We start from the raw sequence: 54023 nt of genomic DNA, 5'->3' as shown, positions 1-54023 counted from the left end.
TCCCTCGACGGGTCGGGGTTCCCTCGATGGCGGGACGCGTCAGCGCGTGTCAGCGCGCGTCGCGGCGGCGGCGCGTCACTCCGAGCGCGAGCGCTCCACCGGCGAGCAGGGCGAGGGCCGCCGCGGCGGTCCAGCCCGTCTCGACGCCGGTGCTCGCGAGTCCCGAGCCGGTCCGCGGAGGAACGGCGCCGGCCGGAGCGGGAGCCGGCGTGCGGGTCGGCTCGGCCGAGGGCTGAGCAGTCGGCTGAGCGGTCGGCTGAGCGGTGGGCTCAGCAGTGGGCTCAGCAGTGGGTGCGACCGTGGGCGCCACAGTGGGCTGCGCAGTCGGCGCCACCGTCGGCCCAGCAGTCGGCGCCACCGTCGGCGCAGGAGTCGGCACCGTCCCCGCCCCGAACAGGGACTCCGCGGAGCCGAGCGAGGCGAGCACCGTCTCGCCGTTCGCGTCGTCCACGCCGTCGTTGTCGGTCACCGCGAACACCTCGCCGGAGCCGGTGATCCCGAGGCCCTCGAGCTTCTCCTGGGTCCAGCCGTTCCCGGCCTGCAGTGCGGGCAGCACGTCGACCGCGAGGGTCTTCTCGAGCATCGGCAGCGTCTCGCCGACCGCCGCGCCGGCGCCCGTCGGCAGCGGCACCGTGTACACGGCCTTCAGCGCGGCGTCCGGCCCGTTGAGCTTGTCGCGCTCGATCACCGCGAGCGTGCCCGCGGGGGTCAGCGTGATCTCCGAGAGCCCGTTCCAGTCGCCGTCCGCACCGGACACGGCCTCCAGCGGGTAGCCGAAGAAGCTCCAGGTCCCGGCGGCGACGTCGTAGCGCCCGATCCGGACCACGCCCTCGGCGTCGATCGAGGCCTCGCGCTGCAGCGCCGTCCAGACGATCTCGCCGTCGGCGCCGTCCTCGACGGCCACTCCCTCGAAGCCCTGCTTGCCCAGTGCGGAGGCGAGCTCCGCGGGGAGGACGATCCGCTCGGTCACCGCGGCGTCCGCGTCGAGTCGCAGGAGCGCGTTGCCGTCGCCGGTCGCGCCCTCCGTCACGGCCCAGAAGCCCCCGTCGGCGCGCGCGGCGATCCCCTCCAGGTCCAGAGCGGCGGGCTCGCCGCCCTCGGTCACCGTGAGCGTCGTGTCGAGCAGCGCCGGCGAGACGGAGGTGTCGATGGAGTGGAGAGTGCTCGGCGCGTACGCGCTGTCGCTCACCGCGTACAGGCGCTCGGAGTCGGCCGGGTCGGTCGAGAGGCCCGAGAGCGCACCCCAGGGCAGCGGCGATCCGTCGACGTCGGCCGACAGCACGGTCGGGAACGCGGGGGTGGAGGCGCCGAGCGCGTAGAGCTGCACGCTCGCGCGGACGGCGGCCTCGGCGTCGTCGGTCTCGCTCGAGACGACCAGCAGATCGCGCTCGGGCAGGGCGAGCAGCCCCTCCGGGCCGGGAGTCGACGGCAGCGCCTGCACGAAGCGCGGGGCGGTCGGATCCGAGACGTCGTAGACGGCCACGAAGTTCGCCCGCTCGGCCCCGACGAACACGTAGGGCACGCCGTCGAAGGTCGCCGAGAGCAGACCCTCGGGCTCGGAGCCCTTGGCGTCGGAGCGCTTGTCCGGGTAGAGCCCGAGGCGCACCGCGAGGTGGTCGAAGGAGTTGCCGGCGTCCCACTGCACGGCCCCGGTCGCGGCGTCGAGGATCGACCAGCCGCGCGTGCCGCCCTTCCAGTCGCCCTCGTTCGCGATCGCGACGTGGTCGTCGCCGACCCAGCCGATCGCGTCGGGCTCGCGCGGGACGTCGGTGATCGAGCCGGTCAGCGAGATCGAGTCGTCGTCGAGCGTGTCGATGCCGCTGACGGAGGCGGTGCCCGCGGTGTAGGAGGCGGTGACGGAGCGCGTGGCCAGGTCGACGATCGCGACGGCGTTGTTCTCCTGCAGCGTCACGGCGACCGCGGTGTCGGCCGGGTCGATCGAGACGTACTCGGGCTCGGGGTCGGACGGGGTGTCGAGGCCGGCGAGACCGGTCAGGTCGACGTGCTCCGGCACCCAGGCCGAGGGGTCGCCCGCGAGGTCCATCACCACGAGCTCCCCGGCGGGCGCCTGCGGGAGGTCGCCCTCCTCGCCGCCCTCGGGGGCGAGGTCCTCGTCGCGCTGGTTCTCGATCGCGATCACCGCGGTCGAGCCGTCGGTGGTGACGTCGATGGAGTCGGGCTGGCCGCCGAGCTCGATGCTCGCGACGGGCGCGAGGTCGTCGGCGTGCAGGACGCTGACGTGGCCGGAGGGGTTCGCGAAGTCGCCGTCGCTCGTGTCCACCACCGCGAGCACGTACTCGCCGGTCGCGTAGACCGAGGTCGGCTCGCCGCCTACGCCGACGCCGCCGAGCGGCTCCGGGGAGTCGGGGTCCGAGATGTCGAGGACGTTGATGCGCTGCCCGGCGGAGTCCGTCGAGTAGACCAGGCGACCGTCGGGCGACGCGCTCGAGATCTCGGCGACCGCGGCATCGACGGCAGGGTCGGCCGCGTTCAGGTAGGCCGGCACCGTGGCGATGCGGGTGAAGAAGGAGTCGCCCGCGGCGGAGGCGGGCAGGGCCGCGGCTCCGACGGTGCAGCCGGCGAGGGTCACGGTGAGGGCGAGGGCGGCGGTACGGGTGCGGGTGCGGGTACGGCGAGAGGACACGGGTCTCCTGAGCGGCTTCGAAGGAACCCGCTCACGCTGGCCGCCTCCGGTGAACGCTCCGCCGACCGCAGGTGTCCGCCCGGCGAACGCGCGGTGGCGGAGCCGCGACGCCGCCGGGCGGCGTCGTCAGCGCGCGAGGCCCGCCGCGGCCGAGCCCCAGGAGGCGAGGGCCGCGCGGACGCGCTCGTCGCGAGCGAGCGTCAGCGCCTCCGCGTACCCCTCCTCCAGCACCTCCTCGAGCCGCACCCGTGAGCCCGTCTCGGAGGAGCGGACCGCCGCCTCCACCATCGCGAGGCTCCGCACGTTCGAGTGCACCTCGCCCGAGGGCACCGCCCCCGAGCCCAGCACCCGCACGAACTCCGCGAGCGAGCCCGCGATCTCCTCGGGCACCGGCTGGAGCGTGGCGGTCCGCACCGCCTCCGACTCGCGCGACTGCCACTCCGGGGCGCCGTCGCCGTCCCAGTGCGCGGTGCCGCCGGCTCCGTTCACGCGCCAGTCGCCGTTCCACGAGGTCTCGAGGCCGTCGGCGCACCAGCTGCCGGTGTAGCTGAAGCGCACTCCGCCGGCGAACTCGAACACGGCGCTCGCCGCTGCTCCGTCGGCGTACCAGCTCCAGCCCGGGTTGTACTCCTCGCAGTAGACCGCGACCGGGTCGCTGTCGAGCAGGTACCGCGCCGCGTCGAAGGCGTGGATCGCCATGTCGACCAGGAGCACGTGGTCCATCTCGTCGCGGAAGCCGCCGAAGCGGGGCGCCTTCGCGAAGTGCACGGAGGCGGTGCCCAGCTGCCCGAGTCCCGCGATCTGCTCGCGGAAGGCGGTGATCGCCGCGTAGTAGCGGCGCGACTGGCTGGTCATCAGGAGTCGGCCGGAGGCCTCGGCCGTCGCCGCGAGCACCAGCGCCTCGGCGATGGTCGGCGCGATCGGCTTCTCCGAGAGCACGGGCAGCCCGGCGAACAGCGCCTCCGAGCTGACGGGCAGGTGGGCCCGCGGCACGGTCACGTTGACCACGGCGTCGGCGCCGGAGCGCGCGGCGACCTCGGCGACGGAGGTGCCGACCGCGACCGGGCCGACCCCCTCCTCCTCCGCCGCCGCCGTGGCGAGGTCGACGTCGAGGTCGACCAGGCCGACGAGCTCGGCGTCCGGGGAGTCGCGGATGGTGCGGATCCAGGCGCGACCCATCGCGCCGGCGCCGACCTGGACGAGGCGGACCGTCATCGGACGAGCGCTCCCTCGTAGTCCTGGCCGTTGTGGAAGTCCTCGGTCTCGTAGCGCTGCAGCACCGGGAGGCGGCGCTCGGGGCGCGAGGAGCGCACCCACTCGACGCCGTTCGCGATCACGCGGCGCACCTCGGCCTGGTGGTAGACGGGATAGTCCTGGTCGCCGGGGGAGAAGAAGAAGATGCGCCCGTGGCCGCGCTTCCAGGTCATGCCGGAGCGGAAGACCTCACCGCCTGTGAAGGTCGAGAGGAACACGAGCTCGTCGGGCGCCGGCACGTCGAAGAACTCGCCGTACATCTCCTGCTGGGGGATCACGAAGGGGTGCGGGATCCCCTGGGCGATGGGGTGCGTGGGGTCGATGGTCCAGACCAGCTCGCGGTCCTCCTCCGAGCGCCAGCGCAGCGTGCAGGTGGTGCCCATGAGCTTGCCGAAGATCTTCGACCAGTGGCCGGAGTGCAGGACGACGAGGCCCATGCCCGAGAGGACGTGGCGCTGGACGCGCTCGACGATCTCGTCGGAGACGTCGCCGTGGGCCATGTGGCCCCACCAGACCAGCACGTCGGTGGCGTCGAGGACGTCCTCGGTGAGGCCGTGCTCGGGCTCGTCGAGCGTGGTGGTGGAGACGGTGGCGCGCTCGCCGAGGTTCTCGCGGATGCCGTCGGCGATCGTGCTGTGCATGCCGTCGGGGTAGATCGCGCGGACCTTCTCCTCGATCTGCTCATGGCGGTTCTCGCCCCAGACGAGGACGCGGACGGGGGAGGAGGGTGTGGTCACGGTGTTCCTTCTTCGACGGTGGAGACGGTGCGGCAGTGGGGCGGCCCGACACGGGGTTAACCGCTTTACCGGCCGCGTCTCCTAGGATGCGGGAGACGTCCGCCCCGCGTCAACCACGGCCGGGCGGCGCGAGCGGAGGAGGCGCGGTGGCCACGATGAGGGACGTCGCGCGCCTCGCGGGGGTCTCGATCGCGACCGTGTCGTTCGTGGTCAACGACACCAAGCCCGTCTCGCCCGAGACCCGCGAGCGGGTGCGGGCGGCGATGCGCGAGCTCGGCTTCCGGCCGCACGCCCTGGCCCGCGCCCTCGCGCGGCGCCGCTCCGGGATCGTCGCGGTCGTCTATCCGCTCGTGTCGAGCCGGCCGCTCAACACCGCCACCTCGTTCCTGCTCGGAGCGGCCGAGGCCGCGGCGGAGCAGGACCACTCGATCGTCCTCTGGCCGACGGTCGGCGGCTCCGACCGCCTCGCCGACCTGCGCGCCGACGGCCTGATCGACGGCGTCGTGCTGATGCAGGTCACCAGCGAGGACGAGCGCGTGCCGATTCTGCGCGACTCCGGCACCCCCTTCGCCCTGATCGGCCGCACCCGCGACCCGTCGGCCCTCGACTGGGTCGACATCGACTTCGAGGGGATGGTCGAGGAGGCGCTCGGCCGGCTCGCCGGTCTCGGGCACGCCCGGGTGGCGCTCGTGCTCGGCCCGGACCGCGACGCCGCGGCCGACTTCGGCCCCTACGCCCGCACGCAGGAGGCGTTCGCGCTCGCCTGCGCCGCCCGCGGCGTCGAGGGCGTGCTGCTGCGCTGCGAGGAGTCGCCCGCCGGCGGCCGCGCGCTCGCCCGCTCGTTCGACCCCGGCTCCGCGACCGCCGCGGTGATCGTCAACGGAGGCGCCGCCGTCGGGTTCGCGCACGAGGTGCGACACCGCGGCCTGCGGGTGCCCGAGGACGTCTCGATCGTGCTGCTCGCCTCCGACCCCGACGTCGCCGACCTGGCCGACCCCGCGCTCGACCTGCTCGTCGCGCCCGGCCGCGAGCTCGGCCGCCGCGGAGTGGAGGCGCTGCTCGCCCGCCTCGCCGACCCCGCCGCGCCGCTCCTCCAGGAGCGCATCGGCGGCCCGTGGCGCCCCGGCGGCTCGGTCGCCCCTCCGCGCTGACGGCCGACGCCGGGAGACGCACCGGCAGCGGGCGCTACGGCACGATCGAGTCGATGTAGCCGCCGTCGACGCGCACGGCGGCGCCCGTGGTGGCCGAGGCGAGCGGGGAGGCGAGGTACGCCACCATGTGGGCGATCTCCTCCGGCTCGATGAGGCGCTTCAGCAGCGACTGCGGCCGGTGCAGGCGCATGAACTCGCGCTGCGCCTCCTCCCACGGCAGCTCGCGGTCGACCAGCTCGTAGACGAAGTCCTCGACGCCGCCCGTGTGGGTCGGCCCGGCGAGCACGCTGTTCACCGTCACCCCGGTGCCGGCGGCCGCCTTGGCGAAGCCGCGCGAGACGCCCAGCAGCGCCGTCTTCGACACTCCGTAGTGGATCATCTCGGCGGGCGTGACGACGGCGGAGTCGCTGCCGATGTAGAGGACGCGGCCCCACGCGCGCTCCATCATCCCGGGGAGGTAGGCGCGGGTGAGGCGCACGCCGGTGAGCACGTTGACCTCGAAGTAGCGGCGCCACTCGTCGTCGTCGATGGAGAGCGCATCGGCGGACCCGAAGATCCCGAGGTTGTTGACGAGCACGTCCACCTCGGCGGCCGCGCGCAGGAGGGAGGCCGTGCCCTTCTCCGTCGACACGTCGGCCGCGACTCCGCGCACCCGCGCCTCCGGCACCGCCGCGCTGACGGCCTCGATCGCCCGGCGGATCGACCGCTCGGAGCGGGCGTTCACGATCACCTCGGCGCCCGCCTCCGCGAGCGTCGTCGCGATGGCCAGCCCGATGCCCTGCCCCGACCCCGTGACGAGGGCCGTGCGCCCGGTGAGATCCAACCCGATCATGCTGCTCCGCTCCGCGCCGCCGCCCGCCGGCCGCGCTCGGGGTCGAGCATGCCACCGAGCCCTGACATCCGGCCCACTCCCGGCTGAGGACGCCCGCGGGACGCCGCGGCGTCGCTCGGAACGGCGGAGACCGTTGCCAACCGGACACTCGTGCGTTACGGTCTAACCAATCGGCAATACGTATTACCCATGGGTAACGGGCCGATGATCCAGACTGTCGACGAGGACGAGGCGGACGCGTGACCCCGATGCAAGCAGATGTCGCCGTGATCGGCGGCGGTCTCGGAGGAGTGGCAGCGGCGATCGCCCTCGCTCGCAACGGCCTCTCGGTCGTCCTGACCGAGCAGTACCCGTGGCTGGGCGGCCAGCTCACCTCGCAGGGCGTCCCGCCGGACGAGCACACCTGGGTCGAGCAGTTCGGAGTCACCGCCGACTACCGGCGCCTCCGCGACGGCATCCGCGGCTACTACCGCCGCAACTACCCCCTCACCGCCGAGGCGATGCGCGACGAGCGCCTGAATCCCGGCCGTGGACTCGTGAGCCGGCTCTGCGCCGAGCCCCGCGTCGCCGTCGCCGTGCTCGACGAGATGCTCGCCCCCTATCGCTCGAGCGGAGCGATCCGCGTCGTCACCGGCGTCGTCCCCTTCGCCGTCGACGGCGGCCCGGGCAGGATCGAGCGCGTCCTGCTGCGCGACGCGGTCTCGGGCGAGGAGCTCGCCGTCTCCGGGCGGTACGTGGTCGACGCGACCGAGACGGGGGAGCTGCTCCCGCTCGCGGAGGTCGACTACGTCACGGGCTCCGAGTCGCGCGACGAGCACGGCGAGCCCAGCGCTCCCGCCGTCGCCGACCCGATGAACGTGCAGGCCGTCACCTGGTGCTTCGGCTTCGACAGCGCGGACGGCGACCACACCGTCGAGCGCCCGGCCGACTACGACTACTGGCACGAGTACGAGGTGCCCTTCTGGGGCGGGAAGCTGCTGTCCTTCACCGCGCCCAACCCGAGGACGCTGCGCCCCGAGACCCGCACGATGCACGTGAACGCCGTGGGCGACACCCGCACCGCGGACCAGCGCGCGCAGGGCGGGGACACCGACCTCTGGATGTTCCGCCGCATCCTCGCGACCGAGACCCTCCGGCCGGGCGCGCTCGACAGCGACATCGTGCTCGCGAACTGGCCGATGCTCGACTACCTCGACAGCTCGATCCTCGACGTGCCGGAGCCGGAGAAGCACCTCGCCGGCGCCCGCGCGCTCTCGCTGTCGTACTTCTACTGGCTCCAGACCGAGGCGCCCCGTCCCGACGGCGGCCGCGGCTGGCCCGGTCTCCGGCTCCGCGGCGACGTGATGGGCACCGCCGACGGCCTCGCGCAGGCCCCCTACATCCGCGAGTCCCGCCGGATCCGCGCGCTCACCACGGTGCGCGAGCAGGACGTCTCCGTCGCCGCCCGCGGGACGGGGAGCCCCGCGCGCTTCGACGACTCCGTGGGCGTGGGAATGTACCGGATCGACCTGCACCCGACCACCGGGGGCGACAACTACCTCGACGTGGAGTGCTCGCCGTTCGAGATCCCGCTCGGCGCCCTCGTCCCGCGCACCCCGACGAACCTGCTGCCCGGGGGCAAGAACATCGGGACGACGCACATCACCAACGGCGCGTACCGCCTCCACCCCGTGGAGTGGAACATCGGCGAGGCCGTCGGCGAGCTGGCGGCCCTCGCCCTCGCCGAGGACCTGTCGCCCCACGAGATCGCCGCCGACCCCGCCCTCGTCGCCCGCCTGCAGGCGAGGCTCGAGTCGCGCGGCGTAGAGACCCACTGGCCCGACGTCGTCGGGTACTGACCGGGAACACCGAGAAGACCATTGGAGAAAGAGAGACGATGAGACCAGCGAAGAAGCTGATGGCCTCGCTCGCCGCAGTCGGAGTGATCGCCGCCCTCTCGGGCTGCGGCGCCGCCGGCGGCGGGGACGACTCAGCACCCGTCGCTCTGAGGATGTCCGTCTGGACCTCCGACGAGAAGCAGCTCGCCCTGTTCGACTCGATGGCCGACGAGTACATCGCCGACCACCCCGAGATCGAGTCCGTGACCTTCGAGTCCCTCCCGTTCGCGGACTACAACTCGACCCTGACCACGCAGGCCGCGGGCGGCAACGCCCCCGACCTCGCCTGGGTGGGCGACATCGCGAAGGACCTGATCGACGCCGGAGCGCTCGCTCCGCTGACCGAGACCTTCGAGGGGACCGAGGGCTACGAGTACGACGACATCCTGCCCAGCGTGGCGCAGTCGTTCAGCCAGGACGGCGAGCTCTACGCGTACCCGTTCTCGAACTCGCCGTTCGCGCTGTACGTGAACCAGGACCTCATCGCGCAGGCCGGGCAGACCGTCGACCCCGCGACCCTCAGCTGGGAGGACGTCGACCGCATCGGCGCGGCCGTCAACGAGTCGACCGGCAAGGCCGGCTACATCATCCGCGACTTCGACTTCTCGGGCTGGCTGAGCCTCGCGAACCTCTGGGCGGGCTGGGGAGCCCAGCCGTGGAGCGACGACGGGACCCAGTGCACGATGGACTCGCCCGAGATGGTGGAGGCGTTCCAGTTCTTCCACGACTCGGTCTACGTCAGCGGCGCGACCCCCGGGCCCGGCGTGACGGCGGACTTCTTCGCCGGCGACGCCGCGTTCACGACCGCGCAGGTCTCGCGCGCGAGCCTGCTCGACGGCTCGTTCCCGTTCGAGATCTACCCGCTGCCCGTCGGCCCCGCCGGCGAGTACGGCAACATCGGCCAGGCAGGCATGGCCGCGCTCGCGGGCGGCGACCACGTGGAGGAGGCGACCGGCTTCCTCTCGTTCATGACCAATCCGGAGAACTCCGCCAAGCTCGCGCAGTTCTTCCCGCCGCCCCGCGAATCGCTGCTGTCCGGCGAGGAGCTGGCCAAGGTCAACACGAAGCTCAGCGCCGAGCAGCTCGACCGCGTCGTGGTCGACGAGCTGGCCGACGTGTCCGCCACCCCTCCGGTGACGAGCCCCGCCGAGATCACCTCGGTCGGCAAGACGGCGCTGGACCGCATGTGGTCGGCCGACGCCGATGTCGCCGAGGTGCTCGGAGGCGTCTGCGACGCCATCGCGCCCGTCCTCCAGGGGAAGTGATCCCGTGACCGCGACCTCGACGGACAGCCGCCGATCCGCTCCCACCGGCGCCTACTGGAACCTCCGGCGCCGCGACGCGCTCGCCGGCTGGCTCTTCATCGCGCCCCAGCTGCTCGGTGTGATCGTGTTCGTGCTGCTGCCCGTCGGGCTCGCGGTCTGGTTCAGCCTCAACGAGTGGAACGTCTTCACCGGCTCCATGACCTTCGTGGGCGGCGAGAACTACGAGCGGGCGATCAACGACCCGAGCATCGGCGCGGTCCTCGGCACGACCGCGGTCTTCTCCGGGGGAGTGGTGATCCTGAACCTCGCCCTCGGGCTGGGCCTGGCCGTGCTGCTCAACCGGAGGATCCCGGGCGGCGCCCTGTTCCGCACGCTCTTCTTCTCGCCCGTCGTCATCTCGGTGGTCGCCTGGACCCTCGTCTGGGGCTTCCTCCTCCAGGACAACGGCGCGATCAACGGCCTGCTCTCGCTGGTCGGCCTCGACGGGCCGAACTGGCTCCAGGAGGGGCCCACCGCGATGGCGAGCGTCATCGTCACGCAGGTCATCCGCAGCGTCGGCGTCAACATGGTGCTCTTCCTCGCCGCGCTGCAGGGAGTGCCGGGCGACCTCTACGAGGCGGCCCGCCTCGACGGCGCGAGCCCCCGCGCGATCTTCTTCCGGATCACGCTCCCGCTCATCTCGCCCACGCTGCTCCTCACCGCCATCCTCACGATCGTCGGCTCGCTGCAGGCGTTCGCGCAGGTCGCCGTCCTGACCGAGGGCGGGCCCGAGCTGTCGACGACAGTGCTCGTCTACTACGTGTTCCAACAGGCCTTCGAGTTCAGCGACATCGGCTACGGCGCGACGCTCTCGCTGATGCTGCTCCTCTTCGTCCTGATCCTCACGGTCGTGCAGTGGCAGCTGCGCAAGAAATGGGTCTTCTATGAGAACTGACGCCGTCGTCGAGCAGGGGACCCCGCTCACGCCACGCCTCGAAGCCGTCCCGGAGCCGCCCGTCAAGCGCCGCCGCGGCCGCAGCCCGCTCATGACCGCCCTGCTCGTCGTGACCCTGATCCTGCTCGTGCTGCCGTTCGCGGTGCCGACGTTCTGGATGATCGCCTCGTCGTTCAAGCCGGTGAACGAGATCTTCTCCAACCCGCCGACCCTGCTGCCGGACTCGCCGAGCCTGGCGGGCTACGCCGAGGCGTTCAGGTTCCAGCCGTTCGCGCTCCAGTACTGGAACAGCCTCTACATCGCGGTCACGGTCACCGTGGTGACGCTGCTGGTGTCGAGCCTGGCCGGCTACGCCTTCGCGCGGATCCCGTTCCCGGGACGCAATGCGGTGTTCCTCGTCGTCCTCACCGGCCTGCTGGTGCCGACGGAGGTGACGATCATCCCGCTGTTCCAGATCTTCCGGCAGCTCGGCTTCATCGACACCCACGTGCCGCTGCTGCTGGTGCCGATGGTCGGAGCGCCGGCGGTGCTGGGCACGTTCATCATGCGGCAGTACTTCATCGCGATGCCCGGCGAGCTGGAGGAGGCCGCGCGCCTGGACGGCCTCGGCCGCTTCGGGATCTGGCGGCGCATCTTCCTGCCGCTGTCCAAGCCCGCGCTGTCGGCCGTCGCCATCCTGACCTTCCTCGGGTCCTGGAACATGTACCTCGAGCCGACGGTCTACCTGACCTCGCCCGAGCTCTTCACCCTGCCCCAGGCGCTCACCCGCTTCACCGACGCCTACGGCGGGGAGATGTGGGACGTCCAGCTCGCCGCGGCGACGATGACGGTCGTGCCCGTGCTGGCCGTGTTCCTCCTCGCTCAGCGGCAGTTCGTGGAAGGGCTCGCGCACTCCGGTCTGAAAGGCTGACCCGGTGTTCACGGATCGCCCCCTCGCCGCTCTCCGCGAGTTCCAGGCGGAGGTCGCGGAGCCCGAGGACTTCGACGCCTTCTGGCGGGGCACCCTCGCGCTCGGGCGGGAGGGCGGAAGCGCCGTCAGCGCCGCTCCGGTGGACGCGGGCCTCCCGCTGGTCCGCGTCCGGGACGTGCGGTTCCCCGGCTTCGCGGGCGAGCCGATCGCCGCCTGGCTCGTGACCCCCGCGGTCGACCCGGGCGCTCCGCTCCCCGTGGTGATCGAGTATCCCGGCTACGGGAGTGGACGGGGCCGGCCGATCGAGCACCTCTGGGTCGCCGCCGCCGGGTTCGCGCACCTGGTCGTCGACGCGCGCGGCCAGGGAGCCGGCCGCCTCGCCCGCTCCGGAGCCACTCCCGACCCCCACGGCAGCGGACCCGCCTACCCCGGGGTCACCACCCGCGGCATCGAGTCGCCCGAGACGTACTACTACCGGCGCCTGATCGCGGACGCGGCGCTCGCCGTCGACGCCGTGGAGGCGCTCCCCGGGCTGGACCCGGATCGCGTGGCGGTCTTCGGCGGCAGCCAGGGCGGAGCGCTCGCGACCGCGGCGGCGGCGCTGCGACCCCGGGTCCGCGCGGCGATCGCCCTGGTGCCGTTCCTCTCCGACGTCCTGCGTGCCACGACCATCACGAACGAGGCGCCGTACGTGGAGATCGCGCGTTATCTGGCGACCCGCCCCGAGGACCTCGCCGCCGTCGAGCGGACCCTCTCCTACGTCGACGGCGTCCACTTCTCGCAGCGGCTGCGCTGCCGGGTGCACCGCTCGGTCGGCCTGATGGACCCGATCTGCCCGCCCTCGACGGTCTTCGCCGCCCACAACGTCTCGGGCGGCGAGACGTCGATCGACGTCTGGCCGTACAGCGGTCACGAGGGCGGCGGGACCGGCGACCGGGAGCGGGCACTGGAGGTGCTGCGCGAGGCACTGGGGTGACCGGTCGGGCGTGACCCCGCGTCTCAGGGCGCCGGCGCCTCCTCCATCCCCAGCCGCATCGCCAGCTCCATCGCGCGCAGGCGGGCCGGCGAGACGTCGTAGGGCAGGCTCCGGATGATCTCGCCGGCGCTCCTGGCGCGCGAGCCCTGCGCGGGATCGGGGGCCGGCGCGGGGTCCTCGGGCGGGTGCGCCTCGTCCCACGCGTCGAAGACCGCCTCGTCCTCCTCGAGCTGACCGGACTCCTCGACGACGCGCATCAGCCGGGTCTCGAAGGCGTGCCGCTCCCGCGCCACCAGCTCCACGCGGGGGTCGTCCACGGCGACCGTGTCGTCGAGTGCCTCCTCGGCGGCGTCGACGCGGTCGGCCTCCGCCCGCAGCGCCGGATCGGCGGCCAGGACGACGAAGCGGCCGGCCTGGGAGACGGCGCCCAGCGGGCCGAACATCCGCTCGGTGACCAGCAGGGTGTCGAGGTCGGCCTGGCGGAGCGAGCCCTCGGGCGCGCCCTCGAGGCGGCGCGAGACGATGTCGTCGAGCAGCCCCAGCCGGCCGCCGAGGGTCAGCATGCGCCGCACTGAGGCCCGCTTCCGCTGCAGATCCTCCTCCTGCGCGGCGAGCGCGTCGTCCAGCCGCGCGAGGACACCCGCGACCTCGTCCTCGCGGTCGGCGCTGCTCTCGGCGCCGGCCGGGGCTGCGACGGCGAAGGCGTCCCGGATGTCCTCGAGTGCGACCCCGGCGTCGGCCAGGCGGCGGATCCAGAGCAGCCGGATGATGTCGTCGTAGCCGTACCGTCGACGGCCGTCGCCGCCCCGCTCGCGCTCGGGGAGCAGGCCGAGCCGGTGGTAGTGGCGGATCGCCCGCGGAGTGACGGCGGCGAACGCGGCCGCGTCGCCGATCTGCACCTGGCGGGGCGGGGCGGGGAACGGCTGCATGAGGGACCTCTCCGATCGGGACGGTGTGCATCGAGCAGACCACATGACGCAGGGGCAGGAGCAAGCCGCCCGGCCTGCTCCCGCCCCTGCGTCTCCCGCGCTCAGCGCGCCAGGCGCACCGTCGCGATCTCGAACGGGCGCAGCTCGAGCCGCACGCCGGCCGACTCCGCCTCGACGGAGCTCTCGATGCGGACCTGCTCGGTCGGGCGCTCCATCAGGTCGGTGCGGGTGACCGCCCGGACGGCGAAGGCGGCGCGGAGAGTCGCCGTGGCGCGGCGGCCGAGCGACTCGTAGAGCCGCACGATCACATCACCGCTCCCGTCGTCCGCCGCCTTCACGGCCTCGACGATCACCGAGGGGTCGTCGATCGACACCAGGGGAGCGACGGGCGAGGCGCCGGTGAGCCTGCGGACCGGGGTGTTCAGCGCGTATCCGGCCTCGACGGCGTCGGGCAGCTCTGCGCCGACCACGAGCGAGACGGCGAGGCGGTGGCGGCCCTGGTCGGCGTCCGGGTCGGGGAACAGCGGCGCGCGCAGGAGCGAGAGCCGGACCGTGGTCGTCGGGGTGCCGGCCGCGGCGCGGTCGCGGGTGATGTCGTGCCCGTAGGTGGAGTCGTTGACGACCGCGACGCCGAAGCCCGGCTCGCCGACGTGCACCCAGCGGTGCGCGACGGTCTCGAAGCGGGCGGCGTCCCACGTCGTGTTCACGTGGGTCGGGCGGTGCACGTGGCCGAACTGGATCTCGGACGTCGCCCGATCCGAGAGCAGGTCGAGCGGGAAGGCGAGCTTGAGCAGCTTCCGGCGCTCGTGCCAGTCGATGTCGAGGTCGAGGTCGACGGCGGCCCGGCCGATCTGCAGCGAGACCGTCTGCACGACCGTGGAGCCGCCGAACGAGCGGGTGATCACGACCGCCGGGACCTCGCGGCCGAGCGGGTCGGCCACGGTGTCGGCGCGGACCGAGTCGACGCCGACGAGGTCCTCCACCGTGCGGCGGTAGTTGTCGTCGAGGTCCCAGGCGTCCCACTTGTTCGGGGTGTCGCGGTGGAGCTGGAGGAGCCCCGCGGCGGCGCCGGCGGGCACGACCTCCCGGCCGCTCGCCAGGTCCACGACCGACTCGAGGAGCCCGGAGGCGCCGATCCGCACGCGGACGAGCCCGTTGTCGAGGACGTGGGCGTCGCCGTCGGAGCGGAGCGTCGGAGCCGAGTGCTCCTCGGCCGGGTCGGCCGCGGCCGCACCGAGCGCGGGCGCGCCCCCGACGGCGAAGGGGGAGGAGTTCACCAGCAGCTCCGCGGAGCCCTCGCCGGCGACAGCCCGGACGGCCTCGGCGATCATCTCCTCGATCCGCTGCGCGATGCGGGCGTAGTTCTCCTCCGCCTCGCGGTGCACCCAGGCGATGGAGGTGCCGGGCAGGATGTCGTGGAACTGCTGCAGGAGGACCGTCCGCCACATCTCGCGCAACTCGTCGGCCGGGTACGGCACACCGGCGCGGACGAGGGCCGTGGTCGCCCACAGCTCGATCTCGCGGAGCAGGTGCTCGCTGCGCCGGTTGCCCTGCTTGGTGCGCGCCTGCGACGTGTAGGTGCCGCGGTGGAACTCGAGGTAGAGCTCGCCCGACCAGGTGGGCGCGTCCGGGTACTCGGCCTGCGCCTCCTCGAAGAAGCGGCGGGGCGTGGAGAGCTCGACGGTCGGCGAGCCCTCGAGGCTGCGCGTGCGGCGGGCGGCCGCGATCATCTCGCGGTTGGGGCCTCCTCCGCCGTCGCCGTAGCCGAAGGGCACGAGCGACATGGTGCCGCTGCCCTTCTCGGCGTACTGGCGCTCGGCGCGGGCGAGGTCCTCGCCGGAGAGGTCGGAGTTGTAGAGGTCGACGGGCGGGAAGTGCGTGAACACGCGGGTGCCGTCGATGCCCTCCCACCAGAAGGTGTGGTGGGGCATCGTGTTGGTCTCGTTCCAGGAGATCTTCTGCGTGAGGAACCAGCGCCCGCCCGCCCCGGCGATGATCTGCGGCAGCGCGGCGGAGTAGCCGAAGGAGTCCGGGAGCCAGACCTCCTCCGTGTCGATCCCGAACTCGTCGAGGAAGAAGCGCTTGCCCTCGAGCAGCTGGCGCACGAGCGCCTCGCCGCCGGGCATGTTCGTGTCCGACTCGACCCACATCCCGCCGACCGGTACGAAGCGGCCCGCGAGCACGTGGCCGCGGACGCGCTCGAACAGCTCCGGGTGGTCGCGCTTCAGCCACGCGTACTGCTGCGCGGAGGAGGCGGCGAAGACGAAGCCCTCCTCGCGCTCGATCAGGTCGCAGACGTTCGAGAACGTGCGGGCCACCTTGCGGGCGGTCTCACGGGCGGGCCAGAGCCAGGCGGAGTCGATGTGGGCGTGGCCGACGGCGTGCAGGTGGTGCGCGCTGGCCGAGGCGGGGCGCTCGAGGACCGTCCGCAGCGCCTCCCGGCCGGCGGCGGCGGTGCCGGAGACGTCGTCCGGATCGAGGACGTCGACGGCGCGGTCGAGGGCGCGCACGATCTCGGCGCGGCGCTGGGAGGACTCGGACAGCTGCCCGATCAGCCCGACGAGCACGGCCATGTCCTGCTCCAGCTCCCAGACCTCCCGGTCGAGCAGACCGAGCTCGAGGCGGCGGAGGCGGTAGAGCGGGTCGGACGGCAGGGCGCCGTCGGCGGGGCGGCCGCCGAGCGCCGTGGGGGTGAAGGACCAGTCTCCGGTGATGTTCGGGTTGGCGGCGGCCTCGATGTAGAGCTCGACCGTGCGGTCGCCCGCCTCGCGGCCGGGCAGCCGGTCGAGCGGGACCGACTGGTTGAACGGCTCGACCGCCTTCACGACCGTGCCGGTCGCGGTGAAGACGAGCCCCTCCGCCTCGAAGCCGGACTGGGCACCGGTGTAGCCGAGGTCGACGACGAGCTCGGGCTCGCAGCCCTCGACGCCGACCCACGAGGCGGGGATCTCGCCGCGCACGTGGAACCAGACGGTGCCCCACGGGGCGCCCCACGGCTCCCCGATGCGGGCGGGCGCGTAGGACGCGCCCCGCGCCTGGTCGAAGGGGACCGGCTCGCCCGGAGCGGTCCACGACTCGATCCCGAGCGGCTCGACCGCCCGGTGGACCGCCGGCCGGAGGCTCTCGGCGCGGAAGCGGGCGATGCGGGCTTCGATGCGGGTGCTGTCGTCATGCATGCGTTCTGGTGCTCGTTCCGTGTGCGGTGGGGGGAGGCGGCGGCGCGGAGGGCGCCGCCGCCTCGGGGTCAGGAGGCGATGACGACGCGGTGCCCGTCGGGGAAGACGGCCACCTTCCGCCAGGTGTCGCCGGAGCGCTCCCAGCCCTCGTTGACCTGTCCGGCCGGAGGGGTCGGGATGGTCTCGGGGGCGCGGGCGACCGTGGTGTAGCCGGCCGCGCGCTCCACCCGGCCGCGGCCGAGCTCGAACGAGGTCAGGCGCCCGTCGTCGACGATCAGCGAGCCCTCGTCCACTCCCGCGGCGCCGCGCTCGATGAACGGGTTCACGAGGCGCGTCTGCGAGGAGTCGCTGCCCAGCACGATGGCCTTCTGCTGCGGGAAGCGGCCGAGGCTGAGCCCGTAGAAGCCGCCGAGGACGGTGAGATTGCGCACCTCGAAGTCCGCTCCGCCGTTCGTCAGGCCGACGCCGAGGCAGTTCGCGCCCGAGGTCGGGAAGAAGTTCGGGTTCACGATCATGTGGCTCGTGCCCGCCTCGATCAGCACCTCCCAGCCGTCGCGGGAGCCCTCCGAGCGGAAGTTGATCAGGGTCAGGCCGGAGTTGACCGAGCGCCGGTTCTCGTTGCGGATCGACCGGAGGCCGACCGTGCCGCCGATGGCCTGGCAGTCGAGCAGCGTCATGTTCGTCGGCGCGAGGAGGAAGCCGCCGAGGCCGGGGCTGATCGCCTCGACGTTGGTCATCGAGCCGCCGATGGAGGCCTTGCCCGAGTCCTCCACGCCCCAGCGCGCGGGGGCGACGATCTTGATCTTGTTCCAGGAGTTGGCGTAGGAGTACTCGTCGTCGACGCCCGAGACGAAGGTGGCGCGCTCGCGGAAGACGCCCGACTTGCCGGTCTTCTGGATCCACAGGTTGCGGAACTCGCAGTTGACCAGCGAGCGCAGCGACATGCCGTGGCCGCCGGAGGGCGTGCCCGTCATCTCGAAGTCGGCGAGGACGACGCCGGTGGCCTTGTTGTTGTTGGCGGGACCGGCCGCGTCGCCGGTCTGGCCGGAGACGGTGAAGATGTCGCGGGTCGAGCCCTCGATCTGGACGATCCTCGTCTGGCGCATGCCGGCACCGACGATCTTCGGCCCGGCGTAGCCGTAGGGCGGCCCGTTCTCGGGCTGCACCGGGTAGCCGCGGTAGTCGACCGCGAGGCCGGTCACCCGGATCTCGCCGGCGGGCAGCGACACCTCGCCGCCCGGAGCGGTCATGGCCTTGTCGATGGCCGACTGCACAGCACGGGTGTTGTCGGCGCCGGCGCGGTCGTCCCAGCGGAACTCCTTGTCGAGCGGCGAGATCGGCCCCTCGGTGACGCTCAGGCGCTTCTTCTGCCCGGGGGCGTCGGCCGGAGGAGCTGCGGCGGCCGGAGTGGCGGCGCCGACGGCCCCTGCCGCGCCGGCGAGGGCGGCGGCGCCCCCGGCGAGGAAGAGGCGGCGGGAGTTGTCGGGCCTGCGCGGCTGATCGTGCTCGGGCTGGTGACCGGGCTTGTGCTGCCGATCGGGCCTCGGGGAGGCCGTGGTCTGGTTGTCTGGGTCTGCGGGATTCATCATCGTCGACGTTCCGCCCTCTCTCGCCCCGGATGGGCGTACGGCGATCCTTCGTCATCGGTAGCCTGAGGTCAAGACGTAATACCTATTACCAGGATGAAGCGGGGGTGTCCGGGTGCCGCGGATCACGCAGAAGGACATCGCGCGTCTCGCGGGAGTCAGCCAGACGACGGTGTCGTTCGTGCTCAACGACAAGGGCGAGCAGCTCGCCCGGGTCCCGGAGGCGACGCGGGCGCGGATCCTCAAGGCGATCCAGGAGACGGGGTACGTCGCCGACCCCATCGCGCGCCGCCTCAAGCAGGTCGGCACCGGCATGATCGGCGTCTACACCTACGAGAGCCTGTTCCCGCTCGACCGCGAGGACTTCTTCCACCCGTTCCTCGCCGGCATCGAGGAGGAGGCGCAGAACCGCGACATCGACCTCCTCCTGCTGACCAGCGGCCGCGTCGGCGGCCGCCGCGGCGGCCTCAGCGGCGGCACCACCCGGCTGCGCCTGGCCGACTCCTGCATCCTCCTCGGGCAGCACATGCCCCGCGAGGAGCTCGAGTTCCTCAACGCCAGCGGCTTCTCCTTCGTCAGCATCGGCCGCCGCGACGACGCCGGCGGACCCGTGCCCTACGTGGCCGCCGACTACGCGTCGATCGTCCGCGAGCTGATCTCCTGCGCGCGCGCCCTCGGCCACACCCGCTTCGCCTACGCCGGTCACGGCGAGGGCGTCGAGTCGTACACCGACCGCATGGCCGGCGCGCGGGCCGAGCTCGGCGACGGCTTCCTCCACCTCGTCCCGGGGCCGGAGGCGTCGCCGCGGGAGTGGATCCGCCGGATCGCCGCCGAGGGCGTCACGGTCGTGCTCGCCGAGCAGGAGGAGCAGTTCGTCCTCCTGCAGGCGGCCGCCGAGGCCGAGGGGGTGGCGGTGCCGGTCGACCTGTCGCTGGTGTCGCTCTCGGGATCGGCCGACCGCACCGGCTGGCAGGCCGGCTTCGAGCTGCCCCGGCGCGACATGGGGCGCCGCGCGGTGCAGATCCTCATCGAGGGCGACCCCGCGCGGCGGGAGCAGCAGCTCCTCCGCTGCACGCTCGTCGACGGCGCCTCCCTGGCCGCGGCGCCGGCCTGACCGGCCGGGCTCAGCCCTGACCGCTCGGGATCAGCCGCGACCGGCCGGGCTCAGCCCGAGTGGTGGCGCCCGATCGGCAGCACCAGCGGAGTCCGCGAGACCGGGTCCTCGATCACGCGCGACTCCATCCCGAACACCGCGCGCACCGTCTCCGGCGTCACCACCTCGGCGGGCGTGCCCGAGGCGTACAGGGCGCCGTCGCGCACGGCGACGAGGTGGTCGGCGTAGCGCGCGGCCAGATTGAGGTCGTGCAGCACGATCACGATCGTCGTCCCGCGCGAGCGGTTGAGGTCGGTGAGCAGGTCGAGCACCTCGACCTGGTGCGACACGTCGAGGTAGGTCGTCGGCTCGTCCAGGAGGAGCACGTCGGTCCGCTGGGCGAGGGCCATCGCGATCCACACCCGCTGGCGCTGCCCGCCCGAGAGCTCGTCCACGGGGCGGTCGGCGAGCTCGAGCGTGCCGGTGTCGCGCAGCGCCTCCTCGACGATCGCGTCGTCGTCCGATCCGGAGCCGCGGCCGAACAGGCCCCGGTGCGGGTAGCGGCCGCGGGCGACCAGGTCCGAGACGGCGATCCCCTCCGGAGCGATCGGGGTCTGCGGCAGCAGCCCCACCTGCTGCGCGACCTCGCGCGTCGGGAGCCGGTGGATCGCGCGCCCGTCGAGCAGGACGCTCCCGGAGCGCGGGGTGATCAGCCGCGCCATGGCGCGCAGGAGCGTCGACTTGCCGCAGGCGTTCGCGCCGACGATCACCGTGATCTCTCCGGGCGGCACGGCGAGCGAGAGCCCGTCGACCACGACGCGCTCGTCGTAGGCGAGAGTGACCGCGTCGGCGACGAGGGTGGGCGGGGCGTCGGTCACAGGGAGCCTCCGGAGCGGTTGCGGCGGGCGAGGAGCCAGAGCAGGAAAGGGGCGCCGAGGGCGCCGGTGACGACGCCGACCGGGAAGCGCGCGCCCGAGAACAGCGCGCCGACGACGTACTGGGCGAGCAGGTCGGCGGCGAGCACGACGACCGCGCCGACCAGGGCGGAGGGGATCAGCAGCGTGCGTGCGCTCGGCAGGATCCGCCGCGCGATCGGCCCCGAGACGAAGGCGACGAACGCGATCGGGCCGGTGGCGGCGGTCGCGACGGCCACGAGGCCGACTCCGACCGCGAGCAGGGCCAGCCGGCTGCGCCGCACGTCGAGCCCGAGCGCGGTCGCCGTCTCGTCGCCGAGCTGGAGCACTCCGAGCCGGCCCGACAGCAGCAGCGCCAGCGGCACCAGCACGAGCATCGTCAGGGCGAGCGGCGGGACGGAGGGCCAGGCGGCCGAGTTGAGGCTGCCGGTCAGCCAGCGCAGCGACTCCTGGACGTCCTCGAAGTCGGCGCGGGTCTGCACGTAGGCGATCACGCTCTGGAACATCGCCGCGACGCCGATGCCGATGAGGATCAGTCGCGCCCCGATCACTCCGCCGCCTTCGGCCAGACCGGCGATGATCAGGGCCGTCGCGAGCCCGGCCGCGACCGCGATCACCGAGACCGCGCCTCCCGAGAGGCCGAAGAACGCGATCGCGACGACGGCCGCCGCGCTCGCCCCCGAGGTGATGCCGATGATGTCGGGGCTGGCGAGGGCGTTGCGCAGCATCGTCTGGAAGATCACGCCGCCCATCCCGAAGCCCACGCCCACCAGGACGGCGGTGATCGTGCGCGGCAGCCGCAGCGTGCCCACGGTGAAGGAGGCGCCCGGGACGGTCTCGCCGAGGATCACGCGGACGACCTCCGGCACCGAGTAGACCGTGCTGCCGACCGTGAGCGAGACGATGACGAGCGCCAGCGCGAGCACCGCGAGGACCGCGCAGCCGAGGACCGTGCGGCGACGGCGGAGCGCGCGGCCGGCCGCGATGCCGGCCGCGACGGGCGCCTCCGCGGTCCTCACAGCGCCCGCACCTTCGAGCGGCGCACGATCGCGATGAGCACCGGGGCGCCGATCAGCGCGGTCACGATGCCCACCTCGACGTCGCTCGGCCGGGCGACCACGCGGCCGACCACGTCGGCGACGAGCAGCAGCAGGGCGCCGAGCAGAGCGGAGGAGGGCAGCAGCCAGGCGTGCGCGGGGCCGGTGACTCGGCGGGCGAGGTGCGGGACGACCAGTCCGATGAAGCCGATCGGTCCGGCGATCGCGGTCGCGGCGCCGCAGAGCAGCACGGCCGCGAGCCCCGCGACCAGGCGGATGCGCCCCACGCGCCGGCCGAGGCCGGTCGCCAGGTCGTCGCCGAGCGCCAGCGCGTCGAGCCCCCGCGCGCTGGAGAGGGCCAGCACCGCGCCGACCGCGAGGAACGGGAGGACCTGCAGGATGCTCGCGGTCTCGGCGCCGCCGACTCCGCCGACCTGCCAGAAGCGGAAGCGGTTCAGCGTGGTCTCCTGCGTGAGCAGGACGGCGCTGAGGAGGGAGGTGAGCGCCGCGGCCGTCGCGGCTCCGGCGAGGGCGAGCTTGAGCGGAGTGGCGCCCTCGCGGCCGAGCGAGGCGACGGCGTAGACGAACGCCCCGGCGGCCGCGGCGCCGAGGAACGCGAGCCAGATGAACTGCGGCAGGCTCGTCGCGCCGACCCCGGCGATCCCGAGCACGACCGCGAGCGAGGCGCCGGAGTTGAGGCCGAGGATGCCCGGATCGGCGAGCGGGTTGCGGGTCAGGCCCTGCATCACGGCTCCGGCGAGCCCGAGCGCGGCGCCGACCAGGATCGCGAGGACCGTCCGCGGCACCCGCCCCTGCACGGCCGCGTCGACGATGGAGGCCGGGTCGGGCGCGGTCAGCGCCGGCCAGACCTCGCCGAGCGGGATCTCGCGTGAGCCGTACACGAGCGAGAGGACCGACGCGACGGCGAGCGCGACGAGGGCGACCGCCAGAACGGTCGCCCTCGTCCGGGTGGATGAGGTGCGGGTCACGACACCTTGTCGGCGGCCTCGGCGAGGCCGGCGGTGTACTCGTCGAGCACCCACGGGATGCTGAGCAGGTTCGGCGACGAGGTGGCCATGGCGGCGGAGGAGCCGTCCTCGAGCACGTAGACGGAGCCGCGCTCGACGGCCGGGATCTTCGAGAGCAGCGGGTCGGCCTGCAACGCGGCGAGAGTCGTGTCGTCGCCGTAGACGACGAGCACGTCGGCGTCGAGCTGGTCGGCGTTCTCGGAGCTGATGGTGCCGCTGAACGCCTCCGAGTCGCCGGAGAGCTCGGTGATGCTGGGGGCGACGTCGAGCCCGAGGTCCTCGACGAACTTCACGCGCGCGTCGTTCGGCGTGTAGTAGGTGAAGGTGCTCGCGTCGGTCGGGTCGTACCAGCCGTACATGAAGGTGGTGCCCGCGAGCTGCGGGTACGACGCGGTGGTCTGCGTGATCTCGCTCTCGACCTCGCCGACCTTCGCGACGGCCTCGTCCTCGAGGCCCAGCGCGGCGCCGTCGAGCTTCGCGGAGTCCTGCCAGGTGGTGCCCCAGGGCAGTCCCGGGTAGGCGACGGTGGGGGCGATCTGGCTGAGGGTGTCGTAGTCCTGCTGCGTGATGCCGGAGTACGCGGAGAGGATCACGGTCGGGCTGAGGTCCGAGATCGCCTCGAAGGGCACGCCGTCGGTCTCGTCGAACAGGGTCGGCGTCGCGGCACCGGAGGCGTCGAGCGCCTCCTTCGTCCACGCCAGCAGGCCGTCGCCGTCCTCGTCGCCGTAGGAGGCGCGGGTGAAGCCGACCGGGGTCACGCCCAGCGCGAGCGCCACGTCCTGATTGGTCCAGCTCGTCGCGACGACGCGGTCGGCCGACTCGACGGTGGTGCTGCCGAAGGCGTGGTCGACGGTGACGGGGAAGCCCTCGCCGCTCGAGGCGGCGCTGCTCTCGGACGTGCCCTCGGAGCCGGCGTCGGCTCCTCCCGAGCAGGCGGTGAGCAGCAGCGCGGCGAGGCCGAGCGAGGCGACGGCGGTCAGGCGGAGGGGGGTGCGAGTGGCGGGCACGGCGATCCTTCGAAGGGGGTGGTGGGGTTGCGAAGGTTAACCTAACCTAACCGCCTGGACGGGGCCAGTGGCCGAGCGGATCAGCGCCCGGACGCGATCCGCCGCCGCCTCGATCCGTCGCCCGCGCCCCGTGCGCGCCCCCGGGACGGGCCGCCGCTGACGAATCGATCGCGGGTGCGGCCCAGCGGGAACCTCGTTAGCGTGGAGGTCCGCGCCGATCGCCGGCGCCGAGGGGAGCCCCATGGACCAGACCGAGGAGATCGACGCCCGGGCGGAGGCCCTGCGCGCCGACCCCGAGAGCTTCGCCGCGATGGACGCGCTCTGGCGCAGCGTCTACGCCCTGCCGATGTGGTGCTTCATCGCGCGGGGGCCGGACGACGCGCCCACCCCCTTCGTCGGCGGCCTGGAGTCGGGGCCGATGGTCTTCGCCTTCACCACGGGGGAGCGCGCCCGCGCCGGGGCGCTGCACGCCGGCCTCTCCGACGAGGACGCGTCGCGGGTGCTGAAGGTGCCGATGCCCGCCGCGCTCGAGTGGATCGCGGCGATGGGATCCTCCGGAGTCGCAGGAGTGGTCTTCGACCTGCCCCGCTTCGGGTACTCCGCGCCCCTTCAGAACCTGCTGCCGATGCGCGACTTCATGGCGGCGAACCCGCCGGCCTGAGCCCGGCCCCGCAGATACCGGCAGTTCCTCGAATACCAGCAGATCCGCCGGTTGTCGCCGCCCCGAACTGGTCACTGGACGACACCCGAGGATGGTGGGCCGGAGGCGCGCCCGTCTTCCGAGGACGAGGCCGGGAGACGCCGATGGGGAAGCTGCACTACGACGGATCGGTCGTGATCGACGTCGAGGACCGGGTGCTCGCCCACCAGCAGATCGTCCTCACCGCGAAGCTGCGCCGGGGGGAGTCGTGCCTGGTCAGCTGGCGCGACGAGAGCGGGATGAGCGACGGCCGCAGCGCGATCTGGCTGCACCCCTCGCACACACTCCGCTACACCTACGCCGGCGGCCGCATGCCCCGCATCAACCCCGCCTGGATCGCAGCGCTCACCGACCTCGCGAACTCCGCCGACGGCCTCCGATTCGTCCCCGAGCCGCCGGAGCCCGTGCGGCCCCCGGACGGGACCGCCCGCCGGTGACCCGCGTCGGGCTCGATACCCTGCCTCGAGTTCATCACCCGGCGTCCGTGTCGAGCGCCGCCGCGGTGCCGAGCGCGATCAGCGACTGATCCGTCGCGACCGCGACCCTCGGGAAGCCGAGCGCCCGCAGCAGTCGGGCGCGCTCGCGGTCGCCGGCGTAGGCCCCGGCGCCCTTCCCCGCGCGCCGGGCCGCCGCGGCGATCCTCGGCAGCGGGTCGTCGGGTCCGTCGGCGGCGAGCAGGTCGGACAGGTCCCGTCCGAGGCCGATCGCGAGGTCGAACGGGCCGACGAGGACTCCGCTCACGCCCGGCACCGCGAGGATCCGCTCGACGGCGTCGAGGCCGGCCTGCGTCTCGATCATGACCCAGAGAGCGGTGCGCGCCTCGGCGGCCGACGGCGGCGCGGCGCCCCAGAGATCGGTCATCGGCCCCCAGCTGCGGCGCCCGAGCGGCGGGTAGTGCGCAGCGCGGACGGCCGCGAGCGCTTCGTCGACCGTCTCGATCATCGGGACGACGACGATGTCCGCGCCGGCGTCGAGCGCCCGGCCGATCAGGGCGTCGGAGAGCCCGGCGACCCGGACGCCGACGGGCGGCCTCCCGCTCACGGCGTCGAGCGCGCGCAGGGCGGCGAGGACCGCGGCGTCGTCGAACGCGCCGTGCTGCGCGTCCAGGCACAGCCAGGCGGGTCCGCTGCGCGCGATCTGCGCGACCGTCAGCGGCTCACCGAGCCGGCACCACACACCGTCGGCCCGACCGTCACCGAGAACCCGTTCCGCATCCACGGGTCCGATCCTGGCGCACGGAGCGCCGCCTAGGCGAGGATCGCCAGCGCCGTCGACAGGATCCCGAGGACGACGCCCGCCCCGAGCAGGACCAGGCCGGTCAGGCGCAGCGCCCGCACCGCGTCGCTCCACCGGTGCAGGCGGATGCGCTCCGGATCCTCCTCGCGGTAGTACACCTCGCGCTGGTCCGACCGCGCCGGCGTCAGCGGGTCCCCGGCGGAGAGCGGACGCGAGCGGACCTCGCCCGCCCGGGTCACCCAGTGCAGTGCGAGGGGCGGACCCTCCTCGAGGTAGGCGGTCGTCGTCAGCCAGCGTCCGTCGATCAGCGCCGCGACGAACGCGGCGAGCAGGAACAGCACTCCGAGAGGAAGGGTGATCAGCGAGAGCGCCTCGGAGATCGTCTCCAGCATGCAGCGTCCCTCCGACCGGATCAGGTGCTGAGCGTACCGAGTCGGCGGCGGACGCGTCCGCAGAGGGACGCGCCCGGCCGCCGAGCCCGCGGGCCTCAGCCCCAGGCGACCTCGAGGTCGACGACGAACGTCACTCCGAAGCGGTCGCGCAGCATCCCGTAGAGGGGCGACCAGGCCGCCGGGGCCAGGGGCGCGACGACCACCGCCCCCTCCGAGAGCGCGTCCCAGAGGCGGTGCAGCTCGTCGGCGTCGGAGCCTCGCAGCGACACGAACACCGGGATCGTGCCCGGGTCGTAGGCGGTGTGCGCGGGGACGTCGTAGGCCATGACGCGGAAGCCGGCCTCGGAGACGACCTGGCCCCACATCAGCTGGTCGGCCTCCTCGGGCGCGGTGACGGCGTCCGCGTCCGCGTAGGTCATCGCGTCGAGCCGGCCACCCGTGACCGAGGCGTAGAACTCCAGCGCCTCACGGGCCTGTCCGCGGAAGTTGAGGTGGGTCGTGGTGGTGATGCTCATGGTGCGCTCCTCGCAGTCGTGCCGGGTCGATCACCCGGTGCCCCGACGCTCCCAGGAGAAGAGGACGGCTCCGGTCCTCTTCTCGGACTACCCTCGGGACGTGCCCACGACGACCGAGCGGCTCCTCCTGCTCCTCTCCCTCCTGCAGACCCGCCGCGACTGGCCGGGCGGAGTGCTCGCCGAGCGTCTGGGGATCGCGCCGCGGACGGTGCGCCGCGACGTCGACCGGCTCCGCACGATGGGCTACCGGATCGACGCGGCGAAGGGCCCCGACGGCGGCTACCGGCTCGAGGCCGGCGCCGAGCTCCCGCCGCTGCTCTTCGACGACGAGCAGGTGCTCGCCCTCACCGCCGCCCTGCGCGCCCCGGTCGCGGGGCTCGAGGAGGCGTCGGCCCGTGCGCTGGCGACGGTGCGGCAGGTCCTGCCCGCCCGGCTCCGGCCCCGAGCGGATGCGCTGCGCTTCACGGTCGCGGCCGCGCCGGCTCCCGCGGTCCCTCCGGAGCGGCTGGTCGCGGTCGCGGCGGCCGTCCGGGCCTGCGAGGTGCTCCGCTTCGAGTACGCGGAGGCGGTGCGCCGCGTCGAGCCGCACCACCTGGTCGCACGCCAGGGCCGCTGGTACCTCATCGGCTTCGACCTCGACCGCGACGACTGGCGGGTGTTCCGGGTGGACCGGCTCGAGCCGCGCTCGCCCCGCGGAGCCCGCTTCCGCCGCCGGGCGCTGCCGGGCGGGAACCCCGCCGGGTTCCTGGAGGCGCGGTTCCGCGGCGGAGCGCCCGGGGACGGCTGGCCGTGCCGCGGCTCGGTGGTGCTGGACGCGCCCGCCGCCGAGGTCCTGCCCTACGCCGGCGACGGCGAGGTGGAGGACCTCGGCGATGCGGGCTGCCGACTCGCCCTCGGCGCCTGGTCGTGGGAGGCGCTCGCCGCGTCGTTCGGCCGGTTCGACGCTCCGATGGCCGAGGCCGAGCCGCCCGAGCTGGCCGCCGCGTTCCGCGTGCTCGCGGAGCGGTACGCCGAGGCGGGAGCCTGACCGGAGCGCGTCGGACGTCGACCGCCGCTACTTCACCGAGTACCGGGCGCTCCCCGTGCTGCCGTCCGCCGTCGTGACCGTCAGAGTCCAGCAGGTGCCCGGCTTCGCGGGCACCGTCCACGCCTTCACGTAGCGGTTCGTCGCGGTGTCGTAGCGGAGGCGTCCGGTCAGCGTGGTCGTCGGCGCTCCGGTGAGGACGGCACCCGCGGTGCAGGAGGTCTGCTTCTGCGTGACGCTGCGCACATCGGCGAGGGCGGAGTGGCGGAACGTTCCCGCGGACGACGTGGACGTCACCTGGAACGTCATGCCGGTCGCGGCGCCGGCGGCCACGCTCTTCACCGAAGTGCTGAGCCCTCCGATCGTCCACGGGGTCACGGTGTACGACGCGGTGAGGGTCGAGACGTTGCCCGCCCGGTCGGTCGCGGTCGCCCGGTACACGTGCGCTCCGACGGAGCGGCCGCCACCCGTGATCACGCAGTCGCCGACGAGGCCGGAGAGCGCGTCGTCCGCGAGGCAGCGCGCCACCGGGAACGCGGTGCCGGAGGGGTAGGACCCCTCGGGCTTCGACGTGAACGCGAGCTGCGGCTTCGTGGTGTCGACGTCGATGCCGCTGCGGGTCGTCGTGGCGCGGTTGCCCGCGTTGTCGACGGCGGTGCCGGTGACGCTCTGGCCGGGGCCCTCGCGCAGGATCCGCGCGGGGGTGCAGCTGCGGATCCCGGAGCCGCTGCCGTCGGCGCAGGAGAAGCCGACGGAGACGGGGGAGCGGAACCAGCCCGCGGCGTCGGGAGCCGTCGGCGTGGTCGTCGCGGCGATGGTGGGGACGCCGGTGTCGACGATCCGGTAGCTCGCGGTGGCGGTCGTGCTCAGTCCGCCGCCGTCGGTCCAGGTGCAGGTCGCCGTGCGGGTGCCGAGGCCGTTCACGAGGGTGCCGGTGACGACGGCCTCCTCGCTGAAGGTCCCGCTCTCCGCATCCGTGATCGCGCAGGCGGCTCTCGGCTCCGAGCCCTTCTCGTAGGAGGCGCCGTCGGTGACGTACGCGACCGTCACGACGGGTGGGGTGTTGGCGGGGACCACGGTGACCGTGTGCGGCGTGCCGGCCGTGGTGCCGTACGCGTTCCGCGCGCTCACCGTGAAGGTGGAGTCGCCGGCGGTGGTCGGCCGGCCCGAGACGACGCCCTCCGGCGAGAGGGTCAGCCCCGCGGGAAGGAAGCCGGAGGAGACCTCGAAGGTCGCGGCCGGGCCGGACGCCGTGAAGGTCGCGGAGTAGCGGGTCCCGGTCTTGACGAGCGTCTCGGCCGTGTCTGCGGTGAGGGTCGGCAGCGGGCCGATCGCGAAGGCGTGGTTGAAGCCGACCGCGATGCCGGTGGCGCCGGTGATCCCGGCCGGGACGTCCAGCTCGGTGTCGCCCTCGGGGTGCAGGGAGACGACGGTGCCGTCGGACGTCAGCAGGACGCTGAAGCCGATGCCGGCGGCGATCGCGGTGATGCCGCGGAGGTCGGCGGGGACCCGCGGCAGGCCCGAGTCGTCGGGGTCGCCCCAGGTGACGACGGTGCCGTCCCGCTTCAGCGCGAGGCTGTGGGAGTAGCTGACCGCGATGGCGGTGACGTCGCCCAGCCCCGCCGGGGCCGTGTACGCGCCCCTGTCGTCGCCGCCCCAGGCCACGACCGTCCCGTCGGCGCGCAGCGCGAGGCTGTTCCAGCCGCCCGCGGCGATCGCGACCACTCCGGAGAGACCCGCCGGCACGTCGGTCGCTCCGAACTGATCCGAGCCCCAGGCCGCCACGGTCCCGTCGCCCCGCAGAGCGAGGGTGTGGTAGTTGCCCGCGGCGACGGCGGTCACGTCGTCGAGTCCGGCCGGGACGTCGGTCTGGCCCTGGCGGTCGTCACCCCAGGCGACGACCGTTCCGTCCATCGTGAGGGCGATGCTGTGGAGGTAGCCGGTCGAGATCGCGGTCACCTCGCGGAGCCCGGCCGGCACGTCCCGCTCGCCCTCGAGGTCCGCGCCCCAGGCGACGACGGTCCCGTCGGTGTGGAGCGCGAGGGTGTGGCTGTAGCTGCTCGCGACGGCTGTGAGGTCGGACATGCCCGCCGGCACGTCCCACTCCCCGTTGAGGTACCGCCCCCAGGCGGCGACGCCGTTCGCGAGGTGGTCGTTCCCGACCGGCACCGGGTCCGGCTCGGCGGAGGCGAGGGGAGCCGCGGTGCCGGCGAGCAGCGCGACGGTCGCGGTCAGAGCGAGCAGAGTGCGGCGCAGGCCCGCGGCGGTGCGGGCGGGGCGCGGGGAAGCGGGGGTCACGGGCTCACGCTAGGGCTCGGCCCTCCTCTGCGGCGGGGGCGGGGGCGCCCTGTAGCGGACATGTCCTCTAGAGGGCGGAGCGTCACTCCACCAGGGCGGAGCCTGGCCCCTCGGGGCGCCCGGCGGAAGGGCTTGCCCGGATCCGCGGCGGGGGATTGGCTGGAGGGCAGGAGAGAGAGGTGTCACCATGACGCAGACCTTCCCCGCCTGGTTGCGGGATCAGCAGAAGAGGGACGACGAGGTCGGCCGCTTCGCGCAGGCCTTCGGCGGTCGCGACGACCTGCCCGAGCACGGCGGCCGCGCGATCTACGACGGCTACTTCGCCAGCGAGCCCGAGTCGGCGCAGGCCGATCTGGACCGCGCCTGGATGGAGTTCGAGGCGCACCCCGAGCCGTCCGCCACGTCCGACGAGCCGGAGGGACTCCGATGAGCGACCAGACCCCGATGAGCGACCAGACCCCGAGCCCCGTCGAGGACCCGGACGACCAGTCCGACAAGCCCTCGCAGGCCGAGGGCGAGGACGAGCGCGACACGCCGCACGAGGTCCTGCCCGCCGAGGGCAAGCCCTCGAAGGCCGAGGGCTGAGCCGACGCACTCGCGGAGGGGCGCATCCTGCAGAGGGTGCGCCCCTCCGTCGCGTCAGCGGCCGGTGACCGCCAGCAGCTCGTGCGCCGCGGCGCTGTCCGGGTAGCGGAGGAGCACGCGCTCCAGATCGCGCCGGGCCGGGGCCGTCCGCCCGTCCGAGAGGAGCGTGCTCGCGCGCTCGAGGAGTGCCTCCGCCCGCAGCTCCACGGGCCGCGCGCTGGTGACGGTCGGGCGCACCACCCGGTCGAACGCCTCGAGGGCGCCCTCGATCAGGCCGAGCTCGCGCAGAGCGGCGCCGCGGCGGATGAGGACGGCGGCGGAGGCGGCGTCGACGTTGTCGACGGGGGCCGAGAAGTCGGCCACGTCCCGCCAGCGGCGGCGGGCGGCGTAGAGCGAGGAGAGCGTCGACGCCGCGAGGGTCGACGGCTCCAGGGTCTCGACCGCCACGACCGCCGCGGCCGGATCCGTGAATGCCGCCAGCTCGGCATAGAGCAGGCGCAGCGCCGGGGCGTCGAGCGGCACCTCCACGTCGAGGCCGCCGCTCAGCGGCAGGCGGACGGTCAGCGCGATCCCGTAGCGGCGGAGGAAGGAGTCGACCGACGGGTCGTATCGGATGCGCACCAGCCAGCCGGTGAGCCGCAGAGCGCGGTCGTCGTCGGAGGAGTGCAGGGCGTCGCGGACGAGCTCGACGACGGCCGCGAGGCGCGAGCCCTCGGGGGAGCCGGTGGTCGCCTCGTGCAGGTCCTCCGCCGGTGCTCCGGCGCGCACGAGCCGGAGCAGGGGCGCCTCCCACGCCGGAGCGAGGGCGGAGGGGCGCACGAGCCCCGGCCCGCCGGGCATGCTGAGCCAGCCGGACAGCCGGGAGCGGTGGTCCTCCAGGGAGAGCGGGTCGCCGACCGCCCGGAGCCGGGGGCGTGCAAGAGCGCGGAGCTCACCGCTCCGTCGGAAGCCGACTGCCACGGCCGATCCCCCTCCGCGTGCGACGACGGCTGAGGACCGTCGATCCGCCGAGTCTACGGCGTCGCGCGCCGCGGTCACCCCCGAACGGGGAGCGACGCGGTGGCGGCGATCCCCCGCCTCCACCGCCTCATCCGCCGATCGATCCGGCCGTGCGCAGCGGCATCACGTCGGGCTTCTCGGCGGTGCTCTCGATCGTCACGACCGCCTTCTCCTCGTTGGAGCGGAGCACGGCGTCCATGATCTCGAGCACGTGCAGGGCCACGCGGCCGGAGGCGCGGTGCGGGCGGTCCTCCGCGATCGCCTCCGCGAGGTCGGCGAGTCCCACTCCGCGGCCGGTGTCGATCACGCCGGCGGAGTCGGGGACGACCCGCCAGTCCTCGTCGCGGACGGCGACCTCGACCGGGTCCGAGAACATGTTCGGGTCCGGGACCGAGATGGTGCCCTCGGTGCCGTAGACCTCGAACTTCGGGGCCCGGCTGCGCCAGACCTCGAAGCTCACGGTGACGGTCGTGGCGACTCCGCTCGCGTGCTCGAGCAGCGCGGTGATGTGCGTGTCGATCGTCACCTCGATCGGCGTGCCCGCCTTCGGTCCGGTCTCGATCGTGCGCGGGCGGTCGGAGCGGGTGGCCAGGCCCGTGACGCGGACGACCGGCCCGAAGAAGTGCACGAGCGCCGTCAGGTAGTACGGGCCCATGTCCAGCAGCGGGCCGCCGCCGGGCTGGTAGTAGAACTCGGGCGCCGGGTGCCAGCGCTCGTGGCCGGGCGCGGCCCAGTGCACCTGCGCGGCGATCGGCGTGCCGATCGCTCCGGAGTCGAGAGTGAGGCGCGCGGTCTGCACGCCGGTCCCGAGCACCGTGTCCGGGGCGCTGGCGAAGCGCAGGCCCAGCTCGTCCGCGAGGTCGAGCATCGGCGCGGCCTCGGCCGGGTTCAGCCCGAGCGGCTTCTCGGCGAAGACGTGCTTGCCCGCCTTCAGGGCGCGGGTGCCGATCTCGACGTGCGCCGCCGGGATCGTGAGGTTCAGCACCGCGTCGATCTCCGGGTCGTCGATCAGCGCGTCGACGGTGAGGGCGCGGACGCCCTGCTCGTCGGCGACCTGCTGCGCCCGCTCCTGGTTCAGGTCGGCGACCGCGACGAGGCGGAGGCCGGGGAAGGTCGGGAGGTTCGCGAGGTACTGCTCGCTGATCTTCCCGACGCCGATGATGCCGACTCTCAGCGGGACGCCCACAGCATTCCCCTCTCGATGATCGTGCGGACGTTCTCGTCCTGGAGGATCTCGACGCGGTGGCCCGGCGTGGAGACGAAGATGCGGCCCTCGCCCCAGAGGCGGGTCCAGATCGCGGGGGAGGTGATGGGGCGCTTCCACGGGTCCCACGGGCGGACGGCCTGCGTGGTCGTGGCGAGCACGTCGTTGTAGTCGTCGTGCAGCACCCAGTACTGCTCGGTGACCAGCTCGAAGTCCGAGACGCCCTGCGTGATCGGGTGCTCGGCGGCGAGGGCCGTCATCTCGATCGTGTGCGGCACGTAGTTGTCCGACTGCTCGCCGGTGCGCTCGTCCGGGTGCTTGCCGGGGTGCGAGGCGAACTGGCCGCCGATCAGCTGCAGGTAGTCGGAGTTGTCGCGGTAGGAGTCGGCGATCCCGCCGTGCCAGCCGGCGAGGCCGGTGCCGCGCTCGACCGCCGCGCGCAGGCCCAGGAACTCCTCCCACTGGATGGAGGTCATCGTGTTCGACTGCACGATCAGGTCGACCGTCCGGAGGTACGCCTCGTCGGCGTACACGGCGGTCGACTCCTCGACGCGCACGTCGTAGCCGTTGTCTCGGAGGAACGGCAGGAACAGCTCGGTCGCCTCGACCGGTTGGTGGCCGTCCCAGCCCCCTCGGACGACGAGGGCCGTCTTGCCGGGAGTGGTCGGGGAGTGGTCGGTCATCGTCGTCCTCACGTGCTGGCGGATCGCTCCGCGGTTCGTCATCGAACAGGACTTGCGCAACTTCAGTGCGGGAGCCCCGGCGTTCGACCATCATGCACCGCGTTTCCCGGCGGTAGCAAGCCGTTCGCGCGCCGGTCTAGTTGCGAAAGTCGGTATCCGCTACGGTGAGCACATGCCCGACCACGACGACGTCTCCGGAGCGACCACCCGCCCGACCATGGCGCTGATCGCCGAGCGTGCCGGGACGAGCGTCCCCACCGTCTCGAAGGTGCTCAACGGCGGCACCGACGTCTCGGAGGCGACCCGTCTGCGCGTGATGGAGGCGGCGCACGCGCTCGGCTACCGCCGCCGTCCGCGCCTGCGCCCGCCGGTCGAGGACCCGCACTCCGCTCAGATCGTCGACGTCGTCGTCGGCCACATCGGCGGCACCTGGATCGGCCCGGTCCTCGAGGGGATCGAGGCCGAGGCCTCCGCCGCCGGAGTCGACCTGGTGCTCACCCGCGCCCGCGACGACGGCGCCTGGATCAGCCGCCTCCTCCGCCGCCCCTCGCTCGGCGCCATCGTGGTGCTGGTCAACGTCTCGGCCGCGCAGCTGCACCTGCTGACCACCGCCGAGCTGCCCGTGGTCGTCGTCGACCCCAGCACGCGGCCCCCGGCCGACGTCGCGAGCGTCGGCGCGACCAACTGGGACGGGGGCCGTATGGCCGCCGAGCACCTCCTCGCCGAGGGCCACACCCGCTTCGGCGTCCTCGGCGGCACCCGCACCCAGCTCTACAGCAGCGCCCGGATCGACGGCTTCACCTCCGCGCTCCGGGCCGCCGGAGCCGCCGACCCGCGCGTCGCCTACTGCGACTGGGACCGCGAGCTGGCCCGCGAGGCCGCCGGGCTGATGCTCGCCGAGCCGGACGCGCCGACCGCCTTCTTCGCCTGCTCCGACGTGATGGCGCTCGGCGTCTACGAGGCCGCCGACGACGCCGACCTGCGCATCCCGCGCGACCTCAGCGTCGTCGGCTTCGACGACGTCGAGGAGTCGGCCTGGGCGACTCCGCCGATGACCACGATCCAGCAGCCCATCGGCGAGATGGGCGCCATCGCCTTCCGGATGCTGCACCAGGCGCACCGGTCCGCGACCCCGCTCGCCTCCGGCGCCTCGGCGACCCGCATGGAGCTCGAGACGCGGCTGATCCGCCGCGCCTCCGTCGCGCCCGTGCGCGTCTAGCGCCGCCCGCTCGCCCTCCCACCCCGCCCCCTCGGGATCGATGCGTCACGAACGGTCCCCATCCGGCGCCCGTGACGACCGTTCGTGACGCATCGACCCCGGCGGGCGCCGCGGTCGGTGGCGACCCGGGTCGCACCGCCTATGCTGCCCGGATGCGCAGCGCGACCGGGGGGATGGTGGTCGCGTCGTTCGTCTCGCGGATCCTCGGGTTCGTCCGGCTGGCGCTCCTGATCGTGGCGGTCGGGGGCACGAGCGCGTCGGTCGGCGGGCAGGTGTTCGAGGTCGCGAACTCCGCGCCCACCTACCTGTACGGGCTCATCGCGGGCGGGGTGCTCGGCGCGGTGCTCGTGCCGCAGATGGTCCGGGCGCGGGCCGACGGACCGGAGGGCGTGCGGACCCTCGAGCGGCTGCTCACCGTGTGCCTCGGCGGAGCGGCGCTCCTCACGGCCGCCTGCACGCTCGCGGCGCCGCTGATCGTCGGGCTCTACGCCGGGGGCTGGTCGGCCGACTGGGCTCTGCTGGCGACTCAGATGGCCTACTGGTGCCTGCCGCAGATCTTCTTCTACATCGTCTTCGCCGTCTTCTCGCAGCTGCTCAACTCCGCCGAGAAGTACGGGCCGGGCGCGTGGGCGCCCGCCTGCGCGAACGTGATCTCGGTGCTCGGGATCGCGGTGTTCCTCCTGATCCACCCCGAGGCGGCGTCGACACCCGCCGACGAGTGGACGCCGGAGATGGTGGCGCTCCTGTGCGGCACTGCCACTGCGGCGATCGTGGTGCAGGGGGTGATCGCGGTCGCGTTCTCGCGGTCCGTCGGCGTCCGCCTGCGGCCGCGCTTCGGCGTCGCAGGGCTCGGCGGAGTGTCGCGGGACGCGGTCTGGGTGTTCCTCGGCGCCCTCGTCGCAGAGGTGTCGTACATCGTCGTCTCGAACGCGGCGACGGCGGCCGGCCAGGCCATGAACCGCGCCGGCGTCGACGGGCCGAGCCTCAACTCCTTCTCGAGCGCGCAGCTGCTGCTCCTGCTGCCGCACGGCATCCTGGTCGTCTCCGTCGCCACGGCGATGTTCACGCCGCTCAGCCGGGACCTGCACCGCGGCGATCGGGCGGCCGCGGCGGTGAACCTCCGACGGACCGAGGACGCGGTGCTCGCCGTCACTCTGCTCGCGACGCTCCTGTTCGTCGCGGCGGCGCCACTGCTCACGCAGCTCGTCTTCGGCACACCGGTGATCGGCGGAGTCCTGCAGCTGCTCGCCCTGAGCCTGGTCGGCTTCAGCCAGACCTACGTCCTCAACCGGGCGATGTTCGCGCTGGGTCGGGCCCGCGACTCGCTGGCGACCCAGGTCGTCTCGGCCGTCGGCGTCGCGGTGGGGGCGCTCGTCGGCGGGCTCCTCCTGCCTGCCGAACTCGTCGTGCCGGCGATCGCGGGCGGCACCGCCCTCGGGACCACGGCCGCGTGGGCCCTCGCCCACTGGCTGGTCCGGCGCCGGATCGGCGTCGTGCCGCAGCCGACCCGGGACCGCCGCGCCGCTCTCGTCGCGGCGCTGGTCGCAGCCTGCGCGTCGGTGCCGCTCGGCCTGCTGCTCGCCGTGCCCGCCGACCGCCTCGCGGCCGGCGCCGTGCTGCTGCCGGTCGGACTCGCGATCACCGCCCTGTTCGTGGTCGTGCACCGGGTCGTCGGCGGGCGCTGGCTCTGGTCGCTGGTGCTCGCGCCGCTCTGAGGGGCTGCGCGTGCGGTCCCGCAGCCCCGACCCTCAGTGCCCCGCGCCGAGGTTCCCGGCGAGGCGGCCGTGCATCCGGGTGGAGGCGTCGTTCATGCCCTCGATCACGGCGCGGATGCCGTGGCGCTCGTACTTGGTGGTGACGGCGTCCAGCGCGGCGACGGTCGAGGCGTCCCAGATGTGGGAGCCGGAGAGGTCGATCACGACGTGCGCGGGGTCCTCCGCGTAGGAGAACTGCGTGGTCAGGTCGTTGCTGGAGGCGAAGAACAACTCGCCGGTGACCGTGTAGCGGGCCGTCGATCCGTCGGCCGAGAGCGTGCGCTCGACGGTGGCGAAGCGGGCGACCCGGCGGGCGAAGACGACCATCGCGGCGAGGACGCCGACGGCGACTCCGATCGCCAGGTTGTGCGTGAGGACGACCACGACGACCGTGGCGATCATGACCACCGTCTCGCCGACGGGCATCCGCTTCAGGGTCGAGGGGCGGATGCTGTGCCAGTCGAACGTCGCCACCGAGACCATCACCATCACCGCGACCAGCGCGGCCATCGGGATGATCGCGACGAGGTCGCCGAGCGCGACGACGAGGATCAGCAGGAACACGCCGGCGAGGAAGGTCGAGATGCGGGTGCGGGCGCCGGACGCCTTCACGTTGATCATCGTCTGGCCGATCATCGCGCAGCCGCCCATGCCGCCGAACAGGCCGGAGAGCACGTTCGCGGCGCCCTGCCCGAGCGACTCGCGGGTCTTGCGGGAGGGGGTGTCGGTGATGTCGTCGACGAGCTTCGCGGTCATCAGCGACTCCAGCAGGCCGACGAGCGCCATCGCGAGGGCGTACGGCGCGATGGTCGTGAAGGTGTCCCAGGTCAGCGGCACGTCCGGGACGAACAGCTCGGGGAGGCTGCGGGGCAGCTCGCCCTGGTCGCCCACGGTCGGGACGGCGACGGCCGTGGCGACGACCGCCGCGGTGATCAGGACGATGGCGACGAGCGGAGCCGGAACGGCCTTCGTCAGGCGCGGCATCACGACCATGATCACGATGCCGACGGCGACCAGCGGGTAGACCAGCCAGGGCACGCCGATCAGGTTGGGGATCTGCGCCGAGAAGATCAGGATCGCCAGCGCGTTCACGAAGCCGACCATCACGCTGCGGGGGATGAAGCGCATGAGCTTCGCCACTCCGAGCAGCCCGAGCACGATCTGGAACACGCCCGCGAGGATCACCGTCGCGAGGAAGTAGTCCATCCCGTAGTCGCGGGCGACAGGGGCGATCACCAGGGCGACGGCGCCGGTGGCCGCGGTGATCATCGCGGGGCGTCCGCCGAGGAAGGCGATCGACACGGCCATCACGAACGACGAGAAGAGGCCGACCCGCGGATCCACGCCCGCGATGATCGAGAACGAGATCGCCTCGGGGATGAGCGCGAGCGCGACGACGAGGCCGGCGAGGACCTCGCGGGTCAGGATGCGGGGGGTGCGCAGGGCCGTCATCACCGTGGGCTCAGCGTGCGGGCGGGCAGGGGTCTTCGAGGCGAGGGCCATCGCGGCGGCTCCAGGGAGTGGGAGGGGTGCTCGACGAGGAGCGCGGAGGACTGCGGCGACGGGTCGGCGGAAGCGGGCGGGGATGCCAAGCTTGCAGAGGCGTGTCAGCAGCACGGGCAACCCTACCCTTACGTGAGGGTAGATCTGAAGGGGTGAGCAGGATCGGCACCATGCACATCGGCGAGCTCGCCGAGCGGACCGGCCTCTCGCTCCGGACCCTGCGGCACTACGACGAGATCGGCCTCGTGAAGGCGTCCGGCCGCACCGAGGGCGGCTTCCGCCTCTACACGTCCACCGACTACGACCGCCTGATCCTCATCCGCCGCATGAAGCCGCTCGGCTTCTCGCTGGAGGAGATGGCCGCGCTGCTGCGCGTGATCGACACCCTCGAGGCCGAGGGCGACGACGCGCCGGCCGACGTCCGCGCGCAGCTCGAGGGCTTCGTCGCGCAGGCCCGAGAGCGCCGGGAGGCGCTGAGCGCCCAGCTCGCGATGGCCGACGAGTTCGTCGAGCTGCTCACCAGCCGCTGAGCCCGGCCGCCTGGGCGATCGATGCGTCGCGAACGGCTCCCACGCGGCTCCGATGACGACCCTTCGCGACGCATCGGATCCTCGGGAGCGCGGGAGAGCCGCTCAGGTCGCGCTCGCGTCGGGGAGCTGCTCCGGGCAGTCGCCGCCCGGCTCGGTGGCGAGCTCGAAGTGCCAGATCTCGTTCGCGTAGATCTGGCAGAGCCCGTAGTCGGTGCCGTGCTGCGCGAGCCGGCTGTCCGCGTCCGTGTAGCCGATGTCGACCGCGCCGCCGGTGAGGTGAGCGGAGGAGGTGACGGATGCGACGCGGCGGCCGCGGCCTGACCGGAGGCCGTCAGCCGCGCGGGCCGCGGGCCAGCAGCGCGTGCAGGAGGGGCAGCACCGACGCGATCATCAGCACCGTCCCGAACCCGCAGTCGTCCGGGCGCACGACGGCGCCCGCGATCAGCAGGCCCGCGAACAGCACGGCCGAGATCACGCGGCGGACGGTGCCCTCGAGGCGGTTCAGCCGGCGCTCGATCGTGGGGACGGTGACCGCGAGCTCGCCGTCGTCGAGGGTCGTGACGAGCTCGTCGAGCCGGCGCGGCAGGCGCCAGATCAGGCCGAGCGTGTCGACGGCCTGCTTGCCGACGTCCTGCACGACGGAGCCGCGCTCCTCGCGGATCAGCTGCTGCGCGTAGGGCTCCACCGAGTCCCACAGGTTGAAGGCCGGGTCGAGCGCGCTGCAGACGCCCGAGGTCAGCGACATCGCGCGGATCACGAGCAGGAAGTTCTCGGGGAGCTGGAACGGCAGCGCGCGCACCACGTCGCCGAACTGCACAGCGAAGTCGCGGAACTCGCGCGGATCCACCTCCCGCAGCTCGGCGAAGCCCATCCCGCCGAACCGGGCGAAGAGCTGCGTGAGCGCCCGCTCCAGCTCACGGGAGTCGGCGGAGGGCAGGAGGACGCCGACCGCGCGGGCCGCGTCGACGAGCCCCTTGCCGTCGCGGGAGGCGGCGGCGATGAGCATCCGGCGCAGGCCCGCGCGGGTGCTCGGCGGCACCTCGCCCATCATCCCGAAGTCGATGAAGGTGAGGCGCCAGGGCAGCTCGCCCCCGGGGGTGGGCGTGACGAAGACGTTGCCGGGGTGCGGGTCCGCGTGGAAGTAGCCGTGCGTGAAGAGCTGGTCGAACATCACGGCCGCGAAGACCGGAGCGACCTCCCGCGGGTCGATCCCGGCGGCCAGCAGTGCGGCGTGGTCGGTGATCTTGATCGCGGTGACGTCCTCGAGGGTGAGGACCTTGCGGGTCGAGCGCTCCCAGACCACGTCGGGGACGGCGACCCGGGCGTCGCCATCGAAGTCGGCGGCGAAGCGGACGGAGTTGGCCGCCTCCTGCAGGTAGTCGATCTCCTCGAGGCTGGTGACCGCGAACTCCTCGACGAGCGCCGGGGCGTCGACGCGGTCCGAGACCAGGCGCACGTGGCTGAGCCAGCCGCCGACGCGGCGCAGGGCCGCGAGGTCGACCTCGACGATCTGGTCGATCCCCGGCCGCTGCACCTTCATGATCGCGGCGGAGTAGCCGGTGTCCTCGGCGTCGACGGGGGAGAGCCGGGCGCGGTGGGCCTGGCCGAGGGAGGCGGCGGCGACCGGCGAGTCGTCGACTCCGGCGTACGCGCGCTTGAGCGGCAGCCCGAGCTCGGACTCGGCCAGCGCCCGGATCCGCGGGAACGGGACCGGCGGGACCTCGTCCTGCAGCCCCTCCAGCTCGCGCGTGATCTCGGGCGGCAGCACGTCCAGGCGCGACGACATGAACTGGCCGACCTTGATCATCAGGCCGCCGAGGTCGACCGCGAGCACGTGGAAGCTGCGGGCGAAGCGGCGCATCCGGCCGGGCCGGGTGCGCAGCGCGACGCGCGTGAGCCCCAGCCGCGGCAGGAGCAGGTCGAAGAACCACGTGACCGCGAGATGCCACGCGGCGAAGCGGAGGATCCGGCGGTAGCGCCGCCGGTCCTCCCGCTCTCGGTGGCCCGGGGCGGCAGGACCCGGGCTGACCGAGGCCACCCGGGTCAGTCCTGCGCGAGGATCGCGTACAGGCGGCGGCGCACGTCCTCGAGTTCGGCGACGGCCTTGCGGACCTGCTCGGGGGTGCCCGAGCGTCCGACCTGGGCCGCGGCCTGAGCGAGCTCGAGGCCCGCCTTGGGCAGGGCGCCGAAGTCGACGTGGTCGGAGTCGTTCCACGGGGTCGAGGTGCCGTGCTCGGAGACCGTCGCGCGGCCGGCGTCGGTCAGCGTGTAGGTCTTGCGGCCGTTCTGCTCGTCGGCCGTGATGAGGCCCTCGTCCGCGAGGAGCTGGAGGGTCGGGTAGACCGAGCCGGGGCTCGGCTTCCAGTCGCCTCCGCTGCGCTCCTCGATCTCGCGGATGATCTGATAGCCGTGCATGGGCTGCTCGGCGAGGAGCGCGAGCACCGCGGTGCGCACGTCCCCGCGGCCGACCCGGGAGCCGACGCGCTTCTCCATGCGGGAGCGGGCCTGCTCCATCGCGCGCCAGATGCTCTCGATGGGCGTGCCGGTGCCGAACGCGCCGGTCGATGACGATCCGTTCATGATGACCTCCTGTTTCTCCGAACGATACTCAGCGATATGGGTGGCGACTGTGAACGACTGCCGCGTCGGCTCAGAGCTTCGCGAGCTTCGCCCGGGCCACGAGGAACAGCCCGTACATGACCAGTCCCGCGCTGACGAGGGTCAGGGCGATCGTGCCGTACGGAGGGACGTCGAGGAAGCGGATGGCCCCGTCGAGCCCGGTCGCCTGGCGGGCGTCGCCGGTCAGCGCCGCGACCACGAAGATCCCGCCGGCGAGGCCGAGAGCGAGCCCCTTCGTGATGTAGCCGGTCGCGCCGAGGATCAGCACGGCCGTCCCGGTCGGGCCCTCGGGGATGCGGACGAGCTTGCGGAACCCGCGGCGGATCCCGATCGCGACGAAGCCGATCCCGCTGCCCAGCACGATCCCGCCGACGATCACGAGGATCACGACGCCGACCGTGCTCGTCAGCAGCTCGGTGTTGATGCGGCGGATCGTGGCCGAGGAGCTCGTCGAACCGCCGAGGGCGAAGACGAGCGTGGTGCCCGCGAGGGTGAGCGAGGCGAAGCCCTTGCCGGATTCGACGATCCGGCGGCCCAGGCGGGCGAGCAGGCCCGGCGCGGAGGAGCGCCCGCCGAGGGAGAGCTGCCACAGTCCGAGCGCGACCAGTCCGACCAGCGCGGCCCAGACCACCACGAGGCCGACGGGGGAGTCGGCCATGCGCCCGATCGCTCCGGACGCGTCCGCCTCCCGCGAGGCCTCGTCGCTGACCGCGACGCGCAGGGCGAGGCCGCCGATCAGGAGGTGGATCAGTCCGTTCACGGCGAAGCCCGTGCGCGCGAGGCGCCGGAAGCGCCGCGTCCGGACTCCGGCGCGCGGCGACGGCACGCTCGCAGTGGACACCGCGCAACCCTCTCATCCCGGGCGGCCCCGGCGCCTCCTGACCCGCCGACGCGTGCTCGGCGACCCTCTCCCCGGCCCGGGTGCCCGAGTCGTGGGATGGAGGTGCGGCGCCGTTCGCACCGCAGCAGGACGAGAGAAGGAACCCCATGCGTGGACGCCGACGTCGCGCGGGCGGTCGCCGAGGGCCGAGGAGGGGCGGACGTCCCGGACCGGTCCCGAACGCGGCGGATCCGCGTCGGGCTCCGCCGCGAGCGCGAGGAGCTGGAGCGCGGCGGAATCGGGTGCCGGCACGTCGTCGAGGCGCGGGCCGGCCGTCGGTGAGGGATGCCGGGACTCCGCCTGTCCTCGTCAGCAGCAGCCGCAGGCCTCGGAGTCCTCGCTCGTCAGCGCGGCGATCGGCGTCGTGCAGGACTCGCCGCGCCAGGCCTCCAGGCCCTCGCGGACGGCGACCGCGGCGATCACGAGGCCGGCGACGGGGTCGGCCCACGTCCATCCGAGCGTGCTGTTCAGCAGCAGGCCCACCAGGACGGCGGCGGAGAGGTACGAGCAGAGGAGCGTCTGCTTCGAGTCCGCGACGGCCGAGGCCGAGCCGAGCTCGCGGCCGGTCCGGCGCTCGAGCAGGGAGAACGCGGGCATCACCAGCAGGCTGACGGCGGCCAGCACGATGCCGACGGGGGAGTGCTGGGCCTCCGAGAATCCGAGCAGCGCCCCGACCGAGTCGACGGCGACGAACGCGGCCAGGCCGAGGAACGAGACGGCGATCACCCGCAGGGCGATGCGCTCGCGCGCCTCCGGATCGCGCCCCGAGAACTGCCAGGCGACGGCTGCGGCGGAGAGCACCTCCACCACGGAGTCGAGGCCGAAGGCGACGAGGGCGGTGGACGACGCGACCGTCCCGGCTGCGAGGGCCACGATCGCCTCCACCACGTTGTAGGCGATGGTCGCGCCGACGATCCAGCGGATGCGCCTCTGCAGCACGCGGCGGCGGGCGGGGAGGAGCGGAGCGCGGAGGGCGGTCATGCGCAGCGGCAGTCGTCGCCGGAGCAGCAGTCCGGATCGACGACCAGGGCCAGGCGGAGCAGGTGGTCGAGCGCCCCGGCGATCCGGGTCTCGGCCAGCCGGTACCAGGTGTAGCGGCCGTCCTTCACGGCCTCCACCAGACCGCAGCCGCGGAGGCAGGCGAGCTGGTTCGACATCACCTGCCGGGACACTCCGAGCGCGTCGGCCAGGTCCGACGGGACCGCTGGCGCCTCGCGCAGGGCGAGCAGGATCCGCGACCGGGTCTCGTCGGCCAGGGCGGATCCTAGGCGCGCGAGTGCGGCGGAGTGGGTGAGGGTCGCGGTGGCGGGCACGGGGGAGACGATACACGGACGGCTGTATCGACGGTGAAGGGCCGTGCCTACTTCTCATCGCTCCTGGTGAGGTCCTGTCCGACAGGCGTCGCGCTCGAGGCCTCAGCCCCGCCCCGCCTGCAGGCGCAGCCCCGCCAGGAGCAGGTCGAGGCCGGAGCGGAACACGTCGAGGTCGTCGTGGGTCGCCATCACGTCGGCCGCGTGGTGGCCGAAGGGGAACTCCTCGGGGTCGAGGGCGCGCCAGCGGTCGGCCAGGTGCTCCAGGAACTCGCCCCTCTCCATCCCGCTCTCGAGGAACTCGCGGGGCGGCGGCTGCGCGAGGTCGGCCGCGACTCCGACGACGTAGCTGACGATGGACGACACGGCGTGGAACCGCTGCCGGGGCGTCAGGTCGAGTGCCATGAGCTGCTGCCCGAGCCGCTCGTACATCGCCATCGAGTTCGGCTGCACCCCGGTCGTGCGGAGCATGTAGAGGCCGAACCAGGGTCGGCGGACGCACTCGTCGAAGAGGGCCAGTGCGACGGCGCGGACGTTGTCGATCGGGTCCGGCCCGTGGGTGAGCGGCTCGCTGTCGGCGAGGACCCGGCCCATGACCTCGTCGGTCGCTCGCTCCAGCAGCTCGTCGCGGCTTCCGACGTACCAGTAGATGCTCGCCACGCCGCCGCCGAGCCGGGCCGCGAGCGCGCGGAACGTGAGGGCCGACTCCCCGGACTCGTCGAGGATCGCGATCGCCTCGGCCAGCACGGTGTCGAGCGAGTGCGACGCTCGGCGGCGGCCCCGGGCGGGGGAGGGCGCGGCGGCGCCGGCGGTCTCCGTCGGGCGATCTGCAGGCATGGCTTGCATCTTACCGAACGGCGTTCCATACTATCGAACGCCGTACGAGAGTCGAACGGCGTTCGATCGAAAGGCGCCGCCATGTCCGCTCCGACGACCACCTCCGCCGAGTCCCGTGCTCACACCTCCCTCCGCTCCGCGGCGCTCCCGCTCGCCGCTCTCTGCCTCGCCTTCTTCGTCGAGATGGTCGACAACACGCTGCTCTCGATAGCCCTCCCCACGATCGGACGCTCGCTCGACGGCTCGACCGCCGGACTGCAGTGGGTGACCGGCGCCTACTCCCTGACCTTCGGCGGGCTGCTGCTGACCGCGGGGTCCGCCGCCGACCGGTTCGGCCGCCGCCGCGTGCTGCTCACCGGCCTCGCCGCGTTCGGGCTGATCAGCCTCGCCGTCGTCCTCGTCACCGACATCGGCCAGCTGATCGCCCTCCGTGCTGCGCTCGGCTGCGCCGCGGCCGCCATGGCGCCCGTCACGATGTCGCTGGTGTTCCGGCTCTTCGACGACGAGAGACTCCGCATGCGGTCGATCACGATCGTGATGATCGTCGGGATGTCCGGCATGGTCCTCGGCCCGCTCCTGGGCGGCTCGATCCTCAGCACCGTCAGCTGGCAGTGGCTGCTCGTCGTCAACGCCCCGATCGCGCTGCTGGTCTGGATCGGCGTGCGCCTCGGAGTCCCCGCCGACCGGCGGGCCGACCTCACCTCGGAGCGGCTCGACCTGCCGGGGACGGTCCTCACCATCGCCGCGGTCGGGCTCGGCTGCTACACGCTCACCAGCGGAGTCGAGAACGGCTGGCTGTCGCTCGTCACGATCGCCTGCGCCGCGGGGACCGTCGCGGCCGTCGCGGGATTCGTCGTCCGCGAGCGCCGTGCCGCCTCGCCCATGATCGACCTCGCGATCTTCCGCGCCGGTGCCGCGCGGGGAGCGGCGCTCACGCAGCTCGGCGCCTCGGTCGCCTTCGCGAGCGTCCTGTTCGGCCTGATCCTGCACTTCCAGTACGCCTACGGCTGGAGCCCGGTGCGCGCCGGCCTCGCGAACCTGCCCGTCATCGTCACGATGCTCGCCGCCACTCCGATCACCGAACGCCTCGCCGCGAGGCTGGGGCACCGCGCGGCCTGCCTGATCGGCACCGGGCTCCTGGTCGGCGCACTGCTCGGGATGTCCTGGGCGGTGGACCGGGGCTACCTCGCGATCGCCGTGATGATGGTCGTGATGACGGTGGGCCTGCGGACGATCATGACCATCTGCGCCGTCGCCCTCGTCGAGGCGATGCCCGCGAACCGCACCTCGATCGGTGCGGCGCTCAACGACACGGCCCAGGAGATCGGCACCAGCATCGGCACGGCCGTCGTCGGCACGCTGATCGCCGCCCTGGTGGCGACCACCCTCCCGGCGGGCGCATGGAGCACGGACCTCGTCCGGAGCTTCTTCGCGGGCGAGCGGGTCGCCTACCTGGTCGTGGCGGTCCTCGTCGGCGTGATCGCGACGATCGGCTCGCTGTCCCTCAGCGACTCCCGCTCCACGGAGGAGCCGGCGGCGGCCTAGTCCATCGGGTCGCGCCGGGCGTCCTCGAGGTCGGCGATGTCCGTGTACTCGAGGAAGTCCAGTGGCGGGATGTCGGTCATCTCCTCGCTCCAGGAGGGGCGGGCCGGCTGCACGCGGCGCGTCTCGAGCTCGATGTGGGCGATGACCTCCGCGTCGTCCGGCTCCTCCACCTCGCTGCTGTCGATCGGCACCGACCAGAGCTGGCTCGCCGGCCCGATCAGCAGGTGGGCGTAGGCGCGGCCGCCGCCCTCGGTCAGGACCGGCACCGAGACGACGTCCGACTTGCCGACGTCCGCGAGGGCACGGGCGTAGCGGAGGACCGCCTTGCAGGTCAGGTCGCCGACGAGGAGGTGGCCGCTGGAGTAGTGCAGTTTCCGCATGTCCAGCCTCCGCGCGCCGCCCGCGGGGCCTCAAGAGGGTTGCCGCGGGGAGGCGGTTCCCCTAACGGACCGGGAGGTCCCGCCCGATCGGGATCACCGCTCGGGGTGTCCGGCGCTCTCGCGGAGCTCGCGGCCGTCGGCGACGTCCTCGGCGTGCTTCTGGGCCTTCTTCTCGCTCTGCCGGGTGTCGCGGGGCGGGAGCTGGATGTGCTCCTCGGCTTCGATGCCGGCCTGCAGCTGGCGGCCGCGTTCGAGCTCGGCGTCGAACTCCGCCCCGAAGAGCAGGGCGAGGTTCGTGATCCAGAGCCAGAGGAGGAAGACGATCACGCCGCCGAGCGCGCCGTAGGTCTTGTTGTAGTTGCTGAAGTTGGCGACGTAGAACGCGAAGCCGGCCGACGCCAGCGCCCAGACGACGAGGGCGAGGATCGAGCCCATGCTGGTCCAGCGGAACTTCGGCTGCCGCACGTTGGGCGACCAGTGGTACAGGACCGCGACGATGACGACCATGATCGCGATCAGGACGGGCCACTTGGCGATGCTCCACACCGTCAGCGCGACCTCGCCGAGGCCGACGGCGTCGCCGATGGTCTGCGCGACGGGTCCGCTCAGCACGAGGATCAGCCCGGCGATCACGAGCAGGAGGACCGTCACGAGGGTGACGGCGAGCATCGTGGGGCGCAGCTTCCAGATCGGGCGGCCCTCGTCGATCTCGTAGACGCGGTTCATGCCGCGCCCGAAGGCGCCGACGTAGCCGGAGGCGGACCAGAGGGCGCCGAGGACACCGGTGACGAACGCCAGACCGGCGGCGGGGGCCGAGGTGAGCTCCTGCAGGGGGCCGCGAACGGTGTCGAGGACGTCGGCCGACGCGAATCCGCTCAGCAGGTCGAGGACCGTCGATGTCGTGGTCTCGGCCTGCCCGAACAAGCCGAGGATGGACACGATCGCGAGCAGCCCCGGGAAGAGTGCGAGCACGGCGTAGTAGGTCAGCCCCGCAGCGATGTCCGTGCACTGGTCGGCGCCGAACTCGCGGAGCGTCTTCTTGAGGACGTAGCCCCAGGACCGCTTGCTGACCTCGGTCGGTCCGTCGGGCTTGCGGGAGTCGTCGGGGTCGGGCGCGGTGCGGTCGCGCTCGGTGCTGGTCTGGGCCACGGTCGTCCTCCGTCTCGAGCGTCTGCCGGTCGTCGGGGACGGAGGACCGCCTGCGATCGCTCCGAGCCCCGACGTCGCCGTGCTCGCCACCGACCGTAGGAGGGCCGGGCGCGCAGGGCAGGACGGTTGACAGCCGCCCGTCGGGTCCGGTGAGGCGGACGCTCCGGCGGCTCCGTGCGTCGGCCTCCGCGCTCAGAGCTGCGCGAGCAGCCTCTCGCACGCCTGCTCGCAGCGGCGGCAGGCCTCGGCGCAGATCCGGCAGTGCTCGTGCATCCCGGCGTGCTGCTCGCAGTCGTCGGCGCAGGCGCGGCAGGCCAGGAGGCAGGCCTCGACGAGGGCGCGGACGGCCGCGGATCCGACGACGCCGCGGCGCGAGAGCACGGCACCGGTCGCGGCGCACACGTCGGCGCAGGCGAGGTCGGTGCGGATGCAGTGGACCAGCTCGGCGACCGACTCCTCGCCGAGGCACGCGTCGGCGCAGGCGGTGCAGGTGAGAGCGCAGGCGCCGCACGCGTCGATGCACTCGGCCAGGACCTCCGGATCGACGCCGCGCAGCTCCTCGGGGTGGCTCCGGATCATGTCGCTCGTGCTGCTCATGGCGCGTCCTCTCGTCGTGACCCCGGCGGGTCGATCGGTCCGGGCGACGCTACGCGCCCGCCCGCCGCCGGGCGAGGGCCTGGCCAGGCACCGCGGCCGGTGATAGCCGGGCCGTCAGCCCCTCACGACGAAGGCGTCGTGGATCAGGTTGCCCCCGGTCGCCGCCGGATTCCGTGTGCTGCCGCGGGTGATCGTGACGGTGTGGGTGCCGGCGGGCAGGGTCCCGCTGGTCCAGACGGTCTGGGCGGAGCGGGTGGTGGCGCTGTAGCGGTCGACCGAGGCCACGAGGACGCCGTCGAGGCGGACCTCGTCGATCCCGGACGTGCTGGACCGGCGGCTCACCCACGAGACTCCGGTGCCGGTGAAGCGGAGGGTGGCGGAGGCGCCCCCTGTCGACGAGAAGGAGACGCCTCCGCCGCTGTCCGCGGAGGAGGAGGTCGTGGACCAGGTGCCCGTGACGGCGACGGCCGGCGAGCCGTTCTGGTGGGTGCCGGCCCCGGCGGCGGCGAGCGGAGTCGCGGTGGCGGTCGGCGTCGAGGTCGGCGCGGGGGTCGCGGTCGGCGTGGGCGTGGCCGTCGGCGCCGGAGTGGCGGCCCTCTTCGCGAGCACGATGGACGCCGTCGCTCCCTTCAGCCCGCTCGGCCGGAACGTGATCGTCGTCGCGGTGCTCGTCCTGCTCGTCACGCTCAGGGCGGCGCTCGAGGACACCGTGCCCGCGGTCGGCCGCGCGAGCGTCACGGTGAGCGCGCTCATCGAGACCTGCGTCGGGTCGACGGTCGAGACGGTCACCGTGTCCGCGTCCTCCCGGATCGAGACCAGTCCGGCGCCGGTGATGCTCGCGACCCGGGTGCCTCCGACGAGGACGGGGCTCGTGGTCCCGGCCTTCCACGACACGGCGCTCACGGTGCCGGTCGAGCGGTCGCGGGCGGCGCTCAGCTGGGGTGTGTTGCTGAGCACGGTCACGTCCGGGTCCGCCGCGTACGCGGCGGTCGCCGCCTCGGAGGCGCCGGGGAGGACCGTGTACGCGTAGGAGGCGCCGGTCGGGTTCGTGCCGTGGCTCGTCGTGAGGGAGTAGTAGTGGCCGGTCACCGGCGCCGTCGGACCGGCGGCGCTCACGGCGCTCCAGGCTCCGGTGCGGGTCCGTCCCTGCGCGGTCAGGGCGATCGGCGACGGGAAGACGTAGCCCACCGACTCCGCGGAGCCGGTGATCGAGGCCCAGCGGGCGGTGCTCGTGGCGGTCGCCTCCGCACCGCGGAGGACGCCGTCGACGCGGAGCCTCGCATCGGGAGCGACGTCGCGGCGGTCGTCGATCACCGTCTCCGCGCGCCGGCGCGCCCCGTCCCAGCCGGTCCCGGACATGTCGGTCGCCGTGATCCCGGAGCCGAGCGCGAGGATCTCGTCGTCGAAGGTGAACCAGGCCTTCTTCGCGACCAGGCTCACCGACGCCGCGTCGAAGTCGAGCGCCGCGATCCCCGTCCGCCGCGACGGGCTCTCGAGGCTCCCGGTGAAGGTCGTCGTCGGGCGGGACGACGCGCCCTCGCCCGCGCTCCGGACGATCGTGTCCTCGGTGGTGCCGGGCATCCGGTACGGGTTCGCCGTGGCCCAGTAGCCGTCGTCGTACTGGCGCCCGCTGCCCAGGTGGAGCGAGGTCGCGCCGTCGCCGGTGTACCAGCCGCTGCGGTTCTCGCCGTTGAGCGACTCGTAGCGCGCGATCCGCGTGCTCGACAGGCCGACGGCGAAGCCCGAGGTCGCCGTGGTCCGCGTGAAGCGGTCCATCCCGGCGAAGGCCCGGACGCCCGAGCCGATCGGGGTCGCGATCAGGCCCGTGTCGGCGAGGACGAGCCGCGCGCGCACGACGTCGCTGACGGATCCGGCCGTCTCGATGCTCACGGGGCTGCCGGAGTTGCAGGCCAGCCAGCTCTTCGCCAGCGCGTTCGTCCGTGTCCTGGCCGAGGGAGGGGCGCTGTCGGCGAGGCGCAGCACCGCCGCCTGCAGCTGGACTCCGACGTCGCCGTCCTCCGACTCCGCCCGCGCGGTCTCGCGGCCGCGGACCGTCGACATCACGGCGCCGCACCAGGTGACGGGGGCGAAGGAGGAGGCGAGCCGGTCGTACACGCCGAGCCCCTCCGGGCTCGTGATCTCCCAGCGGGAGCCGTCGAGCAGCGCGTACAGGTCGTCGAGGGTGTCGAGCATCGAGAGCCCGTACCCGCCGCTGTAGGCGAAGACGCTGTGCTGCACGAAGGAGCCGTCGGCGTGGAAGCCGTCGCCGGACGCCACCGTCCGCAGCGCCGGGTCGATGCCGGCGGCCGCCTCCGCGATCTTCGCCGGCTGCTTCAGAAGCACTGCCCGCCCGGCGATGACCGCCGCCGTCCAGACGCGGTTGGCGCCGGTCCGGGTGACGGTGTCGGCGAAGCGCGTCGAGGCCGACAGGTAGGCCTGCACCTGCGCCGCCGAGAGGTCGGGGTAGAGGAGGGCGGTGATGCTGTTCAGCTCGAGCGGGATGCCGATCTGCTGCTCCCACCAGCGGGAGGTGCCGGTGGTGGAGCGGTTGTAGCGGTTCGCCGAGAGCCAGTCGGCGGTCGTGACGACGTCGCGGAGGAGCGCCGGGTCGCCGGTGAGGGCGGTCCCGGGGGTCTTCAGCGCGGTCGCGAGGACGGTGACCCGCTTGTAGGCGGCCCACACCTCCACCGCCGAGGTGCCCGTGACCAGGTCGGGCCAGGGCTCGCCGCCGTCGGTCTCGAGCGTCGACCAGTAGCCCTCGGCCTCGGCGACGAGGCGGCCCTTCGCCGCGGCGAGGCCGCCGACGCTCGCGCTGCCCGGGATCGTGCCCGTCAGGTCGGCGACGAGGCCGAGGCGCATCGCGTCGTACTCGTCGCCCGCCGAGTCGACGGCGGACGCGGTCGGCGCGGCGGCGAGCGGGAGGATCAGGGCGGTCACCAGCAGGAGCGCCGCAGCGAGCGGGCTCCCGCGCCGGGGCGCGTCGGATCGAGAGGGTCGGTTCGTCTCCGCGCGCGTTCGGCGGAGGGGACGCGGCTGGGTGGGCACGGGCGCTCCTGAGGCGACGCCCACGAGCCTGCGGGCTTCGGGTGCTCGCGGGTCGCCGGGGGAGCGTCGGGTGAAGAGTAGGGGTCCGCTCCGTCCGTCGGCAAGAGACGGAGGCGAGGACGGCCGGGATCGGCCACCGCCGACGCTCCCGACCGCGCGATCTGCGACAGCCGTACCCCGTGAGGGGTACAGAGGCGCCGAAGGTCCCCCACCCGTCAGGCGGGGCGATACGGTCGGAGGTGCGTGTGCGCATCGGGGCTACCGGCGCGGCTCGCGGGGGAAGGGGCACAGATGATCGAGGCCGAGCAGGATCCGCGGCTGGTGGCGCTCGAGGCGCTCGAGATGATGGGGTCGGCTCCGGAGGAGCGCTTCGACCGGATCACGCGGATGGCCGAGGAGCTGTTCCGCGTGCCCGTGGCCGAGATCCACTTCCTCGACGACACCACGCTGTTCACGAAGTCCCCGCAGCGTCTAGAAGCCGTGCTCGCCTACCCGCGCGCCGGCACCTTCTGCGACGCGACGCTCCAGAAGCGCACCACCTTCGTCGTGCCGGACCTCGGCGCCGACGAGGCGTGGGCCGGGCACGAGCACGTCGCCGGGCACCCGCACGTCCGCTTCTACGCCGGGCGGCCGCTGTCGGTCGAGGGCGACCTGCAGCTGGGCACGCTCTGCCTCATCGACTTCGTGCCCCGGAGCCTCACCCCGGACGAGCGGCAGCTGCTCGAGGAGTTCGGCGAGTGGGTCGAGCGGGAGCTGCGCGACACGGCGGAGCGCGACCGCGCCGCCGACATGCAGACGCAGATGGCGCCCTCCTCCCTCCACCACCCCGCCGGCTACGAGCTCTCGGGGCTCTCGCTGCCGCGGTGGACGATCACCGGCGACTTCTACAGCTGGCGCGGCGACGACGAGACGGTCGACCTGACCCTCGTGGACGTGATGGGCAAGGGGACGGCGGCGGCGATCGTGGCCGCCTCGATCCGCTCCGCGTTCCGGGCGCGCCTCGGCGGCGACCCCGACGCGGTCGTCAGCGCGGTGAGCGCGCAGCTGCACGACGACTTCACGGCCACCGAGACCTTCGCGACGCTCTTCCACGGGCGCCTCGACACCGCGTCCGGCCGGATCGACTTCGTCGACGCGGGCCACGGGCTCACCGTCCTCCTCCGCGCCGACGGCTCGTTCCAGCGGCTCGCGGCACTGGGCCTCCCGCTGGGCATCGCGGAGGACGGCGGCTGGATCACCCAGACCGTGGAGCTCGCGGTGGGGGACTCGCTCCTCGCCTTCACCGACGGCGTCCTCGACCTGTACGACGGGACGCTGCAGTCCCTGGCGCGCGCGGTCGACCTCGCCCGCGACTCCGACGGCACCGCCGCGTTTTTGCAGGCGCTGAGGGCGCTCGCCGCCTCCGGCTCGGCGTCCGACGACATCACCGCCCTCGTGCTGACCCGCACGGGCGCCGACCGCTCCGCCGAGAAGGACTCCGCATGACGTTCACGACCGAGACGATCGCCCCCGACATCGCCGTGCTGCGGGGGGAGGGGCGGCTCAACGCGGCCTCGGCTCCGGAGCTGCGCTCGGCCGTCCGCCGGGCGATCGACGAGGGCGGCCCCCGCATCGTCGTCGAGCTCAGCGCGGTGACGTTCATGGACTCCTCCGGCCTCGGCGCCCTGGTCGGCGCCCTCAAGACCGCGCGGCAGGCGGGCGGCGACCTGCGGATCGCGGCGCCCAGCGAGCAGGTCGTGATGGTGCTGCAGCTGTCCAACCTCGACCGGGTGCTCACCCTCTTCGACACGGCCGGCGACGCGTACCGTGACTGAGCGCAGCGTCGGGTTCCGCACGCCCCCGGACGACACCGAGGTCGTCCACGAGCTGCTCGCGGGGCTCTGGAGCGAGCGCCCGGACCTGCCGGCCCGCGACCGCATGGCCGTCGAGACGGCGCTGGTCGAGCTGGTCGACAACGTCATCCAGCACGCGACGTCGACGACGACGATCGTCTGCCGCCTCGTCGTGCGCGTCGAGGGAGACGTGATCCGCGCGGAGCTGATCGACACCGCCGATCCGCCGGACATCGACACAGGGCCGCGGGAGATGCCGGACGTCTTCGCGGAGTCGGGCCGCGGGCTCGCCCTCATCCAGGCGCTGACGACCACGTTCGAGCACGAGCGCTCCGAGGGGCGCAACGTCTGGACCCTGACGCGGGCGCTGGACTCCTAGCGACCGGCGCGGGTCAGCGGATCGTGTGCGCGGTGATGACCGCGGCGGCACGCGCCAGGTCGTCCGCCATGCCGTTCAGCCCGGGGGAGGCCTGGAGCACCTCCGCGCTGACGTCGTCGTAGCGCTCGTCCACCTGTGCGAGCAGCTGCTCACCGGAGGCGGTGAGGCGCAGCAGGACGCTCCGGCGGTCCTGCGGGTTGGCGAGCCGGTCGACGTGGCCGGCCGTGGCGAGCCGGTCGAGGAGCGCGGTCACGGCGCCCGTCGAGAGGGAGAGCTCGAGACCCAGCCACTTCGGCGTGAGGTCCGGCGACTCGCCGAGGACCTCGAGCGCCGTCAGCTCCGAGATGCCCACGCCCACGCCCGCGGCGATGCTCGCGCGGAGGTGCCGCTGCGCGTTCTCGAGCAGGCGGAGCGACTGCCGCAGCTGCACGGCGGGCGCGTCCTGATCGACGTCGCGCGGGGTCGGTTTCTCGGTGGTCATTCGTCCTTCTCGGGGTAGGGCTGGGGGTCATCGTACGGGTCGCTCTCGGGGGTTCCGACGTGTCCCCCGGACAGGGGGCTAAAGAACGATTGCAATGTATCTTGGTCATAAAGTAACTTAGCGGTCAATCGAGTTCGGCGGACCACCAGCCGGACCCTCCCCCTTCAGCACCAGCCCGCCCCATCCGATCAGGAGTCCTGCCATGTCGACCCACACCGCCAAGTCCAAGCGCGTCCGCTTCGCTCCCCTCGCCATCGCGACGAGCATCGCCGCCGCCGCCCTGCTCTCCGTCTCGATGTCCGGCACCCTGTCCGGCTTCGTCGCGAGCATCTCCAACACCGGCAACACCGCCGCGTCCGGCTCGCTCGTCATGGAGGAGAAGTCGACCGGCGCCAGCCCGATCACCTGCCTCAGCACCGACGGCGGCTCGATCAGCACCAACACCGCGACCTGCGCGACCATCAACAAGTTCGGCGGATCGACCACGATGGTCCCCGGCCAGACCGTCACCACCGCGATCACGCTGAAGAACACCGGCACCGTCGCCGCCAACACCTTCACGCTGACCCCCGGCGCCACCTGCTCGCAGAGCACCAACGTCGCGGCCGGCGCCTCCGGCTCCGCGACCGACTTCTGCGGCAAGCTCAACGTCGTGATCACCTCCGGCGGGACCACCGTCTTCACCGGCACCGCCGCGACCCTCGCCGGCTCGGCCGTCAAGACCCTCAACACCGCCCCGGTCACCCCCGGCACCTCCACCCCCTTCTCCATCGCCGTGACCCTCGACTCGTCGGCCACCAACGCCTACCAGGGCCTGTCCGCCTCGCTCCCGCTCACCTGGACCTTCGCGAGCTGATCCCCTCCCCACCCGGCCCGGAGCGACCCCGCGCGACGGGCCGGGTGGGGAGGGGATCAGCTCGCGAAGGTCCAGGTGAGCGGGAGCGAGGCGGACAGGCCCTGGTAGGCGTTGGTGGCCG

The 54023-nt window shown here is 73.3% G+C and carries 50 protein-coding genes; 20 read left to right on the top strand and 30 right to left on the bottom strand.

What is annotated here, in order from left to right; translation table 11 throughout:
• Window positions 1-49: 49 nt before the first annotated feature.
• The 3 genes from C5D08_RS13895 to C5D08_RS13885 all read right to left on the bottom strand — a co-directional run bounded on the left by C5D08_RS13895 (window position 50) and on the right by C5D08_RS13885 (window position 4635).
• Entirely contained in the window at window positions 50-2644 is a 2595-nt protein-coding gene (locus C5D08_RS13895; RefSeq protein WP_146086148.1) for an esterase-like activity of phytase family protein, read from the bottom strand.
• A 126-nt stretch (window positions 2645-2770) separates the two neighbouring features.
• Complete coding sequence (locus tag C5D08_RS13890) at window positions 2771-3859, bottom strand: Gfo/Idh/MocA family protein (RefSeq protein WP_104277536.1); 1089 nt, start codon at window positions 3857-3859, stop codon at window positions 2771-2773.
• Complete coding sequence (locus C5D08_RS13885) at window positions 3856-4635, bottom strand: ThuA domain-containing protein (protein WP_104277535.1); 780 nt, start codon at window positions 4633-4635, stop codon at window positions 3856-3858. The genes C5D08_RS13890 and C5D08_RS13885 overlap by 4 nt, the downstream gene beginning before the upstream one ends.
• Window positions 4636-4790: 155 nt before the next feature.
• On the opposite strand from C5D08_RS13885, the gene C5D08_RS13880 reads away from it, so the two are divergent.
• Window positions 4791-5786: a LacI family DNA-binding transcriptional regulator gene (locus tag C5D08_RS13880; RefSeq protein ID WP_258065274.1), complete on the top strand. Its 996-nt coding sequence runs from the start codon at window positions 4791-4793 to the stop codon at window positions 5784-5786.
• A 34-nt stretch (window positions 5787-5820) separates the two neighbouring features.
• Here the strand turns inward: C5D08_RS13880 and C5D08_RS13875 are convergent, their stop codons facing one another.
• Window positions 5821-6615 carry an SDR family NAD(P)-dependent oxidoreductase gene (locus tag C5D08_RS13875; protein ID WP_104277540.1) on the bottom strand — a complete coding sequence of 265 codons (795 nt, stop codon included), beginning with the start codon at window positions 6613-6615 and terminating at the stop codon, window positions 5821-5823.
• 251 nt (window positions 6616-6866) lie between these two features.
• Between C5D08_RS13875 and C5D08_RS13870 the strand changes: the two genes are divergently transcribed.
• The 5 genes from C5D08_RS13870 to C5D08_RS13850 are packed head-to-tail and all read left to right on the top strand — an operon-like array spanning window position 6867 to window position 12580.
• Window positions 6867-8456 (top strand): FAD-dependent oxidoreductase, encoded by a 1590-nt coding sequence (locus C5D08_RS13870; protein WP_104277539.1) that lies wholly within the window; start codon window positions 6867-6869, stop codon window positions 8454-8456.
• Between the two features lie 38 nt (window positions 8457-8494).
• A complete protein-coding gene (locus C5D08_RS13865) occupies window positions 8495-9760 on the top strand; it encodes a sugar ABC transporter substrate-binding protein (RefSeq protein WP_104277533.1) in 1266 nt (421 codons plus the stop codon).
• A gap of 4 nt (window positions 9761-9764) precedes the next feature.
• Entirely contained in the window at window positions 9765-10694 is a 930-nt protein-coding gene (locus tag C5D08_RS13860; protein WP_104282119.1) for a carbohydrate ABC transporter permease, read from the top strand.
• On the top strand, window positions 10684-11604 hold the full coding sequence (locus C5D08_RS13855) for a carbohydrate ABC transporter permease (protein ID WP_244229554.1): 921 nt from the start codon (window positions 10684-10686) through the stop codon (window positions 11602-11604). Before C5D08_RS13860 ends, C5D08_RS13855 begins: the two co-directional genes overlap by 11 nt.
• Before the next feature lie 4 nt (window positions 11605-11608).
• Window positions 11609-12580 carry an acetylxylan esterase gene (locus C5D08_RS13850; RefSeq protein WP_104277531.1) on the top strand — a complete coding sequence of 324 codons (972 nt, stop codon included), beginning with the start codon at window positions 11609-11611 and terminating at the stop codon, window positions 12578-12580.
• Between the two features lie 23 nt (window positions 12581-12603).
• Here C5D08_RS13850 and C5D08_RS13845 read toward each other — a convergent pair whose 3' ends face one another.
• The 3 genes from C5D08_RS13845 to C5D08_RS13835 all read right to left on the bottom strand — a co-directional run bounded on the left by C5D08_RS13845 (window position 12604) and on the right by C5D08_RS13835 (window position 18274).
• On the bottom strand, window positions 12604-13509 hold the full coding sequence (locus C5D08_RS13845; protein WP_104277530.1) for a MerR family transcriptional regulator: 906 nt from the start codon (window positions 13507-13509) through the stop codon (window positions 12604-12606).
• A 101-nt stretch (window positions 13510-13610) separates the two neighbouring features.
• The gene (locus tag C5D08_RS13840; protein WP_104277529.1) at window positions 13611-16685 is read right to left on the bottom strand and encodes a glycoside hydrolase family 38 C-terminal domain-containing protein; all 3075 of its coding nucleotides are present in this window, start codon (window positions 16683-16685) and stop codon (window positions 13611-13613) included.
• A 68-nt stretch (window positions 16686-16753) separates the two neighbouring features.
• Entirely contained in the window at window positions 16754-18274 is a 1521-nt protein-coding gene (locus C5D08_RS13835; RefSeq protein ID WP_104277528.1) for a hypothetical protein, read from the bottom strand.
• A gap of 112 nt (window positions 18275-18386) precedes the next feature.
• On the opposite strand from C5D08_RS13835, the gene C5D08_RS13830 reads away from it, so the two are divergent.
• Window positions 18387-19385, top strand: a complete 999-nt coding sequence (locus C5D08_RS13830) for a LacI family DNA-binding transcriptional regulator (RefSeq protein WP_104277527.1) — start codon at window positions 18387-18389, stop codon at window positions 19383-19385.
• A 50-nt stretch (window positions 19386-19435) separates the two neighbouring features.
• On the opposite strand, the gene C5D08_RS13825 is transcribed toward C5D08_RS13830, so the two are convergent.
• From C5D08_RS13825 to C5D08_RS13810, 4 genes are read right to left on the bottom strand one after another with little or no spacing between them, the layout of a single operon-like run.
• Complete coding sequence (locus C5D08_RS13825; protein WP_104277526.1) at window positions 19436-20242, bottom strand: ABC transporter ATP-binding protein; 807 nt, start codon at window positions 20240-20242, stop codon at window positions 19436-19438.
• The gene (locus C5D08_RS13820; protein WP_104277525.1) at window positions 20239-21297 is read right to left on the bottom strand and encodes an iron chelate uptake ABC transporter family permease subunit; all 1059 of its coding nucleotides are present in this window, start codon (window positions 21295-21297) and stop codon (window positions 20239-20241) included. Before C5D08_RS13820 ends, C5D08_RS13825 begins: the two co-directional genes overlap by 4 nt.
• Complete coding sequence (locus C5D08_RS13815) at window positions 21294-22304, bottom strand: iron ABC transporter permease (RefSeq protein WP_104277524.1); 1011 nt, start codon at window positions 22302-22304, stop codon at window positions 21294-21296. Before C5D08_RS13815 ends, C5D08_RS13820 begins: the two co-directional genes overlap by 4 nt.
• A complete protein-coding gene (locus C5D08_RS13810; RefSeq protein ID WP_181110276.1) occupies window positions 22301-23350 on the bottom strand; it encodes an iron-siderophore ABC transporter substrate-binding protein in 1050 nt (349 codons plus the stop codon). The genes C5D08_RS13815 and C5D08_RS13810 overlap by 4 nt, the downstream gene beginning before the upstream one ends.
• 241 nt (window positions 23351-23591) lie before the next feature.
• Here C5D08_RS13810 and C5D08_RS13805 point away from each other — a divergent pair, with 241 nt between their 5' ends.
• Both C5D08_RS13805 and C5D08_RS13800 read left to right on the top strand, forming a co-directional pair.
• Window positions 23592-24011 (top strand): hypothetical protein, encoded by a 420-nt coding sequence (locus tag C5D08_RS13805; protein WP_104277523.1) that lies wholly within the window; start codon window positions 23592-23594, stop codon window positions 24009-24011.
• Window positions 24012-24154: 143 nt separating this feature from the next.
• Window positions 24155-24487: an ATP-dependent DNA ligase gene (locus C5D08_RS13800; protein ID WP_104277522.1), complete on the top strand. Its 333-nt coding sequence runs from the start codon at window positions 24155-24157 to the stop codon at window positions 24485-24487.
• Window positions 24488-24521: 34 nt separating this feature from the next.
• On the opposite strand, the gene C5D08_RS17085 is transcribed toward C5D08_RS13800, so the two are convergent.
• The 3 genes from C5D08_RS17085 to C5D08_RS13790 all read right to left on the bottom strand — a co-directional run bounded on the left by C5D08_RS17085 (window position 24522) and on the right by C5D08_RS13790 (window position 26193).
• Window positions 24522-25268 carry an HpcH/HpaI aldolase/citrate lyase family protein gene (locus C5D08_RS17085; RefSeq protein ID WP_181110273.1) on the bottom strand — a complete coding sequence of 249 codons (747 nt, stop codon included), beginning with the start codon at window positions 25266-25268 and terminating at the stop codon, window positions 24522-24524.
• 29 nt (window positions 25269-25297) lie between these two features.
• Window positions 25298-25678, bottom strand: a complete 381-nt coding sequence (locus C5D08_RS17080) for a hypothetical protein (protein ID WP_181110271.1) — start codon at window positions 25676-25678, stop codon at window positions 25298-25300.
• Window positions 25679-25773: 95 nt separating this feature from the next.
• On the bottom strand, window positions 25774-26193 hold the full coding sequence (locus tag C5D08_RS13790) for a VOC family protein (RefSeq protein WP_104277520.1): 420 nt from the start codon (window positions 26191-26193) through the stop codon (window positions 25774-25776).
• 100 nt (window positions 26194-26293) lie between these two features.
• Here C5D08_RS13790 and C5D08_RS13785 point away from each other — a divergent pair, with 100 nt between their 5' ends.
• The gene (locus tag C5D08_RS13785; RefSeq protein WP_258067412.1) at window positions 26294-27220 is read left to right on the top strand and encodes a YafY family protein; all 927 of its coding nucleotides are present in this window, start codon (window positions 26294-26296) and stop codon (window positions 27218-27220) included.
• Window positions 27221-27247: 27 nt separating this feature from the next.
• Here C5D08_RS13785 and C5D08_RS13780 read toward each other — a convergent pair whose 3' ends face one another.
• Complete coding sequence (locus C5D08_RS13780) at window positions 27248-29515, bottom strand: putative Ig domain-containing protein (RefSeq protein ID WP_104277518.1); 2268 nt, start codon at window positions 29513-29515, stop codon at window positions 27248-27250.
• 187 nt (window positions 29516-29702) lie between these two features.
• Between C5D08_RS13780 and C5D08_RS13775 the strand changes: the two genes are divergently transcribed.
• The gene (locus C5D08_RS13775; protein WP_104227148.1) at window positions 29703-29945 is read left to right on the top strand and encodes a hypothetical protein; all 243 of its coding nucleotides are present in this window, start codon (window positions 29703-29705) and stop codon (window positions 29943-29945) included.
• Window positions 29942-30100: a hypothetical protein gene (locus C5D08_RS17075; protein WP_181110337.1), complete on the top strand. Its 159-nt coding sequence runs from the start codon at window positions 29942-29944 to the stop codon at window positions 30098-30100. Before C5D08_RS13775 ends, C5D08_RS17075 begins: the two co-directional genes overlap by 4 nt.
• A gap of 54 nt (window positions 30101-30154) precedes the next feature.
• Here the strand turns inward: C5D08_RS17075 and C5D08_RS13770 are convergent, their stop codons facing one another.
• From C5D08_RS13770 to C5D08_RS13760, 3 genes are all read right to left on the bottom strand, one after another.
• A complete protein-coding gene (locus tag C5D08_RS13770; protein WP_104277517.1) occupies window positions 30155-31060 on the bottom strand; it encodes a tol-pal system YbgF family protein in 906 nt (301 codons plus the stop codon).
• 127 nt (window positions 31061-31187) lie between these two features.
• Window positions 31188-32285, bottom strand: coding sequence for a Gfo/Idh/MocA family protein (locus tag C5D08_RS13765; protein ID WP_104277516.1), 1098 nt, complete (start codon window positions 32283-32285; stop codon window positions 31188-31190).
• Window positions 32270-32986 (bottom strand): ThuA domain-containing protein, encoded by a 717-nt coding sequence (locus C5D08_RS13760; protein WP_104277537.1) that lies wholly within the window; start codon window positions 32984-32986, stop codon window positions 32270-32272. The genes C5D08_RS13765 and C5D08_RS13760 overlap by 16 nt, the downstream gene beginning before the upstream one ends.
• 172 nt (window positions 32987-33158) lie before the next feature.
• Between C5D08_RS13760 and C5D08_RS13755 the strand changes: the two genes are divergently transcribed.
• Together C5D08_RS13755 and murJ are read left to right on the top strand one after the other, a co-directional pair.
• Entirely contained in the window at window positions 33159-34205 is a 1047-nt protein-coding gene (locus C5D08_RS13755; protein ID WP_104277515.1) for a LacI family DNA-binding transcriptional regulator, read from the top strand.
• Between the two features lie 152 nt (window positions 34206-34357).
• The gene (gene murJ / locus C5D08_RS13750) at window positions 34358-35920 is read left to right on the top strand and encodes a murein biosynthesis integral membrane protein MurJ (protein ID WP_104234036.1); all 1563 of its coding nucleotides are present in this window, start codon (window positions 34358-34360) and stop codon (window positions 35918-35920) included.
• Window positions 35921-35953: 33 nt separating this feature from the next.
• On the opposite strand, the gene C5D08_RS13745 is transcribed toward murJ, so the two are convergent.
• Window positions 35954-37462: a SulP family inorganic anion transporter gene (locus tag C5D08_RS13745; protein WP_104277514.1), complete on the bottom strand. Its 1509-nt coding sequence runs from the start codon at window positions 37460-37462 to the stop codon at window positions 35954-35956.
• A 170-nt stretch (window positions 37463-37632) separates the two neighbouring features.
• Here C5D08_RS13745 and C5D08_RS13740 point away from each other — a divergent pair, with 170 nt between their 5' ends.
• On the top strand, window positions 37633-37992 hold the full coding sequence (locus C5D08_RS13740) for a MerR family DNA-binding transcriptional regulator (RefSeq protein ID WP_104277513.1): 360 nt from the start codon (window positions 37633-37635) through the stop codon (window positions 37990-37992).
• A gap of 331 nt (window positions 37993-38323) precedes the next feature.
• On the opposite strand, the gene C5D08_RS13730 is transcribed toward C5D08_RS13740, so the two are convergent.
• The 6 genes from C5D08_RS13730 to C5D08_RS13705 all read right to left on the bottom strand — a co-directional run bounded on the left by C5D08_RS13730 (window position 38324) and on the right by C5D08_RS13705 (window position 43638).
• A complete protein-coding gene (locus tag C5D08_RS13730; RefSeq protein WP_104277512.1) occupies window positions 38324-40030 on the bottom strand; it encodes an AarF/ABC1/UbiB kinase family protein in 1707 nt (568 codons plus the stop codon).
• Window positions 40031-40035: 5 nt separating this feature from the next.
• On the bottom strand, window positions 40036-40572 hold the full coding sequence (locus C5D08_RS13725) for a PadR family transcriptional regulator (RefSeq protein WP_104277511.1): 537 nt from the start codon (window positions 40570-40572) through the stop codon (window positions 40036-40038).
• 70 nt (window positions 40573-40642) lie between these two features.
• A complete protein-coding gene (locus C5D08_RS13720) occupies window positions 40643-41452 on the bottom strand; it encodes a DUF1206 domain-containing protein (protein ID WP_104277510.1) in 810 nt (269 codons plus the stop codon).
• A gap of 348 nt (window positions 41453-41800) precedes the next feature.
• Window positions 41801-42472, bottom strand: coding sequence for a cation diffusion facilitator family transporter (locus C5D08_RS13715; protein WP_104277509.1), 672 nt, complete (start codon window positions 42470-42472; stop codon window positions 41801-41803).
• Entirely contained in the window at window positions 42469-42804 is a 336-nt protein-coding gene (locus tag C5D08_RS13710; protein ID WP_104234042.1) for a helix-turn-helix transcriptional regulator, read from the bottom strand. Before C5D08_RS13710 ends, C5D08_RS13715 begins: the two co-directional genes overlap by 4 nt.
• Window positions 42805-42906: 102 nt before the next feature.
• On the bottom strand, window positions 42907-43638 hold the full coding sequence (locus tag C5D08_RS13705; RefSeq protein WP_104277508.1) for a TetR/AcrR family transcriptional regulator: 732 nt from the start codon (window positions 43636-43638) through the stop codon (window positions 42907-42909).
• An 81-nt stretch (window positions 43639-43719) separates the two neighbouring features.
• Here C5D08_RS13705 and C5D08_RS13700 point away from each other — a divergent pair, with 81 nt between their 5' ends.
• The gene (locus tag C5D08_RS13700) at window positions 43720-45183 is read left to right on the top strand and encodes an MFS transporter (RefSeq protein WP_104277507.1); all 1464 of its coding nucleotides are present in this window, start codon (window positions 43720-43722) and stop codon (window positions 45181-45183) included.
• Here C5D08_RS13700 and C5D08_RS13695 read toward each other — a convergent pair.
• The 4 genes from C5D08_RS13695 to C5D08_RS13680 all read right to left on the bottom strand — a co-directional run bounded on the left by C5D08_RS13695 (window position 45180) and on the right by C5D08_RS13680 (window position 50246).
• On the bottom strand, window positions 45180-45563 hold the full coding sequence (locus tag C5D08_RS13695) for a hypothetical protein (RefSeq protein WP_104277506.1): 384 nt from the start codon (window positions 45561-45563) through the stop codon (window positions 45180-45182). The genes C5D08_RS13700 and C5D08_RS13695 overlap by 4 nt on opposite strands.
• 93 nt (window positions 45564-45656) lie before the next feature.
• Complete coding sequence (locus C5D08_RS13690) at window positions 45657-46712, bottom strand: YihY/virulence factor BrkB family protein (RefSeq protein ID WP_104277505.1); 1056 nt, start codon at window positions 46710-46712, stop codon at window positions 45657-45659.
• A gap of 192 nt (window positions 46713-46904) precedes the next feature.
• Window positions 46905-47309 carry a four-helix bundle copper-binding protein gene (locus C5D08_RS13685; RefSeq protein WP_104255963.1) on the bottom strand — a complete coding sequence of 135 codons (405 nt, stop codon included), beginning with the start codon at window positions 47307-47309 and terminating at the stop codon, window positions 46905-46907.
• Window positions 47310-47423: 114 nt separating this feature from the next.
• On the bottom strand, window positions 47424-50246 hold the full coding sequence (locus C5D08_RS13680) for a polysaccharide lyase 8 family protein (protein ID WP_104277504.1): 2823 nt from the start codon (window positions 50244-50246) through the stop codon (window positions 47424-47426).
• Between the two features lie 399 nt (window positions 50247-50645).
• Here C5D08_RS13680 and C5D08_RS13675 point away from each other — a divergent pair, with 399 nt between their 5' ends.
• The 3 genes from C5D08_RS13675 to C5D08_RS13665 are packed head-to-tail and all read left to right on the top strand — an operon-like array spanning window position 50646 to window position 52565.
• Window positions 50646-51839 (top strand): PP2C family protein-serine/threonine phosphatase, encoded by a 1194-nt coding sequence (locus C5D08_RS13675; RefSeq protein WP_104277503.1) that lies wholly within the window; start codon window positions 50646-50648, stop codon window positions 51837-51839.
• Entirely contained in the window at window positions 51836-52168 is a 333-nt protein-coding gene (locus tag C5D08_RS13670) for an STAS domain-containing protein (protein ID WP_104277502.1), read from the top strand. Before C5D08_RS13675 ends, C5D08_RS13670 begins: the two co-directional genes overlap by 4 nt.
• The gene (locus C5D08_RS13665) at window positions 52161-52565 is read left to right on the top strand and encodes an ATP-binding protein (RefSeq protein WP_104277501.1); all 405 of its coding nucleotides are present in this window, start codon (window positions 52161-52163) and stop codon (window positions 52563-52565) included. Before C5D08_RS13670 ends, C5D08_RS13665 begins: the two co-directional genes overlap by 8 nt.
• A gap of 13 nt (window positions 52566-52578) precedes the next feature.
• On the opposite strand, the gene C5D08_RS13660 is transcribed toward C5D08_RS13665, so the two are convergent.
• Entirely contained in the window at window positions 52579-53046 is a 468-nt protein-coding gene (locus tag C5D08_RS13660) for a MarR family winged helix-turn-helix transcriptional regulator (protein ID WP_104277500.1), read from the bottom strand.
• A 202-nt stretch (window positions 53047-53248) separates the two neighbouring features.
• Between C5D08_RS13660 and C5D08_RS13655 the strand changes: the two genes are divergently transcribed.
• Window positions 53249-53902, top strand: coding sequence for a hypothetical protein (locus tag C5D08_RS13655; RefSeq protein WP_104277499.1), 654 nt, complete (start codon window positions 53249-53251; stop codon window positions 53900-53902).
• Window positions 53903-54023 lie beyond the last annotated feature (121 nt).

This window comes from Rathayibacter sp. AY1B6, assembly GCF_002932755.1.
Classification (GTDB): domain Bacteria; phylum Actinomycetota; class Actinomycetes; order Actinomycetales; family Microbacteriaceae; genus Rathayibacter.
The sequence above is the reverse complement of the archived record's forward strand: the minus strand, read 5'-3'. Positions and strand labels throughout refer to the sequence as shown.

Excerpts from the sequence above, each read along its gene's own strand:
- C5D08_RS13890 (WP_104277536.1), bottom strand. The coding sequence starts at position 3,859 with ATGACGGTCCGCCTCGTCCAGGTCGGCGCCGGCGCGATGGGTCGCGCC.
- C5D08_RS13880 (WP_258065274.1), top strand. The coding sequence starts at position 4,791 with ATGAGGGACGTCGCGCGCCTCGCGGGGGTCTCGATCGCGACCGTGTCG.
- C5D08_RS13870 (WP_104277539.1), top strand. The coding sequence starts at position 6,867 with ATGCAAGCAGATGTCGCCGTGATCGGCGGCGGTCTCGGAGGAGTGGCA.
- C5D08_RS13865 (WP_104277533.1), top strand. The coding sequence starts at position 8,495 with ATGAGACCAGCGAAGAAGCTGATGGCCTCGCTCGCCGCAGTCGGAGTG.
- C5D08_RS13855 (WP_244229554.1), top strand. The coding sequence starts at position 10,684 with ATGAGAACTGACGCCGTCGTCGAGCAGGGGACCCCGCTCACGCCACGC.
- C5D08_RS13845 (WP_104277530.1), bottom strand. The coding sequence starts at position 13,509 with ATGCAGCCGTTCCCCGCCCCGCCCCGCCAGGTGCAGATCGGCGACGCG.
- C5D08_RS13840 (WP_104277529.1), bottom strand. The coding sequence starts at position 16,685 with ATGCATGACGACAGCACCCGCATCGAAGCCCGCATCGCCCGCTTCCGC.
- C5D08_RS13835 (WP_104277528.1), bottom strand. The coding sequence starts at position 18,274 with ATGATGAATCCCGCAGACCCAGACAACCAGACCACGGCCTCCCCGAGG.
- C5D08_RS13805 (WP_104277523.1), top strand. The coding sequence starts at position 23,592 with ATGGACCAGACCGAGGAGATCGACGCCCGGGCGGAGGCCCTGCGCGCC.
- C5D08_RS13800 (WP_104277522.1), top strand. The coding sequence starts at position 24,155 with ATGGGGAAGCTGCACTACGACGGATCGGTCGTGATCGACGTCGAGGAC.
- C5D08_RS17080 (WP_181110271.1), bottom strand. The coding sequence starts at position 25,678 with ATGCTGGAGACGATCTCCGAGGCGCTCTCGCTGATCACCCTTCCTCTC.
- C5D08_RS13790 (WP_104277520.1), bottom strand. The coding sequence starts at position 26,193 with ATGAGCATCACCACCACGACCCACCTCAACTTCCGCGGACAGGCCCGT.
- C5D08_RS13775 (WP_104227148.1), top strand. The coding sequence starts at position 29,703 with ATGACGCAGACCTTCCCCGCCTGGTTGCGGGATCAGCAGAAGAGGGAC.
- C5D08_RS17075 (WP_181110337.1), top strand. The coding sequence starts at position 29,942 with ATGAGCGACCAGACCCCGATGAGCGACCAGACCCCGAGCCCCGTCGAG.
- C5D08_RS13760 (WP_104277537.1), bottom strand. The coding sequence starts at position 32,986 with ATGACCGACCACTCCCCGACCACTCCCGGCAAGACGGCCCTCGTCGTC.
- C5D08_RS13755 (WP_104277515.1), top strand. The coding sequence starts at position 33,159 with ATGCCCGACCACGACGACGTCTCCGGAGCGACCACCCGCCCGACCATG.
- murJ (WP_104234036.1), top strand. The coding sequence starts at position 34,358 with ATGCGCAGCGCGACCGGGGGGATGGTGGTCGCGTCGTTCGTCTCGCGG.
- C5D08_RS13745 (WP_104277514.1), bottom strand. The coding sequence starts at position 37,462 with ATGGCCCTCGCCTCGAAGACCCCTGCCCGCCCGCACGCTGAGCCCACG.
- C5D08_RS13740 (WP_104277513.1), top strand. The coding sequence starts at position 37,633 with ATGCACATCGGCGAGCTCGCCGAGCGGACCGGCCTCTCGCTCCGGACC.
- C5D08_RS13725 (WP_104277511.1), bottom strand. The coding sequence starts at position 40,572 with ATGAACGGATCGTCATCGACCGGCGCGTTCGGCACCGGCACGCCCATC.
- C5D08_RS13715 (WP_104277509.1), bottom strand. The coding sequence starts at position 42,472 with ATGACCGCCCTCCGCGCTCCGCTCCTCCCCGCCCGCCGCCGCGTGCTG.
- C5D08_RS13705 (WP_104277508.1), bottom strand. The coding sequence starts at position 43,638 with ATGCCTGCAGATCGCCCGACGGAGACCGCCGGCGCCGCCGCGCCCTCC.
- C5D08_RS13700 (WP_104277507.1), top strand. The coding sequence starts at position 43,720 with ATGTCCGCTCCGACGACCACCTCCGCCGAGTCCCGTGCTCACACCTCC.
- C5D08_RS13695 (WP_104277506.1), bottom strand. The coding sequence starts at position 45,563 with ATGCGGAAACTGCACTACTCCAGCGGCCACCTCCTCGTCGGCGACCTG.
- C5D08_RS13685 (WP_104255963.1), bottom strand. The coding sequence starts at position 47,309 with ATGAGCAGCACGAGCGACATGATCCGGAGCCACCCCGAGGAGCTGCGC.
- C5D08_RS13675 (WP_104277503.1), top strand. The coding sequence starts at position 50,646 with ATGATCGAGGCCGAGCAGGATCCGCGGCTGGTGGCGCTCGAGGCGCTC.
- C5D08_RS13670 (WP_104277502.1), top strand. The coding sequence starts at position 51,836 with ATGACGTTCACGACCGAGACGATCGCCCCCGACATCGCCGTGCTGCGG.
- C5D08_RS13660 (WP_104277500.1), bottom strand. The coding sequence starts at position 53,046 with ATGACCACCGAGAAACCGACCCCGCGCGACGTCGATCAGGACGCGCCC.
- C5D08_RS13655 (WP_104277499.1), top strand. The coding sequence starts at position 53,249 with ATGTCGACCCACACCGCCAAGTCCAAGCGCGTCCGCTTCGCTCCCCTC.